This window comes from Simplicispira lacusdiani (genome assembly GCF_003604195.1).
Classification (GTDB): domain Bacteria; phylum Pseudomonadota; class Gammaproteobacteria; order Burkholderiales; family Burkholderiaceae_C; genus Simplicispira; species Simplicispira lacusdiani.
Map to the genome: position 1 here is coordinate 55094 of NZ_QXGR01000008.1, position 54870 is coordinate 109963.

Annotated in this window: 56 protein-coding genes (1 of these 56 running past the window's edge); 34 read left to right on the forward strand and 22 right to left on the reverse strand. The window is 67.4% G+C overall.

Features of this window, described 5'->3' with window-relative positions:
* Positions 1–2146, reverse strand: the 5' portion of a protein-coding gene (locus D8S75_RS12390; RefSeq protein WP_232829039.1) for a putative bifunctional diguanylate cyclase/phosphodiesterase. It extends 161 nt beyond the left edge of the window; the window shows 2146 of its 2307 coding nt (coding positions 1–2146); the start codon lies at positions 2144–2146; its stop codon lies off the left edge, out of view.
* A gap of 160 nt (positions 2147–2306) precedes the next feature.
* Between D8S75_RS12390 and D8S75_RS12395 the strand changes: the two genes are divergently transcribed.
* A complete protein-coding gene (locus tag D8S75_RS12395; RefSeq protein ID WP_119966662.1) occupies positions 2307–5765 on the forward strand; it encodes an MASE3 domain-containing protein in 3459 nt (1152 codons plus the stop codon).
* Positions 5766–5767: 2 nt separating this feature from the next.
* Here D8S75_RS12395 and ylqF read toward each other — a convergent pair whose 3' ends face one another.
* On the reverse strand, positions 5768–6718 hold the full coding sequence (ylqF, locus tag D8S75_RS12400; RefSeq protein ID WP_119966663.1) for a ribosome biogenesis GTPase YlqF: 951 nt from the start codon (positions 6716–6718) through the stop codon (positions 5768–5770).
* 85 nt (positions 6719–6803) lie between these two features.
* Here ylqF and D8S75_RS12405 point away from each other — a divergent pair, with 85 nt between their 5' ends.
* Together D8S75_RS12405 and D8S75_RS12410 are read left to right on the forward strand one after the other, a co-directional pair.
* Entirely contained in the window at positions 6804–7037 is a 234-nt protein-coding gene (locus tag D8S75_RS12405; protein WP_119966664.1) for a hypothetical protein, read from the forward strand.
* Positions 7038–7259, forward strand: coding sequence for an oxidoreductase-like domain-containing protein (locus D8S75_RS12410; RefSeq protein WP_119966665.1), 222 nt, complete (start codon positions 7038–7040; stop codon positions 7257–7259). It abuts the gene before it with no gap.
* Between the two features lie 7 nt (positions 7260–7266).
* On the opposite strand, the gene D8S75_RS12415 is transcribed toward D8S75_RS12410, so the two are convergent.
* Positions 7267–8199 (reverse strand): prenyltransferase, encoded by a 933-nt coding sequence (locus D8S75_RS12415; protein ID WP_198673201.1) that lies wholly within the window; start codon positions 8197–8199, stop codon positions 7267–7269.
* A 171-nt stretch (positions 8200–8370) separates the two neighbouring features.
* On the opposite strand from D8S75_RS12415, the gene ubiM reads away from it, so the two are divergent.
* Positions 8371–9582 carry a 5-demethoxyubiquinol-8 5-hydroxylase UbiM gene (gene ubiM / locus D8S75_RS12420; RefSeq protein WP_119966666.1) on the forward strand — a complete coding sequence of 404 codons (1212 nt, stop codon included), beginning with the start codon at positions 8371–8373 and terminating at the stop codon, positions 9580–9582.
* Between the two features lie 92 nt (positions 9583–9674).
* On the opposite strand, the gene gshA is transcribed toward ubiM, so the two are convergent.
* The gene (gshA, locus tag D8S75_RS12425; RefSeq protein ID WP_119966667.1) at positions 9675–11201 is read right to left on the reverse strand and encodes a glutamate--cysteine ligase; all 1527 of its coding nucleotides are present in this window, start codon (positions 11199–11201) and stop codon (positions 9675–9677) included.
* 102 nt (positions 11202–11303) lie between these two features.
* Complete coding sequence (locus tag D8S75_RS12430) at positions 11304–12212, reverse strand: SDR family NAD(P)-dependent oxidoreductase (RefSeq protein ID WP_119966668.1); 909 nt, start codon at positions 12210–12212, stop codon at positions 11304–11306.
* 137 nt (positions 12213–12349) lie between these two features.
* Between D8S75_RS12430 and D8S75_RS12435 the strand changes: the two genes are divergently transcribed.
* The 14 genes from D8S75_RS12435 (at position 12350) to trhP (ending at position 22753) form a co-directional block, all read left to right on the forward strand.
* The gene (locus D8S75_RS12435; protein ID WP_119966669.1) at positions 12350–13234 is read left to right on the forward strand and encodes an NUDIX hydrolase; all 885 of its coding nucleotides are present in this window, start codon (positions 12350–12352) and stop codon (positions 13232–13234) included.
* Between the two features lie 92 nt (positions 13235–13326).
* Complete coding sequence (locus D8S75_RS12440; RefSeq protein ID WP_119966670.1) at positions 13327–13605, forward strand: DUF427 domain-containing protein; 279 nt, start codon at positions 13327–13329, stop codon at positions 13603–13605.
* 30 nt (positions 13606–13635) lie between these two features.
* On the forward strand, positions 13636–13917 hold the full coding sequence (locus tag D8S75_RS17485) for a hypothetical protein (RefSeq protein WP_157982648.1): 282 nt from the start codon (positions 13636–13638) through the stop codon (positions 13915–13917).
* 35 nt (positions 13918–13952) lie between these two features.
* The gene (locus D8S75_RS12445) at positions 13953–14561 is read left to right on the forward strand and encodes a DUF938 domain-containing protein (protein WP_119966671.1); all 609 of its coding nucleotides are present in this window, start codon (positions 13953–13955) and stop codon (positions 14559–14561) included.
* Between the two features lie 291 nt (positions 14562–14852).
* Positions 14853–15146, forward strand: coding sequence for a 2Fe-2S iron-sulfur cluster-binding protein (locus D8S75_RS12450; protein ID WP_119966672.1), 294 nt, complete (start codon positions 14853–14855; stop codon positions 15144–15146).
* 207 nt (positions 15147–15353) lie between these two features.
* Positions 15354–16475 carry a bifunctional 3,4-dihydroxy-2-butanone-4-phosphate synthase/GTP cyclohydrolase II gene (ribBA, locus tag D8S75_RS12455; protein ID WP_119966673.1) on the forward strand — a complete coding sequence of 374 codons (1122 nt, stop codon included), beginning with the start codon at positions 15354–15356 and terminating at the stop codon, positions 16473–16475.
* A 12-nt stretch (positions 16476–16487) separates the two neighbouring features.
* A complete protein-coding gene (gene ribH / locus D8S75_RS12460; RefSeq protein ID WP_119966674.1) occupies positions 16488–16952 on the forward strand; it encodes a 6,7-dimethyl-8-ribityllumazine synthase in 465 nt (154 codons plus the stop codon).
* Positions 16949–17494, forward strand: coding sequence for a transcription antitermination factor NusB (gene nusB / locus D8S75_RS12465; protein ID WP_119966675.1), 546 nt, complete (start codon positions 16949–16951; stop codon positions 17492–17494). Before ribH ends, nusB begins: the two co-directional genes overlap by 4 nt.
* A gap of 84 nt (positions 17495–17578) precedes the next feature.
* Positions 17579–18763 carry a pyridoxal phosphate-dependent aminotransferase gene (locus D8S75_RS12470; protein ID WP_119966676.1) on the forward strand — a complete coding sequence of 395 codons (1185 nt, stop codon included), beginning with the start codon at positions 17579–17581 and terminating at the stop codon, positions 18761–18763.
* 4 nt (positions 18764–18767) lie between these two features.
* Positions 18768–19184, forward strand: a complete 417-nt coding sequence (ybgC, locus tag D8S75_RS12475; RefSeq protein ID WP_119966788.1) for a tol-pal system-associated acyl-CoA thioesterase — start codon at positions 18768–18770, stop codon at positions 19182–19184.
* On the forward strand, positions 19181–19885 hold the full coding sequence (gene tolQ / locus D8S75_RS12480) for a protein TolQ (RefSeq protein ID WP_119966677.1): 705 nt from the start codon (positions 19181–19183) through the stop codon (positions 19883–19885). Before ybgC ends, tolQ begins: the two co-directional genes overlap by 4 nt.
* 12 nt (positions 19886–19897) lie before the next feature.
* A complete protein-coding gene (locus D8S75_RS12485) occupies positions 19898–20323 on the forward strand; it encodes an ExbD/TolR family protein (RefSeq protein WP_119966678.1) in 426 nt (141 codons plus the stop codon).
* Between the two features lie 19 nt (positions 20324–20342).
* Positions 20343–21314 carry a cell envelope integrity protein TolA gene (gene tolA / locus D8S75_RS12490; RefSeq protein ID WP_119966679.1) on the forward strand — a complete coding sequence of 324 codons (972 nt, stop codon included), beginning with the start codon at positions 20343–20345 and terminating at the stop codon, positions 21312–21314.
* A 74-nt stretch (positions 21315–21388) separates the two neighbouring features.
* Positions 21389–22753, forward strand: a complete 1365-nt coding sequence (gene trhP, locus D8S75_RS12495; RefSeq protein WP_119966680.1) for a prephenate-dependent tRNA uridine(34) hydroxylase TrhP — start codon at positions 21389–21391, stop codon at positions 22751–22753.
* A gap of 285 nt (positions 22754–23038) precedes the next feature.
* On the opposite strand, the gene D8S75_RS17965 is transcribed toward trhP, so the two are convergent.
* Complete coding sequence (locus D8S75_RS17965) at positions 23039–23332, reverse strand: Imm27 family immunity protein (protein WP_119966681.1); 294 nt, start codon at positions 23330–23332, stop codon at positions 23039–23041.
* A 156-nt stretch (positions 23333–23488) separates the two neighbouring features.
* Between D8S75_RS17965 and D8S75_RS12505 the strand changes: the two genes are divergently transcribed.
* The gene (locus D8S75_RS12505) at positions 23489–24127 is read left to right on the forward strand and encodes a DUF5610 domain-containing protein (protein ID WP_157982649.1); all 639 of its coding nucleotides are present in this window, start codon (positions 23489–23491) and stop codon (positions 24125–24127) included.
* A gap of 71 nt (positions 24128–24198) precedes the next feature.
* Here the strand turns inward: D8S75_RS12505 and acnB are convergent, their stop codons facing one another.
* From acnB to D8S75_RS12525, 4 genes are all read right to left on the reverse strand, one after another.
* On the reverse strand, positions 24199–26790 hold the full coding sequence (acnB, locus tag D8S75_RS12510) for a bifunctional aconitate hydratase 2/2-methylisocitrate dehydratase (RefSeq protein WP_119966683.1): 2592 nt from the start codon (positions 26788–26790) through the stop codon (positions 24199–24201).
* 65 nt (positions 26791–26855) lie between these two features.
* Entirely contained in the window at positions 26856–27449 is a 594-nt protein-coding gene (locus tag D8S75_RS12515; RefSeq protein ID WP_119966684.1) for a hypothetical protein, read from the reverse strand.
* A gap of 26 nt (positions 27450–27475) precedes the next feature.
* A complete protein-coding gene (locus D8S75_RS12520; protein ID WP_119966685.1) occupies positions 27476–28471 on the reverse strand; it encodes an HpcH/HpaI aldolase/citrate lyase family protein in 996 nt (331 codons plus the stop codon).
* Positions 28472–28480: 9 nt separating this feature from the next.
* Positions 28481–29467, reverse strand: coding sequence for a malate dehydrogenase (locus D8S75_RS12525; protein WP_119966686.1), 987 nt, complete (start codon positions 29465–29467; stop codon positions 28481–28483).
* Positions 29468–29682: 215 nt separating this feature from the next.
* Here D8S75_RS12525 and D8S75_RS12530 point away from each other — a divergent pair, with 215 nt between their 5' ends.
* The 7 genes from D8S75_RS12530 to D8S75_RS12560 all read left to right on the forward strand — a co-directional run bounded on the left by D8S75_RS12530 (position 29683) and on the right by D8S75_RS12560 (position 35752).
* Entirely contained in the window at positions 29683–30474 is a 792-nt protein-coding gene (locus D8S75_RS12530; RefSeq protein WP_119966687.1) for a GntR family transcriptional regulator, read from the forward strand.
* 143 nt (positions 30475–30617) lie between these two features.
* Positions 30618–31052 carry a succinate dehydrogenase, cytochrome b556 subunit gene (sdhC, locus tag D8S75_RS12535; RefSeq protein ID WP_119966688.1) on the forward strand — a complete coding sequence of 145 codons (435 nt, stop codon included), beginning with the start codon at positions 30618–30620 and terminating at the stop codon, positions 31050–31052.
* Positions 31053–31110: 58 nt separating this feature from the next.
* Positions 31111–31473 (forward strand): succinate dehydrogenase, hydrophobic membrane anchor protein, encoded by a 363-nt coding sequence (gene sdhD, locus D8S75_RS12540; RefSeq protein ID WP_119966689.1) that lies wholly within the window; start codon positions 31111–31113, stop codon positions 31471–31473.
* Positions 31474–31509: 36 nt separating this feature from the next.
* Positions 31510–33315: a succinate dehydrogenase flavoprotein subunit gene (gene sdhA, locus D8S75_RS12545; protein ID WP_119966690.1), complete on the forward strand. Its 1806-nt coding sequence runs from the start codon at positions 31510–31512 to the stop codon at positions 33313–33315.
* A gap of 28 nt (positions 33316–33343) precedes the next feature.
* Positions 33344–34048, forward strand: a complete 705-nt coding sequence (locus D8S75_RS12550) for a succinate dehydrogenase iron-sulfur subunit (RefSeq protein ID WP_119966691.1) — start codon at positions 33344–33346, stop codon at positions 34046–34048.
* Positions 34049–34069: 21 nt separating this feature from the next.
* On the forward strand, positions 34070–34387 hold the full coding sequence (locus tag D8S75_RS12555) for an FAD assembly factor SdhE (protein ID WP_119966692.1): 318 nt from the start codon (positions 34070–34072) through the stop codon (positions 34385–34387).
* A gap of 57 nt (positions 34388–34444) precedes the next feature.
* The gene (locus D8S75_RS12560) at positions 34445–35752 is read left to right on the forward strand and encodes a citrate synthase (protein WP_119966693.1); all 1308 of its coding nucleotides are present in this window, start codon (positions 34445–34447) and stop codon (positions 35750–35752) included.
* Between the two features lie 70 nt (positions 35753–35822).
* On the opposite strand, the gene D8S75_RS12565 is transcribed toward D8S75_RS12560, so the two are convergent.
* Complete coding sequence (locus tag D8S75_RS12565) at positions 35823–36974, reverse strand: PA0069 family radical SAM protein (protein WP_232829040.1); 1152 nt, start codon at positions 36972–36974, stop codon at positions 35823–35825.
* 118 nt (positions 36975–37092) lie between these two features.
* Here D8S75_RS12565 and rnk point away from each other — a divergent pair, with 118 nt between their 5' ends.
* On the forward strand, positions 37093–37506 hold the full coding sequence (gene rnk, locus D8S75_RS12570; RefSeq protein ID WP_119966694.1) for a nucleoside diphosphate kinase regulator: 414 nt from the start codon (positions 37093–37095) through the stop codon (positions 37504–37506).
* Between the two features lie 54 nt (positions 37507–37560).
* The gene (locus D8S75_RS12575; protein WP_119966695.1) at positions 37561–37941 is read left to right on the forward strand and encodes a hypothetical protein; all 381 of its coding nucleotides are present in this window, start codon (positions 37561–37563) and stop codon (positions 37939–37941) included.
* Between the two features lie 49 nt (positions 37942–37990).
* Here the strand turns inward: D8S75_RS12575 and D8S75_RS12580 are convergent, their stop codons facing one another.
* Positions 37991–39109, reverse strand: coding sequence for an acyltransferase family protein (locus D8S75_RS12580; protein WP_119966696.1), 1119 nt, complete (start codon positions 39107–39109; stop codon positions 37991–37993).
* Between the two features lie 277 nt (positions 39110–39386).
* On the opposite strand from D8S75_RS12580, the gene D8S75_RS12585 reads away from it, so the two are divergent.
* Positions 39387–40589 (forward strand): ammonium transporter, encoded by a 1203-nt coding sequence (locus D8S75_RS12585; protein ID WP_119966697.1) that lies wholly within the window; start codon positions 39387–39389, stop codon positions 40587–40589.
* Between the two features lies 1 nt (position 40590).
* Here D8S75_RS12585 and D8S75_RS12590 read toward each other — a convergent pair whose 3' ends face one another.
* Together D8S75_RS12590 and D8S75_RS12595 are read right to left on the reverse strand one after the other, a co-directional pair.
* Positions 40591–41550 (reverse strand): tRNA dihydrouridine synthase, encoded by a 960-nt coding sequence (locus D8S75_RS12590; RefSeq protein WP_119966698.1) that lies wholly within the window; start codon positions 41548–41550, stop codon positions 40591–40593.
* 309 nt (positions 41551–41859) lie between these two features.
* Positions 41860–42588, reverse strand: coding sequence for an SHOCT domain-containing protein (locus tag D8S75_RS12595; protein WP_119966699.1), 729 nt, complete (start codon positions 42586–42588; stop codon positions 41860–41862).
* Between the two features lie 418 nt (positions 42589–43006).
* On the opposite strand from D8S75_RS12595, the gene D8S75_RS12605 reads away from it, so the two are divergent.
* Positions 43007–43564 (forward strand): hypothetical protein, encoded by a 558-nt coding sequence (locus D8S75_RS12605; RefSeq protein WP_119966700.1) that lies wholly within the window; start codon positions 43007–43009, stop codon positions 43562–43564.
* Here the strand turns inward: D8S75_RS12605 and D8S75_RS12610 are convergent.
* From D8S75_RS12610 to clpB, 5 genes are all read right to left on the reverse strand, one after another.
* Positions 43533–44681, reverse strand: a complete 1149-nt coding sequence (locus tag D8S75_RS12610) for a methyltransferase (protein ID WP_119966701.1) — start codon at positions 44679–44681, stop codon at positions 43533–43535. The genes D8S75_RS12605 and D8S75_RS12610 overlap by 32 nt on opposite strands.
* A gap of 177 nt (positions 44682–44858) precedes the next feature.
* A complete protein-coding gene (locus D8S75_RS12615) occupies positions 44859–45377 on the reverse strand; it encodes a GNAT family N-acetyltransferase (RefSeq protein ID WP_119966702.1) in 519 nt (172 codons plus the stop codon).
* 130 nt (positions 45378–45507) lie between these two features.
* On the reverse strand, positions 45508–46947 hold the full coding sequence (locus D8S75_RS12620; protein ID WP_119966703.1) for a coniferyl aldehyde dehydrogenase: 1440 nt from the start codon (positions 46945–46947) through the stop codon (positions 45508–45510).
* Between the two features lie 59 nt (positions 46948–47006).
* The gene (locus tag D8S75_RS12625; RefSeq protein ID WP_119966704.1) at positions 47007–47360 is read right to left on the reverse strand and encodes a hypothetical protein; all 354 of its coding nucleotides are present in this window, start codon (positions 47358–47360) and stop codon (positions 47007–47009) included.
* An 80-nt stretch (positions 47361–47440) separates the two neighbouring features.
* Positions 47441–50041: an ATP-dependent chaperone ClpB gene (gene clpB / locus D8S75_RS12630; protein WP_119966705.1), complete on the reverse strand. Its 2601-nt coding sequence runs from the start codon at positions 50039–50041 to the stop codon at positions 47441–47443.
* A gap of 131 nt (positions 50042–50172) precedes the next feature.
* Between clpB and D8S75_RS12635 the strand changes: the two genes are divergently transcribed.
* A complete protein-coding gene (locus D8S75_RS12635) occupies positions 50173–50889 on the forward strand; it encodes a transglutaminase-like domain-containing protein (protein WP_119966706.1) in 717 nt (238 codons plus the stop codon).
* A gap of 281 nt (positions 50890–51170) precedes the next feature.
* Here the strand turns inward: D8S75_RS12635 and D8S75_RS12640 are convergent, their stop codons facing one another.
* Positions 51171–51656 carry a molybdenum cofactor biosynthesis protein MoaE gene (locus D8S75_RS12640; protein ID WP_119966790.1) on the reverse strand — a complete coding sequence of 162 codons (486 nt, stop codon included), beginning with the start codon at positions 51654–51656 and terminating at the stop codon, positions 51171–51173.
* Between the two features lie 23 nt (positions 51657–51679).
* Entirely contained in the window at positions 51680–51910 is a 231-nt protein-coding gene (locus D8S75_RS12645; protein ID WP_119966707.1) for a hypothetical protein, read from the reverse strand.
* A gap of 77 nt (positions 51911–51987) precedes the next feature.
* Here D8S75_RS12645 and D8S75_RS12650 point away from each other — a divergent pair, with 77 nt between their 5' ends.
* The 3 genes from D8S75_RS12650 to D8S75_RS12660 all read left to right on the forward strand — a co-directional run bounded on the left by D8S75_RS12650 (position 51988) and on the right by D8S75_RS12660 (position 54351).
* Complete coding sequence (locus D8S75_RS12650) at positions 51988–52242, forward strand: hypothetical protein (protein WP_119966708.1); 255 nt, start codon at positions 51988–51990, stop codon at positions 52240–52242.
* A gap of 5 nt (positions 52243–52247) precedes the next feature.
* Complete coding sequence (locus tag D8S75_RS12655) at positions 52248–52568, forward strand: hypothetical protein (protein WP_119966709.1); 321 nt, start codon at positions 52248–52250, stop codon at positions 52566–52568.
* Between the two features lie 61 nt (positions 52569–52629).
* On the forward strand, positions 52630–54351 hold the full coding sequence (locus D8S75_RS12660) for a hypothetical protein (RefSeq protein ID WP_119966710.1): 1722 nt from the start codon (positions 52630–52632) through the stop codon (positions 54349–54351).
* Positions 54352–54363: 12 nt separating this feature from the next.
* Here the strand turns inward: D8S75_RS12660 and D8S75_RS17980 are convergent, their stop codons facing one another.
* Positions 54364–54861: a cache domain-containing protein gene (locus D8S75_RS17980; protein ID WP_442475630.1), complete on the reverse strand. Its 498-nt coding sequence runs from the start codon at positions 54859–54861 to the stop codon at positions 54364–54366.
* Positions 54862–54870 lie beyond the last annotated feature (9 nt).

Sequence of the window (54870 nt, forward strand, 5' to 3'; positions counted from 1 at the left end):
TGCCGAAATGGCGCGCCACCGACAAAATGGCCTCGACCAGGGCACCGTCGTCGGCATTCGTGGATGCATCGCGCACGAAGCTGCGGTCGATCTTGATCTCCTGGATCGGCAGGCGCTTGAGGTAGGCCAGCGACGAGTAGCCCGTGCCGAAATCATCCAGCGAGAACTCCACGCCCAGCGCCACCAGGGCGCGCATCTTGGCGACCACGTCGTCGAAATCCTCGATGACCAGTCCCTCGGTCACTTCCAGTGTCAACAGCGTGGGGTCTGCGCCGCTGCACTCAAGCATCTGCTGCAGCTCCGCCACGAAATCGGGCTGGCGAAACTGGCGCGCGCTCAGATTCACCGACAGCCGCACCCGCTGCCGCGCGAACCATGGCCGCGCCAGCAACTGGCACGCCTGTTCCAGAACCCAGCGCCCCAGGAGAACGATCAGGTCGGACGCTTCCGCCACGGGAATGAAGACCCCGGGCGCCACCAGGCCGTCGCGCGGGTGCTGCCAGCGCACCAGGACCTCGGCACCCACGACCGTGCCCCGCACATCCACCTGGGACTGCAGGAAGAGGCGCAGCTCTCCCGCACCAATGGCCTGGCGCAACTCGCGCTCCACACGGAAGCGCTGCTCGGCGGCCTGACCCATCTCCTGCTCGAAGAATGCGACCTGCCCACCACCCAGCACCTTGGCCCGGTGCAAGGCCGTGCTGGCGCGGCGCAGCGCGTCCTGGACGCGGTCCTCGGCGCTCTGCGGATAGAGCGTGATGCCGACGCTCGCGGTCCATTGGGTCGGCCCGGCATCGCCGTGCAGGCGCATGGGCAGCCCCAGCGCGGTCTGCACCTGGGCCGCGAACGCCAGTGCATTGCGTCCCGCCTGAGCCACATCGTTCCCCAAGCCGTGCAGCACGATGGCGAATTCATCCCCCGCCACGCGCACCAGCAGGCCCTCGGGCGGCAACTGCCGCGACAGGCGCAGGGCCATGGCGCACAGCAACCGGTCGCCCATCTCGCTGCCGCGCGCGTCGTTGAAGGTGGTGAAGCGGTCCAGGTCCAGCAGCAGCAGCGCATGCACGCTGACCGGACCATGCCCCGGTTGCGCCTGCAGACCCGCCAGATGCTCCACCAGCATGGAGCGATTGGGCAGGCTGGTCAGCGCATCGTAGTGGGCCAGGCGATGGATCTCGTCGGCGGCACGCTTGCGCTCCGTGATGTCCTGCTTGAGCTCGACAAAATGGCTGATGCGCCCGTCGGGCTGGCGGATCGGCGCCACCACCACGGCCTCGGCCAGCGGGCGGCCATCCTTGCGCTGATTCACCTGCTCGCCCGCCCACACCTCGCCACGCGCCAGCGTCTCGCGCAGCCCCTGGCGCTGCGCGGGCCCCAAGCCGTTGCTGGAAAAGGCCTCCGAACTGCGCCCAAGCACCTCGGCACGGGAATAGCCCGTGCGCAGCAGGAACGCCTGGTTCACATACTCGATGCACTCCTGCAGATCGGTGATGACGATGCTCTCGGGGCTCTGCTCCACGGCGCGCAGCAGCTTGCGCAGTTCGGCCTCGCTGGCGGCCAGGTCCGTGGCCGTGCGCTGCGCCTCGACCACCCGGCGCAGGTAGTTGCGCCGTGACAACAGCGTGGCCGCGGCCGTCAGCAGCAGAATGCCGCACAGGTACACCATGTGGGCCGTGGTATTGCCCTCGGGCACGGGCGGCATCCTTCCCAACGCATCCGCCCAGAAGAACCCGCCAAAAAGCACCCCGGTCAGCGCCGCCAGCAGCAGGGTCACCCGTCCGCCCAGCATCCAGCCCGACAACACGATCAAGACCGGATAGTTCAGCAGGTTGGGGCCCCGGACCCCGCCATTGCGCACCGAGACCAGCGACACGAACAGCCACACCCCCCAGACGAGCAGGTGCGCGGCCAGCCGCCACCGGCCCATGCGCGCCAGCAGCAGCGCCAATCCACCCACCAGGGCGGCGCCCAGATTGAACACCACCCTGCTGCGCTGGATCGAGGGGTCCAGCGCCAGCAGCACGGCGATGGAACAGCCGATCAGCAGCACGGCCCAGCCCGCCACCCGCACCAGATGCTGGGTGGTCACGTCGATGTAATCGCTGTCGATGGCTGTGGGGGGCTGGGTCATAGACAGAGTGGCCATGCGGCTTTCCGCATCGTAGCGTGTTCCCAGCATTTCGGCTGGGAACACGATCGGGCAGCACATTCGGAGCCAAACACCCCCCCATAATGGGCATGGGGCGGGGGGAGATACACCACAGGCTCCCCGACCGGCCCCACCCACGGTTCACCAGAAATTGCCAATGCCCCCATTTCTTCACCAGGCGCATGCCCTTCCGACCGGCCAGACCGACCTGCCGTTGTGGCGCATGGTGCTGGCCAGCCTGGTGCCGCCCTCGGTGATGTCCGCCATTTGCTGGTGGAGCGCACAGTTCAACTACCTGCTGTTCCATACGCTGGCCGAGCTGTTTTCCATCGTGATCGCCATGGTGGCCCTGGTGGTGTCCACCACCACCACCCAATTCACGCGCAACCATTTCGTCGTATACATCGCCGTGGCCTTTGGTTGGTGTGGCGGCCTCGACCTGGCACACACGCTGGTTTTCCAAGGCATGAACCTGCTGCCCGGCGGCAGCGCCAACCCGTCCACGCAACTGTGGATCGCGGCCCGCTTCATCCAGGCCGCCGCGCTCGTCAGCGCCCCGCTACTGCTTCAGCGCAACATGCACCGGTTCTTTTCCAACGCGGTCTTCGGGTCGGTCACCGTGCTTGTCCTGCTGCTGATCATGAACGGCCAGTTTCCGGACGCTTTCGTGGACGGCCAGGGCCTGACATCCTTCAAGATCTACACCGAGTACCTCATCATCGGCCTGCTGGCCTGTGCGTTGCTTCTGTTCTGGCGCCATCGCGCGCTGATGTCCACGCGCCTGCTGGTCAATCTGATGGCCGCCGTGGTGCTGATGATGCTGTCGGAACTGGCCTTCACGCGCTACGTGAGCGTGTACGCGCAGGCGAACCTGGTGGGGCACCTGCTGAAGATCTTCGCTTATTGGTATGTCTACCTGGCACTGGTGCAGAACACCTTGCGCGAGCCATTCAGCATGCTCGCACGCGCAGCCAGCACCTACGATGCCGTGCCCGACCCCACGCTCATCGTGGCGGGCGACGGCCGCATCCTGCAGGCCAACACGGCCGCGTCCCTCTACACCGGCATGGCCGCCGAGCAGCTGGTGGGACAGTCCTGCCACGCACTGTTCCACGATGCCGCCATCAACCCGGCCGATTGCCCGGTCTGTTCGCGCCTGAGATCTCGCGGCATGGCCTTCAGCACGGAACTCGCGCGCGAGCAGGGCCGCCGCGCCGTGGAATGCAGCCTGGCCCCCTTCGGCTTCCACGGCGACCAGAAGGCCCATGTCCAGGTGGTGCGCGACATCACCGATCGCCAGCGCCTGGCGGCCGAGCGCGAGGCCCTGGTGCAGGCACTGGGCGAGCGCATCAAGGAGCTGCGCTGCATGCACGCCATCGCGCAGCTGATCGAGACACCGGACCTCCAGCTCCCGCAATTGCTGAACGGCGTGACCGAGCGGCTGCCGCCGGGATTCATGCTGCCCGACAGGGTCCGGGTGGCCATCTCCGGGAACTGGGGGCATTTCGGCGCCCGTCCCCCCGAGTCCAAGCCCACGCAGTGGATGGCACGGGACATCAGCGTGCACGGCACGCCCCGCGCGCAGCTGCAGGCATGGTATCCGCCCGCGGCCTGCGCAGCGGGCGCGGTCTTCCTGCCCGAAGAAGAGACGCTGCTCGACAGCGTGGTGCAGCAGATCGGCGGCACCATCGAGCGCATGCAGGCGGCCGAGAAGGTCCAGCGCCTGTCCAACCTCTACGAGATGCTCAGCGCCACCAACCATGCCGTGGTGCACAGCAGCGACCAGGAAACCTTGCTGGCACGGCTCTACGACGCGCTGATCACCCACGGATCGTTTCCGATGATGTTCATCGCGCTCACGGAAACCGGCGGGCTGCCTCTGCGCATCCACCGCACGCATGGCATCGCAGCCGAGCGCCTGCCCCTGCTGATCCAAGCCCTGGAAGACCCCGGGAGCCCCTTCAACCAGCTGATGGCCAATCTGGCGGAGGGAGAAATCACCGTCCGCAGCATCCCCGCGGACGCCAACACCCCCTGGCTGGCCTATCTGCACGCGGAAGGCATCCGGGAACGCGCCGTAGTGCCCCTGGTCTGCGAAGGACGGCTGCTGGGCGCGTTCGGCCTGTACGCGCGCGGACTCACCACGTTCGATGCCGACGAAATGCGCCTGCTCACTGAAATGGCGTCCGACCTGTCCTTCGCCTTCAACAACCTGGCCAGCGAAAAACGGCTGACACAGGCCGAGCAGAAAGCACAGCTCTCCGAATACCGCTTCAGCGAACTGTTCGAGGCCTCGCCGCTGCCGATGCTGATCTACTCCCTGAACACGCGCAAGCTGCGCGCCAGCAACCGGGCACTGCAGCAATGGCTGGGCTACACCCCCGAAGACATCGCCACGATCACGCTGTGGGCCGAGCATGTCTTTGCCGACCCCGAAGAACGCCGCCAGCGCATGGCGCACTGGGAAAGCGTGCTGCCGCAAAGCAAGGGCGGCCAGACCGTGCAATCGCCCGAATTGCGACTGCGCTGCAAGGACGGCAGTGAACGCACCACGCGCGGCACCATGACCGTGGTGAACGACGAGGCCATCATCGCCTGGACCGACCTGACGGAAATCCGCCAGAACGAGCATGTGCTGCGGGAAAGCGAGCAACGCTTCCGCAACATGATCGAGCAGACCATCAGCGGCATCTATGTGCGCCGCCATGGCCGTTTCATCTACGTGAACCCGCGCTTCTGCGAAATCGTGGGCTGGTCAGCACCGGAACTTCTGGGGCAGGAGGTGCTGCAATTCACCGCCACCACCCCTGACAACCTGGAACGCATCCACCAGGCCTGGGGGCGGCTCGATGCCGGCGAGCCCAACGTGGCCTACAGCGTGCCCTTGCGCCGCAAGGATGGCCGGTTGATCGAACTGGGCCTGAACGCCAGGGTCATCACCTGGGACGACGGCCAACCCGCCACCATCGTGATGGCCCAGGACATCACCGAGCGCAAGCAAGCCGAAGAGCAGATCGCCAGCTACGTGCGGCGGCTTGAAGGTGCCATGCAGGGCACGCTGCAGGCCATCTCCAACATGGTCGAATTGCGCGACCCCTACACCGCCGGGCATGAACGCCGCGTGGGCCTGATCGCGGGTGCCATCGCGCGTGAGCTGGGCTGGGACGAAGCACGCTGCAAGAACCTGGAACTGGTGGGCCTGGTGCACGACATCGGCAAGATCGCCGTGCCCGCCGAGATCCTGTCCAAGCCCGGGCGCCTGAGCCCACTGGAGATGGAACTGGTCAAGTGCCACGCACAGGCCGGCTACGACATCCTCAAGGACGTGGACTTCGCCACCCCGGTGGCCGAGATCATCCGCCAGCACCACGAGCGCATGGACGGCAGCGGCTACCCGCGCGGCCTGCAGGGCGACGCCATCCTGCCCGAGGCCCGCGTGCTGGCCGTGGCCGACGTGGTCGAATCCATGGCGGCGCACCGGCCCTACCGCCCCGCGCTCGGGCTGGAACTGGCGATGGCCGAGATCGACAAGAACCGGGGCCGGCTCTACGACACCGAAGTGGCCGACGCCATGGCCAGGCTGGTGCGGGAGAAGGACTATCGGCTGCCCCACTAGGCTCAGGGCTCGCGCGTACCGCTGCCCTTCTTCTTGCGGTCTTCACGGGCCTGCTTCTTCGCCGCGCGCTCGGCCTCGCGCGCCTCGCCGGCGGCCTGCCAGGCCTCGAACTGCGCCGGCGTCTCCAGCGTGACGCGGCCCAGGACGGCGGTGCGGAAATCGGTCATCACCAGCTCGGCGGCCTTTTGCAGGTTCACGCGTCCGCCGGACATGACGGCCCCGCGCTTCCTGCCGATGACTTCGAGCAGTTCATCGTCGGGCAGCGCGGCGATGGCTTCGGCCGCCAGGCCCAGCTTGTAGCGCGCCTCGATCAGCGGCGCGTAGTGCGCCTGCAGGCGGCGCAGCAGTTCCAGCGCCACCAGTTCCTCGTCGTAGGCGTTGCGGCCCACGGCGCCGCTGGCGGCGAGGTTGTAGCCGCTCTCAACCACGCTGATGCGCGGCCACAGCATGCCGGGCGTGTCCCACAGGTAGAAGTCGTCGGCCAGCGTGATGCGCTGCTCCAGCTTGGTGATGCCGGCCTCGTCGCCCGTCTTGGCCTGGCGCTTGTTCGACAAGGTATTGATGAGCGTGGACTTGCCCACGTTGGGCACGCCGCAGATCAGCACGCGCATGGGTTTGGCCATGCCGCCCCGGTTCGGCGCGAGCTGGTGGCAGCCGTCGATGAGCTTGCGCGCGGGCGCCGGCTCGGAGGCGTCGAGCGCCACGGCGCGCGTGTCGGGCCGGGCGTTGTACCAGTCCAGCCACAGCGCGGTGCGCTCGGGGTCGGCCACGTCCTGCTTGTTCAGCACCTTGAGCGTGGGCTTGTGGCCCGTCAGCTCGGCCAGCAGCGGGTTGGCGCTGGAGCCGGGCAGGCGCGCGTCCAGCACCTCGATCACCACATCGATGTCCTTGATGCGTTCGCTGATCGCTTTCTTGGTCAGGTGCATGTGACCGGGAAACCACTGGATGGCCATGCGGGGGGTCTTTCTTTTGTTCGTTCCGGGGTGCGCAGGGTCGCAAGGATAATCGCGGCCGGCCTTCCACTCTTTTCCTAACCCCATGCCGCTGCCACCCGAGCCCGCCCGCCGCGCCCTGCCCAAGGCCGACAAGGACCTGCTGGTCAAGGGCATCACCTGCGCGCTGATCGGCTGCGTCATCCTGCTGGCGCCCTATGTCGCCCGCTCGCCCGGCGTGCGCGAGCTGATGGCCCAGGCCGCCGCCGTGGGCTGGTTCGCGCTGGTGCTGGGCGTGGCCCTGTTGGCACGCCCCGCCTTGCAGTGGCTGCGCCGGTAAATGCTGCCCGCCATCGCACACCACGGCGCCACCGACCGCGCCTCGGCCCTCGCCCTGTTCGAGGCCCTGCAGCGCTGCGCCCAGGAACGCGGCGTGGCGCTGCGCCCGCCGCCGCCCGAACCCACAAGCTGCTGCGGCCGGGGCTGCAACGGCTGCGTGTGGGAGGGCTTCCTGCACGCCGCCGAGTACTGGCGCCTGGACGCGCTGGAACTGCTGGCCTAGGGCCTGTTCACACCCCCCAGAACCCCGCCGCCAGGCCCAGCCCGTGCAGCACGGCGGCCGCGATGCCCAGCACCAGGGCCGGGCGCAGGCGCTCGGGGTGGCGCGCATGGCGCCGCAGCAGCACAGCCCCCGCCAGCGACAGCGGCAGCGACGCCAGCGCCCACAGCACGGACGCCGGCAGCGCGCCCCACGCCACCAGCACGGCCAGCCCGCCATGCGCCAGCAGCGCCAGGGCCAGGTACACCCAGGTGGCGCGCGCCGGCGTGAGCCGCACCACCAGCGTGCGCTTGCCCACCTGGGCGTCGGGCGCCGCGTCGGGGAAACCGTTGGCGATCAAGATGTTGGCGATCAGCAGCGCGTAGCTGGCGCCGGCGGCCATGGGGGCCAGCGCGAACTGGCCGCGCTGCACATAGTCGGCGCCCACCACCATGAGGCCCCAGGCCAGGCCCACGGCCAGTTCGCCCAGGCCACGCGACATCAGCGCCAGCGGCGGCATGGAATAGGCCCAGCCCAGCAGCATGCCCGCCAGCCCCACCAGCAGCAGCGCGGGACCGCTGTGCCAGGCCAGCCACAGGCCTCCGGGCACCACCAGCGCCAGCAGGGCCAGGGCCACGGCGCGCATGTCGCGTGCCTGCACCACGCCGCCCTGCACCAGGCGCGAACCGCCGGTGAACGGAAACAGGCCCTGCGTGTTGGCCGCGTCGGCGCCGTTGAGCGCATCGGCGTGGTCGTTGAGCATGTTGGCTGCCGCGTGCAGCATCAGCGCCAGCAGCAGCGTGAGCAGCGCCGGGCCGGCCGACAGCCCACCCCCAGCGGCGTGCGCGGATGCGATGCCGATGGCGCAGCCCACCGCCGTGATGGCGAGAAAGCCCGGGCGCGCCATGCGCAAGACCACCAGGGGCTGGCGCACCATGAGCGCCATCGTTGCAGGAAACGCCATCTGCCCTCCCTCGAAAAGTCGGTGAACGAATTCTGGCAGGCCGGCCCTGCCCCCAGGGCGCCATGCACTATTATTTTGATAGCTTAGGGCGCAGTATATATGGGCATAGAATGGCATTTTGATCGCAACCAACCTACCGCGATCCGCTGCGGCGGTTTGCGGTCCCATGCCATGGACTACGACATCTTGATCAGCGGCGCGGGCCCTGCCGGCCTGTGCCTCGCGCGCGCGCTTTCGGGCTGCGGGCTGCGCATCGGCGTGGTGGAGCAGCAGCCGCTGGCCGCCATCGAAAACCCCGCCTACGACGGCCGCGAGATCGCGCTCACCCAGCAGTCGGCGCAGGCCATGCGCGACCTGGGCCTGTGGGCGCGCATCGAGGCCGACGAACCTTCGGCCTTCGCCCAGCTGCGCGACGCCAAGGTGATGAACGGCCCTTCGCCGTTCGCCATGGTCATCGACCACCAGCTCTCGCGCCACAGCGAACTCGGCTGGCTGGTGTCCAACCACCTGATCCGCCGCGCCGCCTACCAGGAGGTGCGCGCCGCGCAACAGCAGCACCAGGACATCGAGCTGCTGACCGGCGAACAGGTAACCCGCGCCCACACCGACGCCAGCGCCGCGCATGTCACGCTGGCCAGCGGCAAACAGTTGCGCGCGCGCCTGCTGGTGGCGGCCGACAGCCGCTTCTCGGGCACACGCCGCGCGCTGGGCATCGGCGCCGACATGCACGACTTCGGCCGCTCCATGCTGCTGTGCACCATGTCGCACGAACAACCGCACCACCACGTGGCCTGGGAATGGTTCGGCTACGGCCAGACGCTGGCCCTGCTGCCCATGAACGACGACCCGGCCAGCGGCGCGCACCGCTCCTGCGTGGTGCTCACGCTGCCGCACCATGCGCTCGAACCGCTGGCCGACATGGAAGAGGCCGCGTTCGGCGAAGACATCACGCGCCGCTTCGACCACCGCCTGGGCGCCATGCGGCTCGCCAGCACGCGCCACCTCTACCCGCTCGTCGGCGTGCGGCCGCACCGCCTGGTGGCACAGCGCTTCGCCTGCGTGGGCGACGCGGCCGTGGGCATGCACCCCGTGACGGCGCACGGCTTCAATTTCGGCCTCCTGGGCATCACCACGCTGGCCGGCCAGCTACGCGCCGCCCACGCCGCCGGCCAGGACATCGCCGCGCCCGACCTGCTGGCACGCTACGAGCGCGCGCACCGCCGCGCCACGCTGCCGCTGTACCTGGCCACCACCTTCGTGGCCCGCCTCTACACCACCGACCACCCGCCCGCGCGCCTGCTGCGCGACGCGGCGCTGCGCGTGGCGCAGAACTTCCCGCCGTTCAAGCGGCTGGTGGCGGCGTCGCTCTCCGGCAAGCACTGAGGGCACAAGCCCCTGGGTGGCTGCGCCACCGTCCCCTTCTCTGGCATCGCTGCGGGGCGGCCCTTGCGCGGCGATCGCTGGCCTGGGCCGCGTCAGATCAGCAGGCCTTGCGTTGACATGTACTGCTGGCGCCATTCCTCGAACGGCAGCGTGTCGGCGGCCTCGATGGCCTGCTGCTGCGCCAGCGACTCCCGCGCCTGGGCCGCGCTGCGCTCTTGCAGTGCCCCGCTCCAGGGGCGTTCCAGCAGCGCCTCGCGCGCCAGGGCGGACTGGCTGATCGAGAAGGCCGTGAAGTTGTTGCCGTGCGCGGCGGCCATGCGCGCCAGCACGCGCGCCGAGGGCGTTTCCTGCGGGGCATCGAGCAGCGCCTGGGCGGCTTGCAGGGCCGCGCTGTAGTCGCGCGTGCCGTTGCCGGCGTCGAGCGCGGCGGCCAGCGGCGCGCATTCCTGCAGGATCTGCGCGGCCCATTCGACCAGCGGCACGCTCTGGCCTCGCCGTTGCAGGCACAGGCCGGGCTCGCGGCCGCGCTCGGCCGTGAGGTGCTGGTTGCGCTTGAGTTCGGTGATTTCCTCGGGCGTGTCGGGCGGGCTGTCGGAGAGCAGGCAGTGCAGCAGGAACACGTCGAGCAGGCGCATGGTCTGCGCGGTGATGCCCACCGGCACGAAGGGGTCGAGGTCCATCAGGCGCACCTCGACATATTCCACGCCGCGCTCGCGCAACGCGTGCAGCGGGCGCTCGCCCGTGCGCACCACGCGCTTGGGACGGATGGTGCCGTAGAACTCGTTCTCGATCTGCAGCAGGCTGGTGCCGAGCTGGTTGTAGTCGCCCCCCGGGTTGCGGATGCCCACGGCCTCGTAGGCCGGGTAGGGCCGCGTGAGCGCCTCCTGCAGCGAATTGGCGTAACCCTCCAGGCCGTTGTAGCTCACGGCCAGCGTGGCCTGCGCGTCGCTCTGGTAGCCCAGGCGGCCCATGCGCAGCGAGGTGGCATGCGGCAGGTACAGCGCCTGGCCGCCCAGCGACTGCAGCGCGTGCGGCCGGCCCTGGGCGAAGCACGGGCACATGGCCGGCGAGGCGCCGAACAGGTACAGCAGCACGAAGGCCTGGCGGCGGAAGTTGCGGATCAGCGCGAAATACTGCTCGCTGCTCACGCCCGGCATCGACCAGTTGTAGTGGATGCCGCAGATGGTCTGCATGCGCCGGCCATAGCGGTGGCCCAGGCCCATGCGGTAGACGCTCTTGGCGCGCCCGATGTTGGAACTGCCGTAGCGCGCCAGCGGGATGGTTTCGTCGGTGGGCAGGCCGCACGGCATGCTGGAGACCCAGAGCATCTCGTCGCCCTGGGCGCGCAGCGTCTGGTAGACAAACTGGTGGATCTCGGTGAGCTCGTCCAGGCAATCCTGCACGCCCAGGTGCGCGCCGGTGACCAGCTCGATCTGCGACTCGCTGTAATCGGTGGTGATGTGCGGGTGGGTGAGGGCCGAGCCCAGCGGCAGCGGGTGCGGCGTGAGGGCCAGCGCCCCCGAGGGCAGGACGCGCAGGCCCTCTTTCTCGATGCCGCGGCGGATGCCGGCCAGGCTTTCGGGGGACTGCGCGCTGATGCGTTCCTGCAAGGTGGTCATAAGTTCGGTGCCAATTTTCTGTATCGGCACGGAACTTAGCATGCCAGGGCCGGGCCTGCCGGCGCCAGGGCTTGCATGACGCGGGTCAAACCCGCCGGCCGTTCAGCCGCGCGCCGCCATGGCCTTCTGCACCTCGATGGTGCCCTGGGCCGCGCCGCTCTGCGGCACCTGCTCGCCCGCGCGCTCGGTCACCTCGGCCAACCGGGCTGCGAGCTGCTCGGGCGCATCGTCGCCCAGGCCGATGTGCACCCCCTGCGTCAGCGTGATGTGCGCGGCCTCGAACGAGCCGCCGCCAGCGCACAGGATGGTGCGGGTCGGCGCGCCCTCGTGCGCCAGCACCAGCATGGCGGGCACCACGGCCTCGGGCTTGAGGGCATCGAGAATTTGCGGCGGGAACAGCGCCTCGGTCATGCGCGTGGCCGCCGTGGGCGCCAGAGCATTCACGCGGATGTTGTTCTTGGCCCCCTCGATGGCCAGCGTCTGCATCAGGCCCACCTGGGCCAGCTTGGCCGCGCCATAGTTGCTCTGGCCGAAGTTGCCGTACAAGCCCGTGGACGAGGTCGTCATCACGATGCGGCCGTACTGCTGGGCCACCATGTGCGGCCACACCGCCTTGCAGCAGTTCGCCGCGCCCATGAGGTGCACGTCCACCACCAGGCGGAAATCCGCCATGTCCATCTTGGCGAAGGATTTGTCACGCAGGATGCCCGCGTTGTTCACCAGGATGTCCACGCGTCCCCAGGCATCGATGGCCTGCTGCACCATGGCCTCGACTGCGGCGAAGTCGGTCACCGACGCGCCGTTGGCCAGCGCCTCGCCGCCCGCCGCGCGGATTTCCTCGACCACCGCCTGCGCCGCCGAGACCGAGCCGCCGCTGCCGTCCACCGCGCCACCCAGGTCGTTCACCAGCACCTTGGCGCCGCGCTGGGCCAGCGCCAGCGCATGCAGGCGGCCCAGGCCGCCGCCGGCGCCCGTCACGATGGCCACGCGGCCCTTGAAATCCATACCCATGGTGCATCCACTCCTGTTGTCGATGGTTGAAGAACCCAGTCGCGCACCGGACTGTCCGGTGCCGCCTGCGCGCAGCACTGTAAGCCACAAACCGGTGCTTGCCAGTACAGTTAGTGACTGCCCCCTAAGAGAGCCCCATGCAGCCCGTCACCCCCACCCATCCCGAAACACCCCGCGACTCCGCCACCGTGGTGCTGCTGCGCGACACCCCCGCCGGCCTGGAAACCCTGCTGCAGCGCCGCCATGCCCAGATGGCCAACATGGCGGGGATGTATGTGTTCCCGGGCGGCAAGCTCGACGCCGCCGACAGCGAGCCCGCCAGCACGGCCCTGCTGGACCAGGGCGTGGACGCGCTGCACGCCGGCCTGGGCGAGCCTGGCACGGCCGCTGCCATCGCCGCCGGCCTGCATGTGGCGGCGCTGCGCGAGGCGCTGGAGGAATGCGGCCTGCTGCTGGCCGAGCCCGCGCAACCGCAAGCGCGGCTGGACGCGCCGCGCGCCCGCGCCATGCTGCGCGAAGGCCAGCCGTTCGCACAGGTGCTGGCCCAGCTAGGGCTGCGCCTGGCGACGCGGCAACTCGCCCCCTGGTCGCGCTGGATCACGCCACTGGCGCCCGCCATGGGCACGCGGCGCTTCGACACGCGCTTTTTCGTGGCCCAGGCGCCCGAAGGCCAGACCGCGCTGCACGACAACGAGGAAACCACCGAGAGCCTGTGGCTCACGCCGCGCACCGCGCTGGAGCAGTACCGCGACGGCCGCATCGAGCTGGCGCCGCCGCAGATCATGAGCCTGGCGCAGCTGGCGCGCCACGCCACGGTGCGGGACGTGATCGCGGCCGCGCGGCTCCAGCCCCCGCCCACCATCCTGCCCGAGGCCTATGATCAAGACGGCGTGCGCACCATCTGCTACCCGGGCGACCCGCTGCACTCCGTGCGCGAGCGCGCCCTGCCCGGCCCCACGCGGCTGAGCCGCCAAGCGCGGCACTTCCTGCCCGAGGACGGGTTCGAGGCGCTCTTTCTCTGAGCCCCTGCACCTCGAATGCTATGCATTCAGTAGCGCATGGCGCTTGACCTGATTGCCCTAGAGGCTGTTTTCACTATGCAAGGAGTTTCCCCATGAAAGCCATCTGGAACGGCGTGGTCGTCGCCGAGAGCGACGACACCGTGCTCGTGGAAGGCAACCACTACTTCCCCGAGAGCGCGCTCAAGCGCGAGTTCGTCACCTTCAGCAACCACAAGACCATGTGCCCCTGGAAGGGCCAGGCCACCTACTTCTCGCTGCTCGTCAACGGCGAACTCAACCCCGAGGCCGCCTGGACCTACGCCGACCCCAAGCCCGAGGCCGAGGCCGTGCGTGGCCGCGTGGCGTTCTGGAAGGGCGTGACCGTCGCCTGAGGGTTATCCCGGTCCGCACTGGACAATCGTGTGGACAACTCCGGACAAGCCCTGTATGGGCCGCGCAAGTGGTTGATTGATAAGGGACTGCGGCAGATTGCCCGTTTTTTATGCAAGGTATTGCCGCGCACGCACCACTTATCCCGGCGTCCGCTGGACAATGCTGTGGATAAATCCGGACAAGCCCTGTATGGCCGCGCCAAGTCCTTGATTCTTCAGGACAATCCCTGCGCTGCCTCTTTTTGCGGCAAATGCGGCGCGGCGGCTCCTGCCGCCACGGCAGCACCGAATCACTACCAAACTGATAGCTAGAAGCGCTTATTCCTGCTGCGCCGCTGCCATTTTTCATGCCCAATCCGCTGCACAGCCCCGCCGCCGAACGCAACCGCCAGCCCATCCTGGAGGTGCTGCGCACCCTGTTGCCCGCCACCGGCCATGCGCTGGAGGTGGCCAGCGGCACCGGGCAGCATGCGGCCTGGTTCGCCGCCGCCTTGCCGGGCTGGACCTGGCAGCCCAGCGACCCGCTGGACGAGCACCTGGCATCGATCAGCGCCTGGTGCGCCGCCGTGCCCAACGTGCAACCGCCCGTGCGGCTGGACGTGCTGGCGCCCCGGTGGCCTGGCGACGGCCCCGCCTTCGCCACCCCCTTCAACCTGGTGTACTGCGCCAACATGCTGCACATCGCGCCCTGGGCCTGCTGCGCCGGGCTGATGCAGGGCGCGGCGCGGCACCTGGCGCCGGGCGGGCAACTCGTCACCTACGGGCCGTATCTGGAAGACGGCGTACCCACCGCGCCCAGCAACCGCGACTTCGATGCCAGCCTGCGCGAGCGCAACCCGGCCTGGGGCATCCGCCGCCTGGAAGACGTGGCCCAGATGGCCGCCACGGCGGGCCTGCGCCTCGCCGCGCGCCACGCCCTGCCGGCCAACAACCTGCTGCTGGCCTGGACGCGCTAGGGCCTGTTCCCACTATTTTTGTCAGATGCGTTGCGACCCCAAAAGGCCAGGCGCCAGGCGCCAAACGAAGCTGGGGAGCGACCCCAGCGAGGTTTGGCAACGCCGCGAATGGCCTTTTGGGGGCGCAACCCGCAGGGAACGGGGTGAAAGCCGCGCCACTCGTCGTTGCCCTCCTAGCCAAGGCCCCGGCCTTGGCGTTGTCACGCGCCTAGATTGGCGCGGCTTTCACCCCGTTCGCACTGGCAAAAATAGTGGGAACAGGCCCTCGCCCTCCACCCCCTGAACCCGCCCATGAACACACCCACCGCGCCCTTTTTCATCGCCCAGATCGAGCCCGCTGGCCAGCAATGCGACGCCTGGCCCGAGCAGCCGCTGCTGCTGTCAATGGAACAAGGCGGCATCGACTGGCCCAGCTCCTGCCGCAACGGCACCTGCCGCACCTGCATCGGTCACCTGGCGCAGGGCGAGGTGCGCTACGCCATCGAGTGGCCGGGCCTCACGCCCGAGGAGCGGGCCAGCGGCTGCGTGCTGCCCTGCGTGGCCTACCCGGCGTCCGACGTGGTGCTCGAAACCTCCGCCGTTTGACCCCGGCCGGCGGCGCACCACGGCGCGCGCTCGACTAGAATGCACCTCTTCGGGCCCGCGTGCGCTGCGCGCGCCGGCCCACCGTGCGGCAGCGCCGCATCGCATGTTCTTTGGGACGCTCGCGGAGCCCGCCTCCGCCCAGCGCCGGCACCGCGGAACCTGCGCTGCAGACTGCCCTCCCCCTGCGGCCCACCGAAGAAAGCCCCCATGAACACCCCCCTCACCCCCGCCCCCATCTCGCCGGTGGAGGAGATCGTCGAAGAGATGCGCGCCGGGCGCATGGTCATCCTCGTGGACGAGGAAGACCGCGAGAACGAAGGCGACCTGGTGCTGGCCGCCGACCATGTGACACCCGAGGCCATCAACTTCATGGCGCGCTTCGGCCGGGGCCTGATCTGCCTCACGCTCACGCGCGAGCGCTGCGAATTCCTCAAGCTGCCGCCCATGGCCACGCGCAACGGCACGGTCTACAGCACGGCCTTCACCGTGTCCATCGAGGCCGCCGAGGGCGTGACCACCGGCATCTCGGCCGCCGACCGCGCGCGCACCGTGCAGGTGGCCGTGGCCAAGGACAGCCAGGCCAGCGATCTGGTGCAGCCCGGCCACATCTTCCCGCTGCAGGCGGTGGACGGCGGCGTGCTCATGCGCGCGGGCCACACCGAGGCCGGCTGCGACCTCGCCGCCATGGCCGGCTGCAGCCCCTCCTCCGTGATCTGCGAGATCATGAAGGACGACGGCACCATGGCGCGCCTGCCCGACCTGCAGGTGTTCGCCGCCGAGCACGGCATCAAGATCGGCACCATCGCCGACCTGATCGAGCACCGCAGCCGCACCGAATCCCTGGTCGAGAAGGTGGGCCAGCGCACGCTGCAGACCAGCTACGGCGAATTCACCGCCCACGCCTTCCGCGACAAGCCCAGCGGCGCCGTGCACCTGGCGCTGGCCAAGGGCCAATGGGGCGAGGGCGACGTGGTGCCCGTGCGCGTGCACGAACCGCTGTCGGTGCTCGACGCGCTGGAACTCAACCGCTCCATGCACTCCTGGGGCCTGGACACCAGCCTGCACTACATCGCCCAGCAGGGCCGGGGCGTGGCCGTGCTGCTCAACTGCGGCGAAAGCGCCGCGCAGTTGCTCGCCCAGTTCGAGGGCACGGCCCGCGCGGCCCAGGCGCCCGAGCGCGGCCGCATGGACCTGCGCACCTATGGCGTGGGCGCGCAGATCCTGCGCGAATGCGGCGTGCACAAGATGCAGCTCATGGGCCAGCCCCGCCGCATGCCCAGCATGGCGGGCTACGGGCTCGAAATCACCGGATACATCCCCAAGGAATAACGAGGAACAAACATGTTTGGCGCAGAAAAGGGAACGGGCGACAGGCTCGACGGCAAGAAGCTGCACATCGGCATCGTGCAGGCCCGCTTCAACGAAAGCATCACCAACGCGCTGGCGGCCGCCTGCCGCACCGCGCTGCTGGACCTGGGCGTGCAGGAAAAGCACATCACCCATGTGCTGGTGCCCGGCGCCCTGGAAGTGCCCGTGGCGCTGCAGGCCCTGGCCGAGCGCGACGAGTTCGACGCGCTGATCGCGCTGGGCTGCATCATCCGCGGCGAAACCTACCACTTCGAGCTGGTGGCCAACGAATCGGGCGCGGCCGTCTCGCGCATCGCGCTGGACTACCACGTGCCCGTGGCCAACGCCATCCTGACCACCGAGAACCTCGACCAGGCCGTCGCGCGCCAGACCGAGAAGGGCCGCGACGCCGCCTACGTGGCCGTGGAAATGGCCAACCTGCTGGACGAGCTGTCATGAGCGAACAGAACACCTCCCCCGACGCACCGGCCCCCAAGCAAAAGCGCACCGGCCTCACCAGCACGGGCGCGCGCAAGGCCGCCGCCAAATCCAACCGCACGCGCGCGCGCGAGTTCGCGCTGCAGGCGCTCTACCAGCACCTGGTGGGCCGCAACGAGGCCACCGCCATCGACGCCTTCACGCGTGACCTGGCGGGCTTCCACAAGGCCGACGCGGCGCACTACGACGCGCTCTTGCACGGCTGCATCGCCACCGCCGCCGACCTCGACGCGCTCATCACCCCGCTGCTCGACCGCAAGATGGCCGAGATCTCGCCCATCGAGCACGCCGTGATGTGGATGGGCGTGTACGAGTTCCAGCATTGCCTGGACGTGCCCTGGCGCGTGGTGCTCAATGAATACATCGAGCTGGCCAAGGAATTTGGCGGCACCGACGGCCATAAGTATGTCAACGGCGTGCTCGGCGGCCTGGCGCCCAAGCTGCGCGCCGACGAGGTGGCGGCCGACAAGCGCGCCGACGGCGCCAGCGCGCCACAGGGCTGAGCCCCCCACTCCCACCTGTTCGCGGCGGGCCACCAGCCTGCCCTGTACTCCCTCCCGCCACCCGCGGGCCTGAACCTCTCCCCCATGAAAATCTCCACCCGCGCCGGCCGCATCGAACCGTTTTATGTGATGGAAGTGGCCAAGGCCGCGCAGGCGCTGGCGCGCGAGGTGGCGGGCACGCGCGAACCGATGATCTTCCTGAACATCGGCGAACCCGACTTCACCGCGCCGCCCCTGGTGCAGGAAGCCGCCCTGCGCGCCGTGCAGAGCGGCGCCACGCAGTACACCCAGTCGCTCGGCCTGGAGAGCCTGCGCGAGCGCATCAGCGGCTGGTACGCGCAGCGCTTCGGCGTCGATGTGCCGGCACGGCGCATCGTCGTCACGGCCGGCGCCTCGGCCGCGCTGCAGCTCGCCTGCCTGGCGCTGATCGACGCGGGCGACGAGATCCTCATGCCCGACCCGAGCTACCCCTGCAACCGCCACTTCGTGAGCGCGGCCGAGGGCACGGCGGTGCTGATCCCCACCACGGCGCAGGAGCGCTTCCAGCTCAGCGCGGAGAAGGTGCGCGCCGCCTGGGGCCCCAAGACGCGCGGCGTGCTGCTGGCCTCGCCCTCCAACCCCACGGGGACCTCGATCGCGCCCGACGAGCTGCGCCGCATCCATGGCGTGGTGCAGGAGCACGGCGGCATCACCATCGTCGACGAGATCTATCTCGGCCTGTCGTATGAAGAACAGTTCGGCCACACCGCGCTGGCCTTGGGCGAAGACATCATCAGCATCAACAGCTTCAGCAAGTACTTCAACATGACGGGCTGGCGCCTGGGCTGGATGGTGGTGCCCGAGGCGCTGGTGCCCGTGGTCGAGCGCCTGGCGCAGAACCTGTTCATCTGCGCCAGCACCATTGCGCAGCACGCCGCGCTGGCCTGCTTCGAGCCCGAGAGCATCGCCGAGTACGAACGCCGCCGCGCCGAGTTCAAGGCCCGGCGCGACTACTTCATCCCCGAGCTGCAGCGCCTGGGATTGAGCGTGCCGGTGATGCCCGACGGCGCCTTCTACGCCTGGGCCGACTGCAGCGCGGCCTGCGAGCGCCTGGGCGTGACCGGCAGCTGGGACTTCGCCTTCGAGCTGATGCGCCGCGCCCACATCGCCATCACGCCAGGGCGCGATTTCGGCACGGCCGACACGCAGCGCTTCGTGCGCTTCTCCACGGCCAATTCCATGGCGCAGTTGCAGGAGTCTGTGGCGCGCCTCGATGCCCTGCTGGGCTGAACCCATGGCGTTCCAGTTCCCCGTCCGCATCTACTGGGAGGACACCGATGCCGGCGGCATCGTGTTCTACGCCAACTACCTGAAGTTCTTCGAGCGCGCGCGCACCGAATGGCTGCGCTCGCTCGGCCTGGGTCAGCAGGCGCTGCGGGAACAAACCGGCGGCATGTTTGTCGTAACCGATGCCCGCCTGCGCTACCTGCGCCCGGCCCGCCTCGACGACCAACTCATTGTTACCGCCCAGCTGGAAGAAAAAGGCCGCGCCTCCTTGACAATCGTGCAGCAGGCGCTATTAAATCAAGAGCATATGAACGCTGGCGAACCCGCCCTGCTGAGCGAAGGCACCATCCGCATCGGCTGGGTGGACGGCGCCACCATGCGCCCGGCGCGCATCCCCGCTCACATCCTGGAACAACTTTCATGAATTCCCAAGACATGTCCATCCTGCAGCTGGTGCTGCACGCGAGCTGGGTGGTGCAACTGGTCATGGCGCTGCTGCTGGGCGTGTCCATCGCCAGCTGGGCCGCCATCTTCCGCAAGCTGTTTGCCTTGAAGCGTGTGAAATCGCTCAACGACGAGTTCGAGCGCGACTTCTGGTCGGGCACCAGCCTCAACGACCTGTACGCCAGCGCCGCGCAGAACGCCAAGAACGCCGGCCCCATGGAACGCATCTTCGCCAGCGGCATGCGCGAATACCAGAAGCTGCGCGAGCGCCGCATCCAGGATCCCGGCACGCTGCTCGACGGCGCGCGCCGCGCCATGCGCGCGAGCTTCCAGCGCGAGATGGACGTGGTGGAGTCGAGCCTGTCCTTCCTCGGCTCGGTGGCCTCGGTCAGCCCCTACGTGGGCCTGTTCGGCACCGTGTGGGGCATCATGCACGCCTTCACGGGCTTCGCCGGCATGGAGCAGGTCACGCTGGCCACCGTGGCGCCGGGCATCGCCGAGGCGCTGGTGGCCACGGCCCTGGGCCTGTTCGCCGCCATTCCCGCCGTGATCGCCTACAACCGCTTCGCGCGCGACATCGACCGCGTGGCCATCCACCAGGAGACCTTCATCGAGGAGTTCTCCAACATCCTGCAGCGCAACCTGGGCGCGCACCCCGCCGCCTCGGCGTCGGGCCACTGAGGGAGAACGCCCATGCCCGCCATGGCCTCCCGCGGCGCCGGCCGCCGCCGCTCGATGAACGAAATCAACATGGTGCCCTTCATCGACGTGATGCTGGTGCTGCTCATCATCTTCATGGTGACGGCGCCCATGCTCACGCCGGGCATGGTGGACGTGCCCAGCGTGGGCAAGAGCAGGAACCAGCCCAAAAGCTTCGCCACCGTCGTCGTGAACAAGGACGGCTCGCTGCGCTTCAAGACGCGCGACGCCGAGCACACCCTCAGCACGCGCGAGATCGGCGAGGCCGCGCTGCGCTGGCAGCAGGCGCAGGGCGGTGAATCCGCCGTGGTCATCGCCGCCGAGAAGAGCGTGCAGTACGAAACCGTGGTCAAGGCCATGGACGCGCTGCAGAAGGCCGGCGTCCAGCGCGTGGGCCTGTCCGTCAAGCAGGGCGGCTGAACGCCGCCGCCAGCGCCGCATGCACGCCCAAGACGACCGCGACCAGTTCGCACCGCCCCGCCCGCCGGCGCGCGTGCGCGCCATCGCGCTGGCGGTATTGGCCCATGTGCTGCTGGTCGTGGCCCTGACCTGGGGCGTGCACTGGAAGACCAGCACCGACCAGCCCGCCGTGCAGGCCGAGCTGTGGTCCGCCGTGCCGCAACAGGCCGCGCCGCGCGACGACACCCCGCCGCAGCCGTCCGAACCGGCGCAGCCCCCGCCACCGCCGGAACCTCCGGCGCCCGTGCAGCCCCCATCGCCCCCGCCCCCGCCGCCGCGCCAGGCCGAGCCCGACACGCGCGAAGCCGACCTCGCCATCGAGCGCGAGAAAAAGCGCATCGAGAAGGAAAAGAAGGACAGGGAGCGCGCCCAGCAGCTCGAACGCGAGAAACGTGAACGTGAGCGCAAGGAAGACGAGCGCCGCGCCCAGGAAAAAGAACGCCTGCAGAAGGAAAAAGAAAAGGACAAGCAGCGCGAGAAGGACCGCCTGGAAAAAGAAAAGCGCCTGGCCGAGGAGAAAAAGCGCCAGGAGGCCGAGGACAAGCGCAAACAGGAGGCCATCGAAAAGGCCAACGCCAAGGCCGCCAAGGACCGGCGGGATGAAACCCTGCGCCGCTTGCAGGGCCTGGCCGGCGCCACGGGCGGCGAAAACGCCACCGGCACAGCCCAGCGCGATGCCGGCCCCTCGGGCAGCTATGGTGGCCGGGTGGCCGCCAAGGTCAAGCCGCACATCGTCTACCCCGACGCCGTGTCGGGCAACCCGCGCGCCGAGGTGGAGGTGCGCGCCGCGCCCGACGGCACCATCACCGGCTTCAAACTGACCCAGTCCAGCGGCAACAAAGCCTGGGACGACGCCGTGCTGCGCGCCCTGCAGAAGACCGAAACCCTGCCGCGCGACGTGGACGGCCGTGTGCCCTCCTCGCTCGTCATCGGTTTCCGCCCGAAAGACTGATCCCCCCTTCCCCCACCGCAGGCTTCCCGCCCACCCTGTGCGCGCCGGAAGGCCCTGGCGGACAATCACGCACCATGACCCTCAAAAGCCCCGAACTGCTGCTGCCCGCCGGCTCGCTCGACAAGATGCGCGCCGCCTACGACTTCGGCGCCGACGCCGTCTACGCCGGCCAGCCGCGCTACAGCCTGCGCGCGCGCAACAACGAATTCCGCCAGGAGCAGATCGAGCAGGGCATCCGCGAAGCGCACGCGCGCGGCAAGAAGTTCTTCCTCACCAGCAACCTGCTGCCGCACAACGACAAGGTGCGCACCTACCTGCGCGACATCGAGCCCATCATCGCCATGCGGCCCGACGCCCTCATCATGGCCGACCCCGGCCTCATCATGATGGTGCGCGAAAAGTGGCCCGAGGTGGAGATCCACCTCTCGGTGCAGGCCAACACCACCAACTACGCGGCCGTGAAGTTCTGGCAGAAGGTGGGCGTCAAGCGCATCATCCTCTCGCGCGAGCTGAGCCTCGACGAAATTGCCAAGATCCGCCAAGAATGCCCCGACATGGAGCTGGAGGTGTTCGTGCACGGCGCGCTGTGCATCGCCTACTCGGGCCGCTGCCTGCTCTCGGGCTACTTCAACCGGCGCGACCCCAACCAGGGCACCTGCACCAACGCCTGCCGCTGGAACTACGCCACCCAGGAAGCCGCCGTGGACCCGAACACCGGCGAGGCCATGGCCGCGCGCATGGAAGGCGACTTCAACTTCAACCAGGCACAGGAGGAAGGCAACAACGCCTTTGCCTCGTGCGGCGGCGGCGAGCGGCACCCGCTGGCCGACAAGGTCTACCTGCTGGAAGAGAAGGAACGCCCGGGCCAGCTCATGCCCATCATGGAAGACGAGCACGGCACCTACATCATGAACAGCAAGGACCTGCGCGCCGTGGAGCATGTGCAGCGCCTGGCGGAGATCGGCGTCGATTCACTCAAGATCGAGGGCCGCACCAAGAGCCAGTACTACGTCTCGCGCACGGCCCAGATCTACCGCCGCGCCATCGACGACGCCGTGGCCGGCCGCCCGTTCAACCCGGAACTCATCACCGAGCTCGAAGGCCTGTCCAACCGGGGCTACACCCCCGGCTTCCTGGAGCGCCGCCCCGCCAACGACTACCAGAACTACGAAACCGGCAGCTCCGAGGCCCGGCGCAGCCAGTTCGTGGGCGAAGTCAAGGCCGTGCAGGACGGCTGGGCCGAGGTGGAAACGAAAAACCGCTTCGCCGTGGGCGACACGCTGGAGATCATCCACCCCCAGGGCAACCGCCTGGTGCGCCTGGAGCAGATGCGCGGGTTGGAGGGCGAGGCTCTGCAAGTCGCCTCGGGCAGCCCGCTGCGCGTGCGCATTCCGCTCGAAGGTCCGGCGGAAGGGGCGCTGATAGCACGGTTGATTTGAGGGCTGCTTTTGCCAGCTATTGAAAAGATAGCTGATAGCGCTTGGATTGATTGGCTTTCAGCATGAAAAATAGCTGAAACCTTTGCTGGATAAGCGCTGCCAGCTCCTCTTTTTGCGATCTGCTGCCTAGCCTGCTCTTTTGCATGGGCGGCCTGCCCATACATCCACGCGTATTAGTGGTCATGACACAACTGGTCGGTACCGGCCAGGAGCTGCCGCTGCCCAGAAGCAGGCGCTCAATGTTGTGTTGAGCTGTACCCTTCAGCGGGTCCGCTCCTACTAAATTTAGATCTCGGCAGCACCATATAGTGCTTTCGCGGCGGCCCGTGTCAGAACTTCGAGCTTGGGTGGACCGCCACCATGCCTATCTCCGAAAGGATAGGAAAGCTCCCAGAACCTACCGTCACTTGGGTCTTTGAGGAGCCAGGTCCAGCCGACTTCCCGTTCCGCAACCTTTATTAGGTGATTGGCTAAGAGTAAATCGATCCGCTCAGTCTCACGACTCGCGATAAACCTGTCCCCAACCATTACCGAATCACCAAATATGGCTGTTTCGTGCGGTGCAATTGGACTGGTCATATTGAGATCTTGCCACTTCCTTGAGTCCACCGATCACCCAGCCGATTTCTAAAGCCCAAACAGACCCCCTTTCACCGCCCAGATTCAACTTTCACCCGCATCTGCCGATAATTCCAGAAGGTATCCCACGCCATCAACCCCTCTGAGGAGACTGCCATGGCCCCTTCTTCCGTCGGAACCTTGCCCCCCACGGCGGCCCTGCCCGCCCAGGAGGCCTCGCAGACCCACCGCACCGCCCCACCGGGTGAAGCCCGCGCCGCCAAGGCGCAAGGCGATGAGCGCAGCCTGCGCCAGCAGCAGAACGTGCAGATCCTGCAGGCGTCGATGGATGTGTCCATCCAGTCGGGCGACTCGTCCCTGGCGCTGCTTTACCGCACCGCCATCGACCGCATCAATGAAATCCTTGGCCCGGAACTAGGCCCCAACGCCATTGGCAGCGCGAGCAACCAGGACAACTCCCCCGAGGGCACGGCCGGCCGCATCCTGGCGCTGTCCACCGCGCTCTACGACGCCTACGCGGCCCGCCACCCCGACAAGGACACCGAAACCCTGGCGCGTGACTTCGTGGCGCTGATCCGGGGCGGTTTCGAGACCGGCTTCAACGAAGCGAAAGGCATCCTCGACGGCCTGGGCGTGCTTGGCGACGGCAGCCCGGTGGCCTCGGGCATCCAGAAGACCTACGAGCTGGTGATGAAGGGCTACGACGATTTCCTGGCGTCCAAGCTGGCACCGCCCGCCGACGAAGGGGAGGCCGCCGAGAAAGACGGCACTGCACCAGCACCCGCCAGCGCCTGAGCGCTGCTTCTTCCCAATCAGCCAACAAAAAACCCGCCGAGGCGGGTTTTTTGTTGCGCGCGGCAGATGCCTCAGGCGGTCACGCCCTTGGCCACTTCGGCGTACTCTTCGATCTGGTCGAAGTTCATGTAGCGGTACACGCTGGCGGCATCCTTGTTGATGATGCCCATGGCCTCGTGGTACTCGGCCACCGTCGGGATCTTGCCCAGCTTGGAGCAGATGGCGGTCAGCTCGGCGCTGCCCAGGAACACGTTGGTGTTCTTGCCCAGGCGGTTGGGGAAGTTGCGGGTGGAGGTGGACATGACCGTGGCGCCCTCGTGCACCTGCGCCTGGTTGCCCATGCACAGCGAGCAGCCCGGCATTTCGGTGCGCGCACCGGCGTTGCCGAAGGCGGCGTAGTGGCCTTCCTTCATCAGTTCGCTCTGGTCCATCTTGGTGGGCGGAGCGACCCACAGCTTGACGGGGATGTCGCGCTGGGTGCCCAGCAGCTTGGCGGCGGCGCGGAAGTGGCCGATGTTGGTCATGCACGAACCGATGAAGGCTTCATCGATCTTGGTGCCGGCCACTTCGGACATGAACTTGGCGTCGTCGGGGTCGTTCGGGCAGCAGACGATGGGTTCCTTGATGTCGGCCAGATCGATCTCGATGACGGCGGCGTACTCGGCGTCCTTGTCGGCTTCGAGCAGGTCGGGCTTGGCCAGCCAGGCTTCGACCTTCTCGATGCGGCGAGCCAGGGTCTTGGCGTCGGCATAGCCGTCGGCGATCATGTTCTTCATCAGCACGACGTTGGAGCGCAGGTACTCCTTGATCGGCTCGGGGTTGAGCTTGATCGTGCAGCCGGCGGCGGAGCGCTCGGCCGAGGCGTCGGACAGCTCGAACGCCTGCTCCACCTTCAGGTCGGGCAGACCTTCGATTTCCAGCACGCGGCCCGAGAAGATGTTCTTCTTGCCGGCCTTGGCCACGGTCAGCAGACCGGCCTTGATGGCGTACAAGGGGATGGCATGCACCAGGTCACGCAGGGTGACGCCGGGCTGCATCTGGCCCTTGAAGCGCACCAGCACCGATTCGGGCATGTCGAGCGGCATCACGCCGGTGGCGGCGCCGAAGGCCACCAGGCCGGAGCCTGCGGGGAAGGACACGCCGATGGGGAAGCGGGTGTGGCTGTCGCCGCCGGTGCCCACGGTGTCGGGCAGCAGCAGGCGGTTGAGCCAGCTGTGGATCACGCCGTCACCGGGGCGCAGGGCCACGCCGCCACGGTTCGCGATGAAGGCGGGCAGCTCGCGGTGCATCTTGGCATCCACGGGCTTGGGGTAGGCGGCGGTGTGGCAGAAGGACTGCATCACCATGTCGGCCGAGAAGCCCAGGCAGGCCAGGTCCTTCAGCTCGTCGCGGGTCATGGGGCCGGTGGTGTCTTGCGAACCCACGGTGGTCATGCGCGGCTCGCAGTAGGTGCCGGGGCGCACGCCCTGGCCTTCGGGCAGGCCGCAGGCGCGGCCGACCATCTTCTGCACCAGGGTGAAGCCCTTGCCGGTGTCCTTGGGCGCCTGGGGCAGGCGGAACACGGTGGAGGCGGCCAGGCCCAGGAATTCGCGGGCCTTGGCGGTCAGGCTGCGGCCGATGATGAGGTTGATACGGCCGCCGGCGCGCACTTCGTCCAGCAGCACCTGGCTCTTGAGCGCGAACTCGGCCACGGTTTCGCCGTTCTTGACGATCTTGCCGTCGTAGGGCAGCACGTCGATCACGTCGCCCATTTCCAGCTTGGACACGTCCACTTCGATCGGCAGGGAGCCGGAGTCTTCCTGCGTGTTGAAGAAGATGGGGGCGATCTTGCCGCCCAGGGTCACGCCGCCGAAACGCTTGTTCGGCACGAAGGGGATGTCCTGGCCGGTGGCCCAGATCACGGAGTTGGTGGCGGACTTGCGGGAAGAACCGGTGCCGACCACGTCACCCACGTAGGCGACGAGGTGGCCCTTCTTCTTCAGGTCCTCGATGAACTGCATGGGGCCGCGCTTGCCGTCTTCCTCGGGCTTGAAGGCCGCGTCGGGACGGGTGTTCTTCAGCATCGCCAGGTAGTGCATGGGGATGTCGGGGCGGCTCCAGGCGTCGGGCGCGGGCGACAGGTCGTCGGTGTTGGTCTCGCCGGGCACCTTGAACACGGTGACGGTGATCTTCTTCTCGACTTCGGGGCGGCTCGTGAACCACTCGGCGTCGGCCCAGCTCTGCATCACTTCCTTGGCCTTGGCATTGCCGGCCTTGGCCTTGTCGGCCACGTCGTTGAAGTAGTCGAACATCAACAGCGTCTTCTTGAGCGCGTCGGCGGCCACACCGGCCACTTCGGCGTCGTCCAGCAGTTCGATCAGGGGGTGCACGTTGTAGCCGCCCACCATGGTGCCCAGCAGCTCGGTGGCCTTGGCCTTGGAGATCAGGCCCACCTTCACGTCACCGTGCGCCACGGCGGCCAGGAAGCTGGCCTTGACCTTGGCTGCGTCGTCCACGCCCGGGGGCACGCGGTGGGTCAGCAAGTCCATCAGGAACGCTTCTTCGCCGGCGGGCGGGTTCTTGATCAACTCGATCAGCGCTTCAACCTGCTTGGCATCCAGCGCCAGCGGCGGGATACCCAGGGCGGCGCGTTCGGCAACGTGGGCGCGATAGGCTTGCAACATTTACTTTTCTCCGGTGATTTCTATCTAGTCAAACGAGGGGCAAGGGTCGCACAGCCGGTGCCGCATCACTTGGCGGGCGCGGTATCCAGCAGGCTGGGAGGGGGGGTCTTCTTGATGGCCTCGGCCACCACGACCTGTTCGGGGCTCATGCACTCGTCGGCCAGGCGCTGGCCTTTCTTCTGGTCCATGAGCATGGATTTGTTGGCGATCTGCAGCCACACGGCGCCGGCCTTGTGGTCTTCCAGGCGCACGGCGCCGGTGGTGGTGGTCACGGGCGCCATGTGGTACTTGAAGCCCTTGCCGCCCACATGGAAATGACCCGGGGCATCAGGGTCGGCCACCACGCTGACCGAAGCGCCCATTTCGCAGGCGATCTGGCCCACGTGGACGCGTTGGGCGATTTCCAGTTCCTCGGGCGTGAGCGCCGTGCGCGCGGCGATCAGGCCAGCAGCGACCTGGTTGGTGGCGCTCTTGAGCTGGGTGCGGCTGCTGGTGGGTTCGGCCTTGGCCACCACGGTCTTGGCGCTGCTCTTGGCGGGCGTCTTCTTGGCCACGGTGGCCTTGGCGGGTGCCTTGGGCTTGGCGGGCGCGGTCTGGGCCTGTGCCAGGGCGAGGCCGGGCACCAGGGCGATCAGGGCGGTTGCGAGCAGCGTTTTCATCGATGACCTCCAGCGGTGGAATGGGTTCAGGAACGGGATGGCACAAACCAGTGTTGTACAACAGCCGGCAAGGGCCGCCCGGTCTGGTGCGCCCGTTCGAGCACCTGCCAGAAGTAACGGTAGCTGGCCCGGTCGTGGAGAACGCCCTCGAAATTGATGGGAGCCCAGTCCGCAACTACGGCAGCAGCTATTATTTTTGAAGCATTGAGCACTTCATCCTGAGCGGGCGACAGGGCTTCGAGGATGGGCCGGATCTGCGCCGGGTGGATGCTCCACATGCGCGTGTAGCCCAGCTCACGCGCGGCGCGGCCGGCGGCGGCCTGCAGGGCGGCCGGGTCGCTGAACTCGGTGACAACACAATGCGACGGCACCTTGCCATGGGCATGGCAGGCGGAGGCGATCTCCAGCTTGGCGCGCAGCACCAGCGGATGCGCGAACTGCCCGGCCGAGGACATGGCGGAGGCCGGAATGGCGCCGCCGTGGGCCGAGACGAAATCCATGAGCCCGAAGCTCAGGCTTTGCACGCGCGGGTGCGCGGCGATGTCGAAGGCGCGGTGCACCGCGCCCGGGGATTCGATCAGGACGTGCAGCGGCAGATGCGCGGCGCCAGCGCGCTCCAGCGCGCGCTCGGCCAGCAGGACATCGTCCACCGACTCGACCTTGGGAACCATGATGTGGCACAGCCGGTGGCCAGCCTGGCCGGCGATGGTGGCCATGTCGCCCGCGAACGCGGGGTGGTCCACCGGATGCACGCGCGCCGCGACCCGGGTACCGGGCGCGGCCTCGCAGGCGAGTTGCGCGACGAGCGCCGCGTGCTCGGCCTCGGCGCCCACGGGGGCGCCGTCCTCGCAGTCCAGCGTCACGTCGAAGACGCAGGCGCCGAACTCTTGCGCCATCTCGGCCTGCAGCTGCAGACTCTTGCGCATCCGCGCGGGCGCGCCGCTGTAGTGGTCACAGACCGGCAGCACGCCCGCCGCAGCCTGTGCACCCAGCAGGATGTCGCGCGGATGCGTTGTCGTCATGGCAACTGCTTACAGCAGGTGCTTGACGCCGTCCTGCTCGCCCTGCAGCTCGGCCAGGGTCTTGTTGATGCACTCTTGCGAGAAGGCATCGATTGGCAGGCCTTCGACGATCTTGTACTCGCCGCCTTCGCAGGTGACGGGGTAGCCGAACATGACGTCCTTGGGGATGCCGTATTCGCCGTTGGAAGGAATGCCCATGGTGACCCACTTGCCGTTGGTGCCCAGGGCCCAGTCGCGCATATGGTCAATGGCGGCGTTGGCGGCCGAGGCAGCCGACGACAGACCACGGGCGGCGATGATGGCGGCGCCGCGCTTGCCCACGGTGGGCAGGAACACTTCTGCGTTCCAGACCTGGTCGTTGATGGTGTCCTTGACGGACTTGCCGTTCACGGTGGCGAAACGGTAGTCGGCGTACATGGTGGGCGAGTGGTTGCCCCACACGGCCAGCTTCTCGATGTCGCCGACGGCGCAGCCGATCTTGGTGGCGATCTGCGAGGCGGCGCGGTTGTGGTCCAGGCGCAGCATGGCGGTGAAGTTCTTGGCCGGCAGGTCGGGGGCCGACTTCATGGCGATGTAGGCGTTGGTGTTGGCGGGGTTGCCGACCACCAGCACGCGCACATTGCGCGAAGCCACGGCGTTCAGGGCCTTGCCCTGGGCAGTGAAGATCTGGGCGTTGGCGGCCAGCAGGTCGGCGCGCTCCATGCCGGGGCCACGGGGACGGGCACCGACCAGCAGGGCGTAGTCGGTGTCCTTGAAGGCGGTCATGGGGTCGCTGTGGGCTTCGATGCCGGCCAGCAGCGGGAAGGCGCAGTCTTCGAGTTCCATGATCACGCCCTTGAGCGCGTTCTGGGCCTTTTCGTCCGGGATTTCGAGCAGTTGCAGGATGACGGGCTGGTCTTTGCCCAGCATTTCGCCGGAGGCGATGCGGAACAGAAGGGCGTAGCCAATTTGACCTGCGGCGCCGGTGACGGCCACGCGGACGGGCTTTTTGCTCATGGTGAGAACTCCAGGAAGTGAAGGAAACAGGTGAGTGTGAGCGGTTGCCACTTGCGCCTGTTACCAGCAACACGTGCCCCGCGAACAGCGGCCGATTTTACCGCCGATTTCCGCAGTGCGTCAATTTGTCTTATGTCTTATATAAGATATGATCAAGCCTCCTGCACCACCGGTGTCGCTCCACGCCACGGGCGCCGCGCACCCACCAATGCACCATGTCGTCACAACCGCTCTCAGCCTCCGATTCCCCTGACACGCTGCAGGCCACGGCGGGCCTGCCCGCGCCCGCCTTCAGCCCGCTGTACCAGCAGATCAAGGGCCTGATCCTGCAAAGCCTGCAGGCCGGCGAATGGAAACCGGGCGAAACCATCCCCAGCGAGATGGAGCTGGCGTCGCGCTTTCGCGTGAGCCAGGGCACCGTGCGCAAGGCCATCGACGAATTGGCGGCCGAGAACCTGGTGGTGCGCCGCCAAGGCAAGGGCACCTTCGTGGCCACCCACGCCGAGCGCCATGTACAGTACCGCTTCCTCAAGCTCATGCCCGACAGCGGCGACGCCAGCGTGGAAGGCCCCGCCCAGCGCCGCATCATCGATTGCAAGCGTGTGCGCGCCAGCGCCGAGGTGGCGCGCGCGCTGGGGCTGCGCACGGGCGACCCGATGGTCCAGGCACGCCGCATCCTGTCCTTCAGCGGCATCCCCACCATCCTGGAGGACATCTGGCTTCCAGGCCAGGCCTTCAAGGGCCTGACAGCCTCGCAAATGGCCAACTACCCCGGGCCGACCTACGCCATGCTGGAGCTTGATTTCGGCGTGCGCATGGTCCGCGCCGACGAGAAGATCCGCGCCGTGCTGCCCGACGAAGAGCAGGCCCACCTGCTGCAGGTGGCCACGACCACCCCGCTGTTGAGCGTCGAGCGCATCGCTTACACGTACAACGATGTTCCGATGGAGTTACGGCGCGGCCTCTACCGCACCGACACGCACCACTACCACAACGAACTGAGCTGACATGCGCCTTGCAGTTGGCCACGATGGCGGAAAAAACACAAAATACCACCTGTATCAAACGCCACCTTGCTGCATTGCAATAGAATTTTGCGTTCCATCGCGCACAAAATTACAAAGCAGTTACATCCACGAAAGCACTTGCCATGACCCAGCTAGCCAAAAAAAGGCCTGAATTCCGCAACATCAACGCCTTCAAGGACCTGACGACCTACCGCATGACGGCTGCCGCATGGGTCTCGATCCTGCACCGCGCCAGTGGCGCCGTGCTCTTCCTGCTGCTGCCCCTGGTGCTCTGGCTCTTCGACACTTCCGTGTCCTCCGAAATCTCGTTCGGCCGCTTCAAGGCCGCGTTCGAAACGGGCCTTGGCTTCGTACCCGGTTGGTTACTCAAGCTGGTCGTGCTGGGCATCATCTGGGGCTACCTGCACCACATGATCGCCGGCATCCGCCATCTCTGGATGGACATCAGCCACGACGCCGTGACCAAGCAGTTCGGCCGGACTTCCGCCAAATTCACCCTGGCCGTCAGCCTGAGCCTGACCGTGGTGCTGGGTGCCAAGCTCTTCGGCCTGTACTGACAAAAACCCCGTGGCGCCGCTCCTGGCGGCATCGCCCGACGATTGAGAGGAAACAAACATGTCCACCTACGGATACAAGCGCACCGTTGTCGGTGCCCATTACGGCCTGCGCGACTGGCTGAGCCAGCGCGTCACCGCCGCCATCATGGTCCTGTTCACGCTGGCCCTGCTGCTGCAGGTCATCTTCAGCAAGGGCCCGCTCGGCTACACGCTGTGGGCCGGCATCTTCGCCAGCCAGTGGATGAAGTTCCTGACCTTCTCCGTGATCATCGCGCTGGCGTACCACGCCTGGGTCGGCATGCGCAACATCTGGATGGACTACATCAAGCCCGTGGGACTGCGCCTCGTCCTGCAGGTCCTCACCATCGTCTGGCTCGTCGGCTGCGCAGGCTGGGGCTTCCAGGTTCTGTGGCGTCTGTGATCCCCGCGCCAAATACTGAGAACAAAGGCTAAACCCATGAGCTACACCAACGCCAACATCACCAAGCGCAAGTTCGACGTCGTCATCATCGGCGCCGGCGGCTCCGGCATGCGCGCCGCCCTCGAACTCTCCCGCGCCGGCCTGAACGTGGCCTCGCTGTCCAAGGTGTTCCCCACCCGCTCGCACACCGTGGCCGCGCAGGGCGGCGTGAGCGCCTCGCTGGGCAACATGTCCGAGGACAACTGGCACTACCACTTCTACGACACCATCAAGGGCTCCGACTGGCTGGGCGACCAGGACGCCATCGAGTTCATGTGCCGCGAGGCACCCAACGTGGTGTACGAGCTGGAACACTTCGGCATGCCGTTCGACCGCAACCCCGACGGCACCATCTACCAGCGCCCCTTCGGCGGCCACACCGCCAACTACGGCGAGAAGCCCGTGCAGCGCGCCTGCGCCGCGGCCGACCGTACTGGCCACGCCATGCTGCACACGCTGTACCAGCAGAACGTGAAGGCCAAGACGAACTTCTTCGTCGAGTGGATGGCCCTGGACCTGATCCGCGACGCTGACGGCGACGTGGTCGGCGTGACCGCCCTGGAAATGGAAACCGGCGACCTGTACATCCTGGAAGCCAAGACCGTGCTGTTCGCCACGGGCGGCGCGGGCCGCATCTTCGCCGCCTCGACCAACGCCTTCATCAACACCGGCGACGGCCTGGGCATGGCTGCACGCGCAGGCATCCCGCTGCAGGACATGGAGTTCTGGCAGTTCCACCCCACGGGCGTGGCCGGCGCGGGCGTGCTGCTGACCGAAGGCTGCCGTGGCGAGGGCGCCATCCTGCTCAACAGCAATGGTGAACGCTTCATGGAGCGCTATGCGCCCACGCTGAAGGACCTGGCGCCGCGCGACTTCGTCTCGCGCTCCATGGACCAGGAAATCAAGGAAGGTCGCGGCTGCGGCCCCAACAAGGACTACGTGCTGCTCAAGCTCGACCACCTGGGCGCGGACACCATCCACAAGCGCCTGCCCTCGGTGTACGAGATCGGCGTCAACTTCGCCAACGTGGACATTACCAAGGAGCCGATCCCCGTGGTGCCCACCATCCACTACCAGATGGGCGGCATTCCGACCAACATCCATGGCCAGGTCGTCACGCACGACGGCACGGCCAACCGCGTCGTCAATGGCCTGTACGCCGTGGGTGAATGCGCCTGCGTGAGCGTGCACGGCGCCAACCGTCTGGGCACGAACTCGCTGCTCGACCTGCTGGTGTTCGGCAAGGCCGCTGGCCGCCACATCGTGGAGTTCAACAGCAAGCAGAAGGAACACAAGCCCCTGCCCAAGGACGCCGCCGACCGCACGCTTGAGCGCCTCAACCAGCTGGAGAAATCCACCAGCGGCATCTACGCGCAGACCCTCGCCGGCGACATCCGCGCGGCCATGCAGCAGCACGCTGGCGTGTTCCGCACCCAGGCCGGCATGGACGAAGGCGTCACGAAGATCGCCGCCCTGCGCGAGCGCGTGGCCGAGATCACCCTGCAGGACAAGTCCAAGGTGTTCAACACCGCCCGTATCGAGGCGCTGGAAGTGGACAACCTGATCGAAGCCGCGCAAGCCACCATGGTGTCGGCCGCCGCGCGCACGGAATGCCGTGGCGCCCACACGGTCTACGACTACGAAAAGCCCGCCGACGACGCCGAAACCCCGCTGGGCCGCAACGACAAGGAATGGCTCAAGCACACCCTGTGGCACAAGGAAAGCAACAGCCTGACCTACAAGCCAGTCAACCTCAAGCCCCTGACGGTGGACAGCGTCCCCCCGAAGGTCCGGACGTTCTGATCAGGTTTTGCCCCACGAGAGAATCGCCATGCAAAAACGCACATTCCAAATCTACCGCTACGACCCGGACAAGGACGCCAAGCCCTACATGCAGACCGTCGAGATCGAACTCGACGGCCACGAGCGCATGTTGCTGGACGCGCTGCTCAAGCTCAAGGAAAAGGACCCCACGCTGTCGTTCCGCCGCTCGTGCCGCGAAGGCGTCTGCGGCTCCGACGCGATGAACATCAACGGCAAGAATGGTCTGGCCTGCCTGACCAACATGAACACGCTGCCGGGCACGATCGTGCTCAAGCCGTTGCCCGGCCTGCCCGTGATCCGCGACCTGATCGTGGACATGACGCTGTTCTTCAAGCAGTACAACTCGATCAAGCCCTACCTCATCAACGACAGCATCCCGCCCGAACGCGAGCGCCTGCAGTCGCCCGAAGAGCGCGAGGAACTCGACGGCCTGTACGAGTGCATCCTGTGCGCGAGCTGCTCCACGAGCTGCCCCAGCTTCTGGTGGAACCCCGACAAGTTCGTCGGCCCCGCCGGCCTGCTGCAAGCCTACCGCTTCCTGGCCGACAGCCGCGACCAGGCCACGGCCGAGCGCCTGGACAACCTGGAAGACCCCTACCGTCTGTTCCGTTGCCACACGATCATGAACTGCGTGGACGTCTGCCCCAAGGGCCTGAACCCCACGCGCGCGATCGGCAAGATCAAGGAACTGATGGTGCGCCGCGCCATCTGACCCGTCCGCAGCAAGACCGCCATGGGTGAAACCTCGACCAACGACCAGCCAGCGGCATCGCCGCTGCTGGATACACGCGAGCTCAGCAAGCTGCACTGGCGCTGCCGGCGCGGCCTGCTGGAGAACGATCTGTTCATCGAGCGGTTCTTCACCCGTTTCGAGTCCGGACTGACCCGGCGCCATGCCGAGGGACTCACGGCGCTGATGGACCTTTCGGACAACGACCTGCTGGACCTCCTGCTGCGCAGGCGCGAACCGGAAGGCGCATTGAACACCCCGCCGGTATGCGAAGTACTCGGCATGCTCAGACAGAGTGGCGCGCATGCGGCGCACACCTGAACCGTCACAGTGGATTAACCAGACCGGATCATCGGAAACCTCAACAAGGACGCAACAATGAAGCTAGCTGACAACAAAGCCACCCTGTCGTTCAGTAACGGCAGCCCCAGCGTGGAAATGCCGGTCTACCAGGGCAGCATCGGCCCTGACGTGATCGACATCCGCAAGCTGTACGCACAGACCGGCATGTTCACCTACGACCCGGGGTTCCTGTCCACGGCCTCGTGCCAGTCCGCCATCACCTACATCGATGGCGACAAGGGCGAGCTGCTATACCGCGGCTACCCCATCGAGCAGCTGGCCACCCACTGCGACTACCTCGACACCTGCTACCTGCTGCTGAAGGGCGAACTGCCCAACACCGCCGAGCGCGCCGACTTCCACAAGCGCGTGCTGCAGCACACCATGGTGAACGAGCAGATGCAGTTCTTCCTGCGTGGTTTCCGCCGCGACGCACACCCCATGGCCGTGCTGACCGGCCTGGTGGGCGCCATGTCGGCCTTCTACCACGACAGCACCGACATCAACAACCCGCAGCACCGCGACATCGCCGCGATCCGCCTGATCGCCAAGATGCCCACGCTGGTGGCCATGGCCTACAAGTACGGCAAGGGCGAGCCCTACATGTACCCCCGCAACGACCTGTCCTACGCAGGCAACTTCCTGCGCATGATGTTCGGCACGCCCTGCGAAGACTACAAGGTGAATCCGGTCATCGAGCGCGCCATGGACCGCATCTTCATCCTGCACGCCGACCACGAGCAGAACGCATCCACCTCCACCGTGCGCCTGTGCGGCTCCTCGGGTACCAACCCGTTCGCCGCCATCTCCGCTGGCGTGGCCTGCCTGTGGGGCCCTGCCCACGGCGGCGCCAACGAGGCCTGCCTGAACATGCTGGAAGAAATCCAGGCCATGGGCGGCGTGTCCAAGGTCGGCGAGTTCATGGAAAAGGTCAAGGACAAGAACTCCGGCGTCAAGCTGATGGGCTTCGGTCACCGCGTGTACAAGAACTACGACCCCCGCGCCAAGCTCATGCAGGAAACCTGCAACGAAGTGCTGGCCGAGCTGGGCCTGGAAAACGATCCGCTGTTCAAGCTGGCCAAGGAACTGGAAAAGATCGCCCTGGAAGACGACTACTTCGTGCAGCGCAAGCTCTACCCGAACGTGGACTTCTACTCCGGCATCGTGCAGCGCGCCATCGGCATCCCGGTGAACCTGTTCACCGGCATCTTCGCCCTGGCCCGCACCGTGGGCTGGATCGCCCAGCTCAACGAAATGATCAGCGACCCCGAGTACAAGATCGGCCGTCCGCGCCAGCTGTTCACGGGCTCCGTGCGCCGCGACGTCAAGCCGCTGGGCAACTGATACAGCGGCGCCCTGGCGCCGCCCTGCCCCGAAAAACCCGCCGCGAACCGGCGGGTTTTTTCTTGCAGCATCAGAACAGGCAACCCTGGCCCCGCGCGAGCGCAGGGCGGTACTGCGATGCGTCCAGCGCCTGGCGCTCCCGGTCCAGCCCAAGGCGCCGACAGGCCGCCGCGAAACGCTGGCGCAACAGGTCGGCCCACAGACCACTGCCACGCATGCGCGTGGCGAAGTGGCTGTCGTAGCTGCGGCCGGCCGCGCGCTGCGCGCCGCCAATGCCGTGCAGGTCCTGCACCCGCGCCATCACCCGCTGCGCGCGCTGGGGGTAGTGCAGCGCCAGCCACTCGCGGAACAGCGGGTCCAGCTCCCAGGGCAGGCGCAGCACGGTGTAGAAGGCACTGCGCGCGCCCGCATCGGCGGCCGCTTCCAGCACCTGCTCCATGTCCTCGTTGATGAAGGGAATTTGCGGCGCCACGCTCACCCCCACCGGCACGCCCGCCTCGGCCAGCGCGCGGATGGTGCGCAGCCGCCGATGCGGCGCCGCCGCGCGGGGCTCCAGACGGCGCGCCAGCACCGGGTCCAGCGTGGTGATGGTGACATACGCCGCCGCGAGCCGGCGCGCCGCCAGCGGCGCCAGCAGGTCCAGGTCGCGCTCCACGCCGCTGGACTTGGTGATGAGGTAGAACGGGTGCCTCGCATCGCGCAGCACCTCGATCACGGCGCGCGTGAGCCGCAGCTCGCGCTCCACGGGCTGGTAACAATCCGTCGCCGAGCCGATGCACAGCCCGCGCACGGCATGGCCCGGCCGGGCCAGTTCCCGCCGCAGCAGTTCGGCGACGTTGTGCTTGGCGATGATCTGCGTCTCGAAATCCAGCCCCGGCGACAGGTTGAGGTAGCTGTGCGTAGGCCGGGCATAGCAATAGATGCAGCCATGCTCACAGCCCCGGTAGGGGTTGACCGAATACTCAAAGCCGACGTCGGGTGAGTCGTTGGCGCACAGGGCGCTGCGCGCGGTCTCGAAGTGGACGGTGGTGGCCTGGGGCGCGGGCGCATCGGCCGGCACACCCACCTCCCCCCAGCCGTCGTCGAAGACCTCGCGCTGGTCCCGCGCGAAACGGTGCGCCAGCGCCGTGGCGGCGCCCCGGCCCCGGATGGCCCGCAGCGGCACCCGCACCTCGGGCACGGGGCCGGGCGCTGGATCGTCGGAAGGAAATGGATCATGCATACTGTATAAATATACATATCACTGAATACCCCTGCGCGCCAAGTGCCCGTGCGCGGCAGTGCGGGATTCGCGATGGACTACAGTCCCGCCTTCTCAACCCACCCACGGAGGTAACCCCATGGCGCGCAAGCCCCAGATCATCCTGTCGTCGCTCGACCTTGACCGTATCGAAGCCCTGCTGGCGGCCATCCCGGCCAGCGTCTTTCCTGGCAAGGCGGACCTGCAGGCAGAGCTGGACCGCGCCGATGTGGTGGCGCCCGAAGAAATTCCCCCCAACGTGGTAACGATGAACTCCACCGTCCAGTTCACCATCGCGGAAACCGGCAAGGACTTCTGCCTCACGCTGGTGTACCCGCGCGACCTGGACGGCAGCGCCGACCGCCTGTCGATCTTCGCGCCCGTGGGCAGCGCCCTGCTGGGCCTGTCGGTCGGCGACGAACTGGCCTGGCCCGGCCCGGGTGGCAAGGCCATGACCGTCAAGGTCAAGGAAATCGTCTACCAGCCCGAGAGCGCCGGCGAATTCCACCGCTGAAACGTGCAATCGTTCCTGTGCAGAAAAAACCACTTGGAGCGAGAATAAGCCTCCATGTCCACTCCCCTGCACCACGATCCTCTGCGCGACGCACCCGCCTTCGACCCCAGCTCCACCACCGCCTTCCAGCGGCGCATGGAGAAGGCGCCGGAGTGGTTCTGCTCGTTCCTCGCCGGCAACAGCCGCGAGAAAAACCGCCTGCGCAGCGAAATGGCCGTGATGAAGGGCTCGGTGGTGTGGCTGGTGCGGCAACGCCGCCAAGGTCAGTGGAGCGCGCAGGAGCGCGCGCACCTGCGCCAAGTCATGCGCTCGGCCTCGTCAGTGAGCCCTTACCTGATCATCTGGGTGGTGCCGGGCTCGATGCTGCTGCTGCCCTTCCTGGCGTGGTTCATCGACTCGCGCCGCAAGGGCCGCACGCCCCCCGCGTTGCACTAAGAGCGTATTGATCGTGAACAGGTTCTAGGGGCCGCCCTGGCGCGCCGCGTCAGAACCAGCCGTCCGCCAGGGCCACCAGGATGCCAGCCCCCACCAGGCTGGCCTGCCAGCGCAGCGCCAGCCACCAGGTCGGCACAGGGCGCTCCACCCACTGGTAAAGCATCCGCCCCGCCGCCAACGACAGGACGAAAGCCCCCAGCATGCCCAGCACGTTGGCCCCGACGGCCTCGGGCCAGTACAGGTGCATCAGCGCATTGGCCAGCAGGCAGACCGGGAAGTGCACCAGGAAAACCGAGTACGACATCTGCCCCAGCCGCTGCAGCCCAGCCACGCCGCGCCCGCCCGGCAGCCCCGGCGGACGCCGCAGCGCCCACACCAGGCCCAGCGCACTGACCAGCGCCACCAGGATGCGCAGCCGGAAATCCAGCGCCAGCGCCACCCCTCCCAGCGATGCCATGGCCGCCAGCCACGGGCCCGGGCGTTCGGAGTGCACGGCCCAGAAAGCCATCATCCCCAGGCCATAGGCGCCGAAGAAGTAGATGGCCCACATGTCCAGCCCCGGCTCGCGGTTGAACCACAGCAGCGAGGCCGCCGTGCCCACCACCACCAACGCCTGCGCCAGCCGGGCCCGCGGGCCCGGCGCCAGGCCCGGCAGGGCCCGCACGCCTGCCAGCAGCAGCGTGGCCAGCGCGAAAAGCTGGAAGTCGATGGCCACGTACCAGACACCGGCCGACAGCGCCTCCTCGCCCACCAGATCCTGCAGCAGCAGGGCATTGGCCAGCAATTGCGCGAGATCGGGCTCGCCCGGCACGCTGGGATGGTCGAACCAGGGCCGCACCAATGCCGCCACCAGCACGGCCAGCAGCAAGGCCACGGCATAGGGAACCACCAGGCGGACAAAGCGCCGCGCGATCTGCTGCGAAGCGCTCTCGAAGCGCGCCAGCCCCTGCGGCGCCAGGCTGGCGGCCGCCAGGTAGCCGCCCAGCACCAGGAACAGCTGCACGGCCATGCGCCCATGGTCGTAGAGCCAGGCAATGAGGCCGGGGAACCACGCCATCGCCACGTCGGACATGGGACCATAGAACGCTAAGTGGTGCCAGACGATGGTGGCGCAGGCCAGTCCCTTGAGCATGTCGATCAGGGGGCTGCGTGGGGCGGCGGAAGACATGCGTGGCGGCGTTCGTGGAGGAGGGAGGCCACCGGGCGCGCGCCCAGGCCGGGGTGGGCACAGCGGCGCCCAAAGTGGTGAATTTTAGCATTTTCGGGCTTTTTGTCATGCCTGTCATGCGCGAGCAGCTATTAAATAAATAGCACGCAAAACCATCTTGGGGCACACCCCAACGCTACGCCCTTGTATGGCGCAGTTTTTGCTTTGTTTCAGTGCAAATCTGGCACAAGCCCCGCGCATGCACCAGAACGGTTCAATTCAAGGCACAAGGGAAATCATGGAATCACTCAAACAGGGCACGGACACGCTGTTCATCCTGCTCGGCGCCATCATGGTTCTGGCCATGCACGCCGGGTTCGCGTTTCTGGAGCTGGGCACCGTCCGCAAGAAAAACCAGGTGAATGCCCTGGTGAAGATCCTCGTCGATTTCTCGGTGTCCACCGTGGTGTACTTCGCCGTGGGCTACAGCGTGGCCTATGGCACGCACTTCTTCGTGGGCGCGGAAACCCTGGTGCTGCAGAGCGGCTACGGGCTGGTGAAGTTCTTCTTTTTGCTGACCTTCGCCGCCGCCATTCCGGCCATCGTCTCGGGCGGCATCGCCGAGCGCGCCAAGTTCTGGCCCCAACTGCTGGCAACGGCCGCCATCGTCGGCCTGGTCTACCCCTTCTTCGAGGGCATCGCCTGGAACCAGCATTTCGGCGTGCAGGCCTGGATCAAGGCCGTGACGGGCGAGGAGTTCCATGACTTCGCGGGCTCCATCGTGGTGCACGCCGTGGGCGGCTGGATCGCCCTGCCCGCCGTGCTGCTGCTGGGCTCGCGCTCCAACCGCTACCGCAAGGACGGCGCCGTTTCGGCGCACCCACCGTCGAGCATCCCCTTCCTGGCGCTGGGCTCGTGGATTCTGGTGGTCGGCTGGTTCGGCTTCAACGTGATGAGCGCGCAGACGCTGGACAAGATCTCCGGCTTGGTCGCCGTCAACTCCCTCATGGCCATGGTGGGCGGAACGCTGGCGGCGCTGGTGCTGGGCAAGAACGACCCCGGCTTCGTGCACAACGGCCCGCTGGCCGGCCTGGTGGCCGTGTGCGCGGGCTCCGACCTCATGCACCCGCTCGGTGCCCTGGTGGTGGGCGCGGTGGCCGGCTGCATCTTCGTGGTGATGTTCACGCTCACACAGAACCGCTGGAAGATCGACGATGTGCTGGGCGTATGGCCCCTGCACGGCCTGTGCGGCACCTGGGGCGGCCTGGCGGCGGGCATCTTCGGCAGCAAGGCCCTGGGCGGCCTGGGTGGCGTGACCTTCAGCGGCCAGCTCATCGGCACCGCCATGGGCGCCACCTGGGCCGTGCTGGGCGGTGCCCTGGTCTACGGCGCCCTCAAGGCCACGCTGGGCCTACGCCTGTCGCAGGAAGAGGAATACGACGGCGCCGACCTGTCCATCCACAAGATCAGCGCCACGCCCGACCGCGAGGTGAGCTGGTAACTCAGCCCGCCGGCTGCTGGGCCGCCAGCCACAGCGTGATAGCCTGCTGGTCCGTCATCGTGCGCACCTGCTGGTAGGCCCACTCGGCCTCGGGGAAGCGCCGGCGCAGCAGGTTGAGCCACTGCTTGAGCCGGCCAGCGCGTTGGCGCGCCTCCAGGCCGTCGCACACCAGCCGCCAGAAGTCGCCCAGGTGCGGCAGCAGGTCGGCCCACAGCACCACGTCGCTGCCCGGCCGACCGGCATCGGCCGCGCGCAGGGCACGCGCCAGTCCGGGGTCGGCCACGATGCCGCGCCCCAGCATCAGCGCCTCGCAGCCCGAGACCGCGCGGCAGCGCCGGGCGTCCTCCACCGTCCAGATCTCGCCATTGGCCACCACCGGCACCGCCACCGCCGCGCGGATGGCCGGAATCTGCTCCCAATACGCGGGCGGCCGGTAGCCGTCCACCTTGGTGCGCGCATGCACCACGATCTCGCACGCACCACCCGCTTCCATGGCCTGGGCGCATTCGCGCGCCAGGCTGGCGTCGTCGTAGCCCAGGCGCATCTTGGCCGACACCGGCAGGTGCGCCGGCACCGCGCGGCGCACCGCCCCCACCACGGCGGCAATGCGCTCGGGCTCGCGCAGCAGCGCCGCGCCGCCGCCATGGCGGTTCACCACCTTGGCCGGGCAGCCGAAGTTCAGGTCGATGCCCTCGGGCCCCAGCGCGGCCAGCCGCGCGGCGTTCTCGGCCATGCACACCGGGTCCGAGCCCAGCAACTGCGCGCGCACCGGCACGCCGGCCAGCGTGCGCCCGCCGTGGTTCAGCTCGGGCACGTAGCGCAGGAACACCTTGTCGGGCAGCAGCGTGCCGGTGATGCGGATGAATTCCGACACGCACCGGTCCACGCCGCCCACCCGGGTCAGCACATCGCGCAGCACGAAATCGAGAAGGCCCTCCATGGGGGCCAGGAGCAGGGTCATGGTGGGTGGTTCGGGGGGGCAGGTGGCAATGCCTCGGCCATGGATTTTAATAAAAATGGACTCCAGGCCAATAGATACAAGCGCTATTAGCTACTATTTTAGTAGCAATCATTCACCCTGCACATTTGGTATCTTGGTGGAATGGTCTATCAGCGGGGAGGAATGGCTCACGTCACGAAGATCGACGGCTGGCGGCTAGAAGCAGCCGGTGACGGCTACTGAAAGCGGGCGCCCAACATCGAAGCTCAGCGGGCGGACAAAAACGCAATTTTTGGCCGGTCCGCTGGGCCGTATTGTTGGGTATTTTCTTCACGCGCTCAGAAGCCGCGCTTTTTGCTGCTGAAATTCTTCAATACTTAGTACGCCCGCATCACGCAGCTCGGCGAGCTTTTTAAGTTCATCGGCGACAGACCCCGATGGAAGTTTCGGTGCGTCGTTCGTACTCGCGGCCTTGTCTTCAAGGTCTGCACGCTTGATCAATACTTCAATCAATCCGTGCCAGTGACGTGCCTGCTGAATCGCCTGTTTGTAAATAAAGCCATCCTTCTTCGTTTCCAAGTCAAGGAAATTAATGTCGTGAAGAGGGTTCGTGGTGTCGTTGACAGTCAACCGAAGATCAATTTTTTTGATCTTGCCAGATGTCTGTGTTTTCCCGGAAAGACCACCAATTATTGCCCCTACACCACCAAGTGCGAGGCCTCCAATCAATGCGCCTCCAAGCTGGCTTGAGCGTACAGTTTTAGTAACTGTTGCACCGTCTTCGAAAATCTCGGAGGAAAGTAAATTCTTGTATACAAAAACCCTCGTGGTTACATTTTGCTGCCTGTGGTCAATTAGACAAATTTTCTTACGCTGCTCATCAATGGCGAGGCCAGTGTTTCCGTCCGACCCGATAACTTTCTGCGTAGTCGAAAAATCCTTGATGCCGCCAAGATGATCATCCATTGCCTTTTTCTTGTTTGATGTATTGATCGCCTGAATGACGGCAACCACCACTGCACCGACCACAATGATGATTACCCAAGTCCAAAAATCCATCAGATTCCCCTTTCTTGTAATGCCCAACGTAATGTAGACCGCACCAAGCCGCAGGCCATATCTGGCACTTGCAATCTAAATTGGTTCGGCAAAAGTGCTGCGAGCAGCCTGCTGCCTGGTTCAGCAGCACATGCGCTGTATGTAATTTCAGTACTAAATTCAGCCATGAAACCCGCCGCCCCTCCTGTGTTGCGCACCGCACAGTTGCTGGATCAGTCCCGCGAATGCATTCGTTCCAAACACTATATCTTGCGCACGGAGTTGAGCCATGCCATGGCCCGTACACCATCAACTGACGGCTTTGCGGGTCTTAGCTGAAGGAGGAGCGCTCCGGGTCGAAACCAGCCAAGCGCCACGGTCATCAAGCCGTCATCCCACACTGCTGCAATACCGGGCAGGAAACCGTCCACCCTGCCCCATGATGCTGCTCAAGACCGACAAAGCCCGCCTCGAACTGCAGCCCGGCGTGCGCACGCTGAGCCTGCGGGAGCGCTCGCTGCTGTTGCTGGCCGACGGCAAGCCCCTGCACGAACTGCAGGCCATGTACAACGGCGAGGGGCGGCAGATAGTCGATGAGCTGGTGCACGCGGGCTACCTCTGCCCGCCGGTGCCGCAGGCGGATGACGATGGCCTGCCCGCCACCGCGTCGCCCATCGTGCTGGCGCAGCACGTGCCGCTGCGCTCGCTGGCGGGCACGCGCATGTACCTGTTCGATATTTGCGAGCGCATGTTCGCGCGGCGCAACCCGCAACTGGCCGAGCAGTACCGTGCGGCACTGCGTGGCGCGCGCGACCGCTGGAGCATGCTGGACGTGGGCGAGGCGCTGCTGGAGGAGGTGGGCTACCTGGCCGGCGCCGAGCGGGCCGCAGTGATCCGCGAGCGCATGGTGCAGTTGCTGCCCGAGGAGGCCGCGCCCGCCTCGTCTGGTCCGAGTTCGGCGCGCTTCAGGCCGCAGCCAGCCGCCACAGCGATGTGACCTCGGCCGCGCGCGCGGCGTGCAGCGCGTCGCTGGCGTCCTGCGCCTTGCCGTGGCGCGGGCGCACATCTTCACGGCCCAGCACGCGCAGGCCGCCTGCGGCGATCCAGCCCAGCAGTTCGTCGCGCGTGCGCAAGCCCAGGTGTTCGGCCAGGTCGGACAGCAGCAGCCAGCCTTCGCCGCCGGGCTCCAGGTGTTCGCGCAGTCCGGCCAGAAAGCCCTTGAGCATGCGGCTGCCTTCGTCGTACACCGCCTGCTCGATGGCCGAGCTGGGCCGCGCGGGCAGCCAGGGCGGGTTGCAGACCACGAGCGGCGCGCGCCCGGGCGGAAACAGGTCGGCCGCCAGCAGCTCGACGCGGCCCTGCAGGCCCAGGCGCTGCAGGTTGTCCTGCGCGCAGGCCAGGGCACGCGGCGCCAGTTCGGTGGCTACCACGCGGCGCACACCCCGGCGCGCCAGCACGGCCGCCAGCACGCCGGTGCCGGTGCCGATGTCGAACGCGAGTTCCTTGGACGGCAACGCGGCTTGCGCCACGAGGTCGATGTATTCACCGCGCACCGGCGAGAACACGCCGTAGTGCGGGTGGATGCGGTTGTTCGGGCCAGCGCCCAGGGCAGGGATTTCCACGCCCTTCTTGCGCCATTCGTGTGCACCGACGATGCCCAGCAGTTCACGCAGCGACACCACGCTGGCCTCGCCGCTGGCGGGGCCCCAGGCCTCCTGGCAGGCTGCGCGCCAGTCGGGCGCGCGGCGCAAGGCGATGCTGTAGTCGCCCTCCACCGGAATCAGCACGGCCCCCAGGGTGCGCGCGCGCTGTGCCTGTGCCTGCCGGTGCAGGTGGAACTGCTCGGCGGGGGTGGCGGCCGCCATCTTTTGCGCGGCCTTGGCCGCCGCCTTGGCGGGCTTGCGGTCGGCGCGGCGCATCAGCGCCTGCAGCAGATGCCGCGCGTTCTGGAAGTCACCGCGCCACAGCAGGCCAGTGCCGGCGCAAGCCAGGCGGTAGGCGCTGTCGGCCGCCAGGGTATCGTCGGCCAACTCCACGCGGCGCGGCGCGGCGGCGCCGCTCTCGGAACGCCAGCGCGCACTGCGCACCTCGCCCTGTTCGTTCCATTCAATCATGGGAGCCTTTTAGTAAACCATGGCGCCGAGAAGCACACGCGCCGCAAAACACTGGCGCGGCCCAGGCCAGCGGCCCCCGCGCAAGGGCCGCCCCGCCGCGCTGGGGGCGTCCCCCTTCCGCATCGCGCAGCGATGCCAGAGAAGGGGGAAGGAGCGCAGCGACACAGGGGGTTGTTCCTAGTTCAACGGCCGCTTGAGGCGCACTTCCTCGATCTTGACGCCACCGACCACGGCGGTCTTGGCGGTGGTCATTTCGCGCTTAAAGCCGGCCAGCTCGTGGAAGCGCAGGGCGCGCTCGTTGCGCAGCGGCACCCAGGCGGTGACGTTGGTGCAGCCTTCTTCCTGCAGGCCGTCGCGCGCGGCGTCCCACAGCGCCAGGCCCACGCCCTTGTTCCAATGGGTGGGGGCGGCGTAGATGGCCCAGATTTCACCGGTGGTGGGGCGCGACTTTTCATCGCGCGAGCGGTCGAAGCCAACAAAGCCGACGATCTTCTCGTCTTCCACGGCCACCTGCACCTGGGGCTCGCAATATTCAATGGCTTCGCGCCAGTAGGCCTGGCGCTTTTCAACGGAGAGATTCTTCAACTGATCGTCGGGCACCAGGCCTTTGTAGGCTGCCTGTGCGGCAATGGTGTGGATCTGGGCAATGGCTTTTGCATCGCGAAGCGTGGCGGGACGAACCTGGATACTGGACATGAAAAAACCGACCGAAAACGGACTGACAAAAAACGAAACGGAGCGGCATTGTCGCCGCAAATGAAAAACGCCCCTGTGCGGAGCACGGAGGCGGTGTGTGATGGCAGGCCCAGAGCAGGCCTGGCAACCCTCAGAACAGGCGCCGCAGCAGGCCCATGACCTGGTCGAAACGCGCGCCGTAGGGCGGATAGAACAGATGCCCCATGGCCCAGCGCGATTGCACCAGCACGGACTTCTGGTGGCAAAAGCGCAGGAAGCCCAGCTCGCCGTGGTAGGCGCCCCAGCCGCTGTCGCCCACGCCGCCAAACGGCAGGCCGTCGTGGGCGATGTGCATCAGCGTGTCGTTCACCGTCACGCCGCCGCTCACGGTGCGGCGCAGCACGTCATCGCGCACGCCGGTATCGCTGCCGAACCAGTACAGCGCCAGCGGGCGCGGGCCGCTGTTGATGTGGGTGATGGCGTCGTCGAGCCGCTCGTAGGAGATCACGGGCAGGATGGGGCCGAAGATTTCCTCCTGCATGAGCTGCATGCCCGAGGTGGCGCCAAACACCAGCACCGGCGCCATCTGGCGGCTGGTGCCGCCGTCCTGCACGGCGGCGGACGGGTCGGGCATGCTGCCTGGCGCTGGGTCCATGCTCTGCACCTCGGCGCCCTGGGTCTGGGCCTGCTGCAGCATGGTGCGCAGGCGCGCCAGGTGGCGCGGGCTGATGATGGAGGCGTAGTCGGGGTTGCCCGCGATGCGCGGGAACAGCTTGGCCACGGCGGCACGGAAGGCCTCGGCGAACGCGGCCTCGCGGCCCCGGGGCAGCAGCACGTAATCGGGCGCGATGCAGGTCTGGCCGGCATTGAGCAGCTTGCCGTGCGCGATCTTGATGGCCGCTTCCTGCAGGTCGCAACTGGCGTCGATGATGCAGGGCGACTTGCCGCCGAGTTCGAGCGTGGTGGGCGTGAGGTTGGCGGCGGCCGCCTGCGCCACCTTGCGGCCCACGGCGGTGGAGCCGGTGAACACCAGGTGGTCGAACGGCAGCGCGCAGAAGGCGCTGGAGAGGGCCGCGTCGCCCTGCACCACGCAGACTTCGTCAGGCGTGAAGAACTGGCCGATCAGCAGCGCCATCTGGGCCGCGGTGTGGGGCGTGAGTTCGCTGGGCTTGATCATCACGCGGTTGCCCGCCGCCAGCGCGCTGATGGCGGGCGCCAGCGCGAGCTGCACCGGGTAGTTCCAGGGCGAGACCACGCCCACCACGCCCAGCGGCTGGCGCTGGATCATGGCGCTGGCGGGCTGCAGGAAGATGGGGGTGCGCACCTTCTGCGGCTTCATCCAGCGGCCCAGGTGGCGCAGGGTGTGGCCGATCAGGGAGCGCAGCACGAACATGTCGGCCACCTCGGTGAGGCGCTGCGAGCGCACGCCGAAGTCGGCCTGCACGGCGGCGGCCAGCGTGGGCCCGTGCTCGTCGAGGAGCTTGCGCATGCGCAGGATGCGCTCGCGGCGCACCACCAGGGGCACGTCCACCTGGGCGCGGCTGGCCTGGTACTGGGCGTCAAACAGGGCTTGGAGGTCGACAGTGTTCATCCGCGCATCATAGGGCGGCGCCCCTCGTCCGTGTCGGGATTAGAGGGGCCGGTCTATGTTCACGAACCGCCGGGCTCGCGTGGCTGCACGTCGGTCACGTCTTCGGCACCGGGCAGCGGGCGCAGATGGACCGGCGTCTGCGCCCGGGCTTCCGGCGCGCCGGGCGATGCGGCGTCCGCGCGGCTCCAGCGGCCGCCGGAACGGTACACGGTGTTCCAGGCCGTGCGCGGGTCGATGCGCGCCGCCCAGGGGGTGACGGGGCGCCCGGTCAGGCGCGCCCACAGCAGGCGCAGGCCCCAGGCCAGGGCCAGCACCAGCCCCGCCGCGAGCAGGCTCAGGAAGAACACCAGGCCCACGGCCAGCAGCAGCAGGCGCACCACGAAGCGGGCCAGGCCCGCGAGCAGATCGTTCAAGCAACCTCCAAGAAATTTGAATAAAAATAGCCTGCAGCGCCCATCCATAAAGCGCCACAAGCTATTCTATTCATAGCAAATCACGCTGCCGGCGCGCCAGCGAAGTGGAACACCCCGGGCTCCAGCACCGGGTCCACGCTGACCGCGATCGCGCTCTTGGGCGGGAAGCGCCCTTCGAGCAGCAGCTTGGACAGCGGGTTCTCGATGCGCTGCTGGATGGCGCGCTTGAGCGGGCGCGCGCCGAACACCGGGTCGAAGCCGACCTTGGCCAGCTCGGCCAGCGCGGCGGGCGAAACGTCCAGCGCCAGGTCCATCTTCGCCAGGCGCGATTCGAGCAGCTGCAACTGGATGCGCGCGATGGCCTCGATGTGCGCCGCGTCGAGCGCGTGGAACACCACGGTTTCGTCGATGCGGTTGAGGAACTCGGGGCGGAAGTGGTTCTTCAGCTCGCCCCACACGGCTTCCTTGATGTCGTCCGAGTCCTGCCCCACCATGGCCTGGATCAGGTGCGAGCCGATGTTGCTCGTCATCACGATCACGGTGTTCTTGAAGTCCACGGTGCGGCCCTGGCCGTCGGTCAGGCGGCCGTCGTCCAGCACCTGCAGCAGCACGTTGAAAACGTCGGGGTGGGCCTTCTCCACCTCATCGAGCAGCAGCACGCTGTAGGGCTTGCGGCGCACGGCCTCGGTCAGGTAGCCGCCCTCTTCATAGCCCACGTAGCCGGGCGGCGCGCCGATCAGGCGGGCCACGGAGTGCTTTTCCATGAACTCGCTCATATCGATGCGGATCAGGTGCTCCTCGCTGTCGAACAAGAAGCCGGCCAGCGCCTTGCACAGCTCGGTCTTGCCCACGCCCGTGGGGCCGAGGAACAGGAACGAGCCCGTGGGGCGGTTCGGGTCGGAAAGGCCCGAGCGCGAGCGCCGGATGGCGTTGGCCACGGCGGCGATGGCCTCGTTCTGGCCCACCACGCGCTCATGCAGCTTGCCTTCCATCTGCAAGAGCTTGTCCTTCTCGCCCTGCATCATCTTGGCCACGGGGATGCCCGTGGCGCGGCTCACCACCTCGGCGATTTCCTCGGCGCCCACCTGCGTGCGCAGCAGGCGGTTGGGCGTGCCATTCTGGCCCTCTTCCTGGGCCTGGGCTTCCTTGAGCTGGCGCTCCAACTCGGGCAGCTTGCCGTATTGCAGCTCGGCCACCTTGTTGAAGTCGCCCTTGCGCTTGAGTTCCTCGATCTGCTGCTTGACCTGCTCGACCTGCTCGCGCACCTGCTGGCTGCCCTGGGCCTGGGCCTTCTCGGCGGTCCAGATGTCCTCCAGGTCGGCGATCTCCTTCTGCAGCGAGGTGATTTCCTCCTCGATCAGCGCCAGGCGCTTCTGCGAGGCCTCGTCCTTCTCCTTCTTCACGGCCTCGCGCTCGATCTGCAGCTGGATCAGCCGGCGGTCGAGCTTGTCCATGACCTCGGGCTTGGAGTCGATCTCGATCTTGATCTTGGACGCGGCCTCGTCGATCAGGTCGATGGCCTTGTCGGGCAGGAAACGGTCGGTGATGTAGCGGTGGCTCAGCTCGGCCGCGGCTACGATGGCCGGGTCGGTGATCTCCACGCCGTGGTGCACCTCGTACTTTTCCTGCAGGCCGCGCAGGATGGCGATGGTCGCCTCCACGGTGGGCTCGCCCACAAGGATTTTCTGGAAGCGGCGCTCCAGCGCGGCGTCCTTCTCGATGTACTTGCGGTATTCGTCCAGCGTGGTCGCGCCCACGCAGTGCAGCTCGCCACGCGCCAGCGCGGGCTTGAGCATGTTGCCGGCATCCATCGCGCCCTCGGCCTTGCCGGCGCCCACCATGGTGTGCAGCTCGTCGATGAAGACAATGGTCTGGCCCTCGTCCTTGGCCAGCTCGTTCAGCACGGTTTTCAGGCGTTCCTCGAACTCGCCACGGAACTTGGCGCCCGCCAGCAGCGCCGCCATGTCGAGCGACAGCACGCGCTTGCCCTTGAGCGATTCGGGCACCTCGCCGGCCACGATGCGCTGGGCCAGGCCCTCGACGATGGCGGTCTTGCCCACGCCGGGTTCGCCGATGAGCACGGGGTTGTTCTTGGTGCGGCGCTGCAGCACCTGGATGGCGCGGCGGATCTCGTCGTCGCGGCCAATCACCGGATCGAGCTTGCCGAGGCGGGCGCGCTCGGTCAGATCGATGCAGTATTTCTTCAGCGCCTCGCGCTGGCCCTCGCCCTCGGCGCTGTCCATCTTGGCGCCGCCACGCACGGCCTCGATGGCGGCCTCCAGGCTCTTGCGCGTGAGGCCGTTTTCCTTGGCGATGCGCGCGGCCTCGCCCTTGCTGTCGGTCAGCGCCAGCAGGAACAGCTCGCTGGCGATGAACTGGTCGCCGCGCTTGATGGCCTCCTTCTCGGTGGCCTGCAGCACGCGGCCCAGCTCGGGGCCGCCCTGCACCTGCTCGTGGCCCTGCACCTGGGGCAGGCGCTTGACGGCCGCCTCGGCCGCGGCAAGCAAGCCCGGCACATTGGCGCCGGCGCGCTCCAGCAGCGCGCGCGGGCCGTCGTCCTGGCGCAGCATGGCCACCAGCAGGTGGACGGGTTCGATGTAGGCGTTGTCATTGCCCAGCGCGAGCGACTGGGCGTCGCCCAGGGCTTCCTGGAACTTGGTGGTGAATTTGTCGAGACGCATGGGTGTGGTTCTCCTGTTGCCCCACAGCTTAGGCCCAGGCCGCATTTTTCAACCGCCGCGCCGCGATGGAAAGGCGGCGCCCTCTAAATTCCGCTTGACCTTGAAGCTTCTTCAAGGTTTTCAATGGCGCCATGACCTCCATCGACACCCCCACCCTGCTGCGCCAGACCCCCATCCTCGACCACACGCACCCGCGCATCCAGGCGCTGGTCGCGCAGCGCAGCTGGCGCCAGCTCCCGGAGCGCGAGCGCATCGGCGCCATCTACGGCTTCGTGCGCGACGAGATCGCTTTCGGCTACAACCTGGCCGACGACCTGCCCGCCTCGCGCGTGCTGGCCGACGGCATCGGGCAATGCAACACCAAGGGCACGCTGTTCATGGCGCTGCTGCGCGCCTGCGGCATCCCGTGCCGGCTGCACGGCTTCACCATCGACAAGGCGCTGCAGAAGGGCGCCATCACTGGCGCGGCCTACCTTCTCGCGCCGCGCAGCATCGTGCACAGCTGGGTGGAGGTGTGGTTCGAGGGCCGCTGGCTGGAGCTGGAGGGCTTCATCCTCGACGGCGCCTATCTGCGCGCCCTGCAGCGGCGTTTCGCCACGCACCAGGGGCCGTTTTGCGGCTATGGCGCCGCCACGCCCGACCTGCAGCACCCGCCGGTCGACTGGCGGGGCGGCAACACCTACATCCAGAAGGAGGGCATCAACCACGACTTCGGCGTGTTCGACGACCCCGACGCCTTCTACGCGCGCCACGGCGCCAACCTGTCGGGCTTCAAGCGCTGGCTGTTCCAGGCCGTGGTGCGTCGCTGGATGAACCGCAACGTGGCGCGCATCCGTGCCGGCGGCTGAGCCTGAGTCGGCTCAGAACGTGTTTACGATCTTTTCATGGAGCCCGTTGCCCCGCAAAGGCAGTGGCTGCAAGGCGCAAACCGCAGCCGGGCTGGTGGCCCGGCGAGGATTTGCAACGCCGCAGACGGCGCCTTTGCGGGGCAACCCTTCGGGCAAGGCAGCAAGAAGCCGCACTCGTCGTTGCGCACCTTGCCCAGGCCCCCAGCATGGCCTGCGGCGCGCGCCTAGATTGCGGCTTCTTGCTGCCTTGCGGGCTCCATGAAAAGATCGTAAACACGTTCTCAGGCGTTGGGCGCCGCCGTGATGCCCCAGCGCGCCAGCGCGGCGTCGTCGCTCACGCGCGCATCGACCCAGCGCGCGCCCTGGGCGGTTGCTTCCTTCTTCCAGAACGGCGCCTGGGTTTTCAGGTAGTCCATGAGGAACTCGCAGGCCTCGAAGCTCGCGCCCCGGTGCGCCGAGGTCACGGCCACCAGCACGATCTGGTCGAGCGGCGCGAGCAGGCCCACGCGGTGGATGACGCGCGCGCCGAAGATGTCGAAGCGCGCCATGGCGGCGTCGATCATGGCCTCGATCGATTTCTCGGTCATGCCGGGGTAGTGCTCCAGTTCCATCGAGGCCACGGCGTCGCCCTCGGCCCCATTGCGGTCACGCACGGTGCCGACGAAGCAGCACACGGCGCCCACGCGCTTGTCCTGGGCGCGCAGGGCGGCCAGCTCGGCGGAAGCGTCGAAATCCTGGGTCTGGATGGAAACACGCGGGGTGGTCATGGTCATGGTCGTGGCGGTGCAAGTCATGGCGAGCGGTGCAGGCGCGGCGCGGCCAGCAGGGCGCGCTCTTCCTCGACGAACGCAGCCAGTTGCCGCAGCGCCGGGGACGGCGGCAGTTGCGCCAGCAAGTCCTGCAACCGGACAATGTCGCCCACGGTGGGTGCCACCTTGATCTGCGCCTTGGCGGCGTCCACATTGCCCGCGCGGATCAGCGCGAACACCTTGCTGGCCCATTCGTTCTTCGACCGTGCCATGAAATCCTTTCTCGTCCCACCCGGCCCGATTGCCGGTAGGATGCTTCGCACTTTAACGCCCCCAGCCCCTGCAAGCCATGGCGACCCAGACCATCACCACCGACGGCTACAAGCTGTTCCCATCCCCGCGCAACGAGCACCGCACGATTTTCGAGCACCAGCTGTTCGTGCCCCACCCCTATGCGTTGATCCACCTGCCCGATTACGGCCTGGCCGGCAAGGCCAGCCTGTTCGCCGCCTGCCGCCTCTCCGATATGAAGATGGGGCAGCTGGTGAGCTTCGAGCAAGAAGCGGACATGGCGCGCTTCGAGCGCCAGTTCACGCCGGACTGATCGGCATGCACGACGACGACAACCAGATCCTGGTCCCGCCCTCCTTCATCGCCGTCCACAGCGACGCCCGGGGACGCCTGCGCGAGCGCGCCGACGTGGTGCGCCAGCGCTACGAGCTGTGCGAAGACCTGGCGTGCCACCTGGTGGAGCAGGCGCAGACGCTGTACCACGTGCAGGCGCCGTCGGAGTCCGAGATCCTGCGGCGCATCCATGGCGGCCTGTGCTCGCAGGACGCGGGCGTCACCGCCGGCGAAGCCACCTGGGTGGTGGTGCGGCTGGCCGAGCTGCTGCAGTGGCCCTGCCCCCGGCTGGATGCGCCGGGCTGAGCATGCCGACTGGGCATAAGATGGCCGCACCTGTCTCCATCGCCGCTCCAGGGGGTTCTTCATGCCACGCTTTTCCATTCTTCTCGCCGGACTGCTGCTGAGTCTGCAGGCCCAGGCCGCGTCGTCCTCGTTCAGCAGCACCACCAGCGAGCTGACCATCACCGAGATCGGCGTGGCGGGCCTGCCGGACCGCTACCGCGATGTGGTGCTGCGCATCCTGGGGCTGTCGGCGGTCTACGTGAACGACCCGCGCGCCACCACCTTCAGTTTCGATGCCGCCACGTCGGCACTGCACCTGCCCAGCCTCCTGATCGACGGACAGGCATTCAATGGCGTCCGGGTGGAAGGCACGCAGTTGGCCGTGGTGAGCGTGGGCTCCGCCGCGGAAGGGCTGGCCCAGGCCTTCCCCGGCGCCGCCGGCTTTGGTGCCCAGGCCACGGGCGGACGCGGGGGCCGCGTGATCACCGTGACCAACCTCAACGCCAACGGCCCGGGCTCGCTGCAGGCCGCGCTGGACGAGGAAGGGCCGCGCACCGTGGTGTTCGCGGTCAGCGGACTGATCGATGCCCCGGTCCACCTGACGCGCGGCGACGTCACCATCGCCGGCCACACATCGCCCGGCGGCATCACCGTGCGCCAGTTCCACACCACCGAGGAGCCTTACTGCGACCAGAACGTGGCCTGCGCCGCCGGCAGCCGCAAGGCCGACAACTGGATCATGCGCCATGTGCGCATCCGGCCCGACGGCCGGCACGACGATGGCCTGCGCCTGCGCTACACACGCCGCGCCATCGTGGACCAGGTGTCCATTGGCGGCGCCACCGACGAGGCCGTGGAAATCTCCTACGCCCAAGACATCACGCTGCAGAACACCATCATCGCCGAGACCGTGGGCGACCATGCCGACCGTGGCGGCGTGCTCGTGAACTACAGCAACCCCGCCCAGGGCTATGAGCTGACGCGCCTGGCTCTGCACCACAACGTGTTCAACCGCATCCTCGGGCGCTACCCCGAGCTCTCGCGCGAGAGCGCCGCGGCCGCCGGGTCGGTGATGGACATCGAGCTGTCCAACAACCTGTACTGGGACATGGGCTACTTCATCGATGTCAACAACACCACGGTCTCGGGCTCCGATGCCGGCCAGCCCATCTACTACCGCATGAACCTCGCCGCCAACCAGGCCTTTGCGCGCGACGCCACGCAACCCGAGCCTTCACGCTTCGGCCTGATCCACATGGCAACGCCGCAGGGTGCGCAGCCACGCACCGCCACCTGGTTCGCGGGCAACCGTTTCAACCTGTTCCCACAGCGCGGCGACTACGAGTTGATGTACTGCTGCAACGACTATCCCGAGCAGCATCCATCAGCCGCGCTGCCCAGCTTTGGCGTGGCACAACGGCACGGCTTCCCTTTCATCGGCTACGACAGCGCCTCCAACCTGGCATCGCTGGCGGTCTTCAGGGCGGGGGCTTTCCCCCGCGACCCGATGGACCGCCGGCTCATGGATGCAGTGGCGCGCGGTCAGATCACGCCGCTGCCACGCCACATCAATCCGGCGGGCGATGGCAGCGCCCTGCCCTTCGCCATGGCCCCGGCAGCTCCGGCCGATACCGATGGCGACGGCATGCCCGATGCCTGGGAAGCCGCGCACGGCCTGAACCCGCTGGCCCAGGACCACAACGGAACGCAGCTTTCCATGCCCATGGTCGGCGTGCCCGGATACACCAACCTGGAGGTGTACCTGCACGAACTGTCGGAGCAGCGCATCCGCGAAGGGCGCTGACCAGGATGGCGCTCATGCCTGCAGCCGAAAGCCCCCCTTGGGCTTGAAGACGCCGCAGCCCATCACGCGGTCCGTGCCCAGCGGAAGGATGAAGGAGGTTTTTTCATCCACCACCCCGGTGACCGGGTTCACCACCTCGTAATCCACCCAGTCACCGCCCCGCTGAGCCGCCGCGAAAAACTCGCGCAAGACCAGGGGGCCATCCAGGCCCGGAACATCGTGCACGGTTTTCCCCACCCTCTCGGGCGTGGAACCGAACACCTGGTAGACGCCCTGCCGGTCGAACACGAAGATGTACTGGTCGCGGTCGCGGAACGGCCCGGCGGGGTCGTGGAACGCCTGCGCGGCCGCCGCCAGCCCCCGCTGTTCCACCAGTCGCATGGCGCGGCAGACCAGCGCATAGGCCTCGTCGGCGGTGCCCCGGCGCAGGCGGATGGCGGCCACCGAGGCGCTGAGGCTGGAGGACCGGTCCCGCAGCCCCATCGTGGAATGCAGGGCCTCTTCGACCATGCTGCCGTT

Excerpts from the sequence above, each read along its gene's own strand:
- D8S75_RS12395 (WP_119966662.1), top strand. The coding sequence starts at position 2,307 with ATGCCCCCATTTCTTCACCAGGCGCATGCCCTTCCGACCGGCCAGACC.
- ylqF (WP_119966663.1), bottom strand. The coding sequence starts at position 6,718 with ATGGCCATCCAGTGGTTTCCCGGTCACATGCACCTGACCAAGAAAGCG.
- D8S75_RS12405 (WP_119966664.1), top strand. The coding sequence starts at position 6,804 with ATGCCGCTGCCACCCGAGCCCGCCCGCCGCGCCCTGCCCAAGGCCGAC.
- D8S75_RS12410 (WP_119966665.1), top strand. The coding sequence starts at position 7,038 with ATGCTGCCCGCCATCGCACACCACGGCGCCACCGACCGCGCCTCGGCC.
- D8S75_RS12415 (WP_198673201.1), bottom strand. The coding sequence starts at position 8,199 with ATGGCGTTTCCTGCAACGATGGCGCTCATGGTGCGCCAGCCCCTGGTG.
- ubiM (WP_119966666.1), top strand. The coding sequence starts at position 8,371 with ATGGACTACGACATCTTGATCAGCGGCGCGGGCCCTGCCGGCCTGTGC.
- gshA (WP_119966667.1), bottom strand. The coding sequence starts at position 11,201 with ATGACCACCTTGCAGGAACGCATCAGCGCGCAGTCCCCCGAAAGCCTG.
- D8S75_RS12430 (WP_119966668.1), bottom strand. The coding sequence starts at position 12,212 with ATGGGTATGGATTTCAAGGGCCGCGTGGCCATCGTGACGGGCGCCGGC.
- D8S75_RS12435 (WP_119966669.1), top strand. The coding sequence starts at position 12,350 with ATGCAGCCCGTCACCCCCACCCATCCCGAAACACCCCGCGACTCCGCC.
- D8S75_RS12440 (WP_119966670.1), top strand. The coding sequence starts at position 13,327 with ATGAAAGCCATCTGGAACGGCGTGGTCGTCGCCGAGAGCGACGACACC.
- D8S75_RS12445 (WP_119966671.1), top strand. The coding sequence starts at position 13,953 with ATGCCCAATCCGCTGCACAGCCCCGCCGCCGAACGCAACCGCCAGCCC.
- D8S75_RS12450 (WP_119966672.1), top strand. The coding sequence starts at position 14,853 with ATGAACACACCCACCGCGCCCTTTTTCATCGCCCAGATCGAGCCCGCT.
- ribBA (WP_119966673.1), top strand. The coding sequence starts at position 15,354 with ATGAACACCCCCCTCACCCCCGCCCCCATCTCGCCGGTGGAGGAGATC.
- ribH (WP_119966674.1), top strand. The coding sequence starts at position 16,488 with ATGTTTGGCGCAGAAAAGGGAACGGGCGACAGGCTCGACGGCAAGAAG.
- nusB (WP_119966675.1), top strand. The coding sequence starts at position 16,949 with ATGAGCGAACAGAACACCTCCCCCGACGCACCGGCCCCCAAGCAAAAG.
- D8S75_RS12470 (WP_119966676.1), top strand. The coding sequence starts at position 17,579 with ATGAAAATCTCCACCCGCGCCGGCCGCATCGAACCGTTTTATGTGATG.
- ybgC (WP_119966788.1), top strand. The coding sequence starts at position 18,768 with ATGGCGTTCCAGTTCCCCGTCCGCATCTACTGGGAGGACACCGATGCC.
- tolQ (WP_119966677.1), top strand. The coding sequence starts at position 19,181 with ATGAATTCCCAAGACATGTCCATCCTGCAGCTGGTGCTGCACGCGAGC.
- D8S75_RS12485 (WP_119966678.1), top strand. The coding sequence starts at position 19,898 with ATGCCCGCCATGGCCTCCCGCGGCGCCGGCCGCCGCCGCTCGATGAAC.
- tolA (WP_119966679.1), top strand. The coding sequence starts at position 20,343 with ATGCACGCCCAAGACGACCGCGACCAGTTCGCACCGCCCCGCCCGCCG.
- trhP (WP_119966680.1), top strand. The coding sequence starts at position 21,389 with ATGACCCTCAAAAGCCCCGAACTGCTGCTGCCCGCCGGCTCGCTCGAC.
- D8S75_RS17965 (WP_119966681.1), bottom strand. The coding sequence starts at position 23,332 with ATGACCAGTCCAATTGCACCGCACGAAACAGCCATATTTGGTGATTCG.
- D8S75_RS12505 (WP_157982649.1), top strand. The coding sequence starts at position 23,489 with ATGGCCCCTTCTTCCGTCGGAACCTTGCCCCCCACGGCGGCCCTGCCC.
- acnB (WP_119966683.1), bottom strand. The coding sequence starts at position 26,790 with ATGTTGCAAGCCTATCGCGCCCACGTTGCCGAACGCGCCGCCCTGGGT.
- D8S75_RS12515 (WP_119966684.1), bottom strand. The coding sequence starts at position 27,449 with ATGAAAACGCTGCTCGCAACCGCCCTGATCGCCCTGGTGCCCGGCCTC.
- D8S75_RS12520 (WP_119966685.1), bottom strand. The coding sequence starts at position 28,471 with ATGACGACAACGCATCCGCGCGACATCCTGCTGGGTGCACAGGCTGCG.
- D8S75_RS12525 (WP_119966686.1), bottom strand. The coding sequence starts at position 29,467 with ATGAGCAAAAAGCCCGTCCGCGTGGCCGTCACCGGCGCCGCAGGTCAA.
- D8S75_RS12530 (WP_119966687.1), top strand. The coding sequence starts at position 29,683 with ATGTCGTCACAACCGCTCTCAGCCTCCGATTCCCCTGACACGCTGCAG.
- sdhC (WP_119966688.1), top strand. The coding sequence starts at position 30,618 with ATGACCCAGCTAGCCAAAAAAAGGCCTGAATTCCGCAACATCAACGCC.
- sdhD (WP_119966689.1), top strand. The coding sequence starts at position 31,111 with ATGTCCACCTACGGATACAAGCGCACCGTTGTCGGTGCCCATTACGGC.
- sdhA (WP_119966690.1), top strand. The coding sequence starts at position 31,510 with ATGAGCTACACCAACGCCAACATCACCAAGCGCAAGTTCGACGTCGTC.
- D8S75_RS12550 (WP_119966691.1), top strand. The coding sequence starts at position 33,344 with ATGCAAAAACGCACATTCCAAATCTACCGCTACGACCCGGACAAGGAC.
- D8S75_RS12555 (WP_119966692.1), top strand. The coding sequence starts at position 34,070 with ATGGGTGAAACCTCGACCAACGACCAGCCAGCGGCATCGCCGCTGCTG.
- D8S75_RS12560 (WP_119966693.1), top strand. The coding sequence starts at position 34,445 with ATGAAGCTAGCTGACAACAAAGCCACCCTGTCGTTCAGTAACGGCAGC.
- D8S75_RS12565 (WP_232829040.1), bottom strand. The coding sequence starts at position 36,974 with ATGCATGATCCATTTCCTTCCGACGATCCAGCGCCCGGCCCCGTGCCC.
- rnk (WP_119966694.1), top strand. The coding sequence starts at position 37,093 with ATGGCGCGCAAGCCCCAGATCATCCTGTCGTCGCTCGACCTTGACCGT.
- D8S75_RS12575 (WP_119966695.1), top strand. The coding sequence starts at position 37,561 with ATGTCCACTCCCCTGCACCACGATCCTCTGCGCGACGCACCCGCCTTC.
- D8S75_RS12580 (WP_119966696.1), bottom strand. The coding sequence starts at position 39,109 with ATGTCTTCCGCCGCCCCACGCAGCCCCCTGATCGACATGCTCAAGGGA.
- D8S75_RS12585 (WP_119966697.1), top strand. The coding sequence starts at position 39,387 with ATGGAATCACTCAAACAGGGCACGGACACGCTGTTCATCCTGCTCGGC.
- D8S75_RS12590 (WP_119966698.1), bottom strand. The coding sequence starts at position 41,550 with ATGACCCTGCTCCTGGCCCCCATGGAGGGCCTTCTCGATTTCGTGCTG.
- D8S75_RS12595 (WP_119966699.1), bottom strand. The coding sequence starts at position 42,588 with ATGGATTTTTGGACTTGGGTAATCATCATTGTGGTCGGTGCAGTGGTG.
- D8S75_RS12605 (WP_119966700.1), top strand. The coding sequence starts at position 43,007 with ATGATGCTGCTCAAGACCGACAAAGCCCGCCTCGAACTGCAGCCCGGC.
- D8S75_RS12610 (WP_119966701.1), bottom strand. The coding sequence starts at position 44,681 with ATGATTGAATGGAACGAACAGGGCGAGGTGCGCAGTGCGCGCTGGCGT.
- D8S75_RS12615 (WP_119966702.1), bottom strand. The coding sequence starts at position 45,377 with ATGTCCAGTATCCAGGTTCGTCCCGCCACGCTTCGCGATGCAAAAGCC.
- D8S75_RS12620 (WP_119966703.1), bottom strand. The coding sequence starts at position 46,947 with ATGAACACTGTCGACCTCCAAGCCCTGTTTGACGCCCAGTACCAGGCC.
- clpB (WP_119966705.1), bottom strand. The coding sequence starts at position 50,041 with ATGCGTCTCGACAAATTCACCACCAAGTTCCAGGAAGCCCTGGGCGAC.
- D8S75_RS12635 (WP_119966706.1), top strand. The coding sequence starts at position 50,173 with ATGACCTCCATCGACACCCCCACCCTGCTGCGCCAGACCCCCATCCTC.
- D8S75_RS12640 (WP_119966790.1), bottom strand. The coding sequence starts at position 51,656 with ATGACCACCCCGCGTGTTTCCATCCAGACCCAGGATTTCGACGCTTCC.
- D8S75_RS12645 (WP_119966707.1), bottom strand. The coding sequence starts at position 51,910 with ATGGCACGGTCGAAGAACGAATGGGCCAGCAAGGTGTTCGCGCTGATC.
- D8S75_RS12650 (WP_119966708.1), top strand. The coding sequence starts at position 51,988 with ATGGCGACCCAGACCATCACCACCGACGGCTACAAGCTGTTCCCATCC.
- D8S75_RS12655 (WP_119966709.1), top strand. The coding sequence starts at position 52,248 with ATGCACGACGACGACAACCAGATCCTGGTCCCGCCCTCCTTCATCGCC.
- D8S75_RS12660 (WP_119966710.1), top strand. The coding sequence starts at position 52,630 with ATGCCACGCTTTTCCATTCTTCTCGCCGGACTGCTGCTGAGTCTGCAG.
- D8S75_RS17980 (WP_442475630.1), bottom strand. The coding sequence starts at position 54,861 with ATGGTCGAAGAGGCCCTGCATTCCACGATGGGGCTGCGGGACCGGTCC.